General features: G+C 47.2%; 57 protein-coding genes and 4 riboswitches (1 of these 61 running past the window's edge). Of the genes, 18 read left to right on the top strand and 39 right to left on the bottom strand.

Annotation, left to right across the window (positions count from 1 at the left end):
- Positions 1 to 83 precede the first annotated feature (83 nt).
- A complete protein-coding gene (gene mtnK / locus K3G25_RS02475) occupies positions 84 to 1,268 on the top strand; it encodes an S-methyl-5-thioribose kinase (protein ID WP_232489568.1) in 1,185 nt (394 codons plus the stop codon).
- A 6-nt stretch (positions 1,269 to 1,274) separates the two neighbouring features.
- Entirely contained in the window at positions 1,275 to 2,336 is a 1,062-nt protein-coding gene (gene mtnA / locus K3G25_RS02470; RefSeq protein ID WP_017417644.1) for an S-methyl-5-thioribose-1-phosphate isomerase, read from the top strand.
- A gap of 241 nt (positions 2,337 to 2,577) precedes the next feature.
- Here mtnA and K3G25_RS02460 read toward each other — a convergent pair whose 3' ends face one another.
- Positions 2,578 to 3,075, bottom strand: a complete 498-nt coding sequence (locus tag K3G25_RS02460) for a methylated-DNA--[protein]-cysteine S-methyltransferase (protein WP_021493786.1) — start codon at positions 3,073 to 3,075, stop codon at positions 2,578 to 2,580.
- Complete coding sequence (locus K3G25_RS02455; RefSeq protein WP_021493787.1) at positions 3,072 to 5,291, bottom strand: PAS domain-containing sensor histidine kinase; 2,220 nt, start codon at positions 5,289 to 5,291, stop codon at positions 3,072 to 3,074. Before K3G25_RS02455 ends, K3G25_RS02460 begins: the two co-directional genes overlap by 4 nt.
- Positions 5,292 to 5,546: 255 nt before the next feature.
- Here K3G25_RS02455 and K3G25_RS02450 point away from each other — a divergent pair, with 255 nt between their 5' ends.
- The gene (locus K3G25_RS02450) at positions 5,547 to 6,569 is read left to right on the top strand and encodes an acyltransferase family protein (protein WP_014417570.1); all 1,023 of its coding nucleotides are present in this window, start codon (positions 5,547 to 5,549) and stop codon (positions 6,567 to 6,569) included.
- A gap of 41 nt (positions 6,570 to 6,610) precedes the next feature.
- Here the strand turns inward: K3G25_RS02450 and K3G25_RS02445 are convergent, their stop codons facing one another.
- The 4 genes from K3G25_RS02445 to htpX form a co-directional block, all read right to left on the bottom strand.
- Positions 6,611 to 6,781, bottom strand: a complete 171-nt coding sequence (locus tag K3G25_RS02445) for a hypothetical protein (protein ID WP_007610936.1) — start codon at positions 6,779 to 6,781, stop codon at positions 6,611 to 6,613.
- 1 nt (position 6,782) lies between these two features.
- Positions 6,783 to 7,457: a DUF421 domain-containing protein gene (locus K3G25_RS02440; protein WP_021493789.1), complete on the bottom strand. Its 675-nt coding sequence runs from the start codon at positions 7,455 to 7,457 to the stop codon at positions 6,783 to 6,785.
- 94 nt (positions 7,458 to 7,551) lie between these two features.
- Positions 7,552 to 8,904, bottom strand: a complete 1,353-nt coding sequence (locus K3G25_RS02435) for a TrkH family potassium uptake protein (RefSeq protein WP_007408478.1) — start codon at positions 8,902 to 8,904, stop codon at positions 7,552 to 7,554.
- A 158-nt stretch (positions 8,905 to 9,062) separates the two neighbouring features.
- A complete protein-coding gene (htpX, locus tag K3G25_RS02430; protein ID WP_007407207.1) occupies positions 9,063 to 9,956 on the bottom strand; it encodes a protease HtpX in 894 nt (297 codons plus the stop codon).
- 148 nt (positions 9,957 to 10,104) lie between these two features.
- Here htpX and K3G25_RS02425 point away from each other — a divergent pair, with 148 nt between their 5' ends.
- Complete coding sequence (locus K3G25_RS02425) at positions 10,105 to 10,806, top strand: DUF1836 domain-containing protein (protein ID WP_012117404.1); 702 nt, start codon at positions 10,105 to 10,107, stop codon at positions 10,804 to 10,806.
- Positions 10,807 to 10,941: 135 nt separating this feature from the next.
- A complete protein-coding gene (locus K3G25_RS02420) occupies positions 10,942 to 11,136 on the top strand; it encodes an alpha/beta-type small acid-soluble spore protein (protein ID WP_003154717.1) in 195 nt (64 codons plus the stop codon).
- A 6-nt stretch (positions 11,137 to 11,142) separates the two neighbouring features.
- Here K3G25_RS02420 and K3G25_RS02415 read toward each other — a convergent pair whose 3' ends face one another.
- The 4 genes from K3G25_RS02415 to K3G25_RS02400 all read right to left on the bottom strand — a co-directional run bounded on the left by K3G25_RS02415 (position 11,143) and on the right by K3G25_RS02400 (position 15,004).
- Entirely contained in the window at positions 11,143 to 12,312 is a 1,170-nt protein-coding gene (locus K3G25_RS02415) for an anti-sigma factor domain-containing protein (protein WP_014417566.1), read from the bottom strand.
- On the bottom strand, positions 12,309 to 13,064 hold the full coding sequence (gene sigI, locus K3G25_RS02410; RefSeq protein WP_003154719.1) for an RNA polymerase sigma factor SigI: 756 nt from the start codon (positions 13,062 to 13,064) through the stop codon (positions 12,309 to 12,311). Before sigI ends, K3G25_RS02415 begins: the two co-directional genes overlap by 4 nt.
- A gap of 276 nt (positions 13,065 to 13,340) precedes the next feature.
- Positions 13,341 to 14,123: a TerC family protein gene (locus K3G25_RS02405; RefSeq protein ID WP_059367117.1), complete on the bottom strand. Its 783-nt coding sequence runs from the start codon at positions 14,121 to 14,123 to the stop codon at positions 13,341 to 13,343.
- 245 nt (positions 14,124 to 14,368) lie between these two features.
- Positions 14,369 to 15,004: a DedA family protein gene (locus tag K3G25_RS02400; protein ID WP_404977504.1), complete on the bottom strand. Its 636-nt coding sequence runs from the start codon at positions 15,002 to 15,004 to the stop codon at positions 14,369 to 14,371.
- A 590-nt stretch (positions 15,005 to 15,594) separates the two neighbouring features.
- Here K3G25_RS02400 and K3G25_RS02395 point away from each other — a divergent pair.
- Together K3G25_RS02395 and K3G25_RS02390 are read left to right on the top strand one after the other, a co-directional pair.
- A complete protein-coding gene (locus K3G25_RS02395) occupies positions 15,595 to 16,476 on the top strand; it encodes a non-homologous end joining protein Ku (protein WP_172869181.1) in 882 nt (293 codons plus the stop codon).
- A 2-nt stretch (positions 16,477 to 16,478) separates the two neighbouring features.
- Positions 16,479 to 18,314: a DNA ligase D gene (locus tag K3G25_RS02390; protein WP_205160653.1), complete on the top strand. Its 1,836-nt coding sequence runs from the start codon at positions 16,479 to 16,481 to the stop codon at positions 18,312 to 18,314.
- Positions 18,315 to 18,323: 9 nt separating this feature from the next.
- Here the strand turns inward: K3G25_RS02390 and K3G25_RS02385 are convergent, their stop codons facing one another.
- The 4 genes from K3G25_RS02385 to K3G25_RS02370 all read right to left on the bottom strand — a co-directional run bounded on the left by K3G25_RS02385 (position 18,324) and on the right by K3G25_RS02370 (position 20,090).
- Complete coding sequence (locus K3G25_RS02385; protein WP_007407215.1) at positions 18,324 to 18,878, bottom strand: YkoP family protein; 555 nt, start codon at positions 18,876 to 18,878, stop codon at positions 18,324 to 18,326.
- A 178-nt stretch (positions 18,879 to 19,056) separates the two neighbouring features.
- Positions 19,057 to 19,521 carry a MarR family winged helix-turn-helix transcriptional regulator gene (locus tag K3G25_RS02380; RefSeq protein WP_007610911.1) on the bottom strand — a complete coding sequence of 155 codons (465 nt, stop codon included), beginning with the start codon at positions 19,519 to 19,521 and terminating at the stop codon, positions 19,057 to 19,059.
- A 142-nt stretch (positions 19,522 to 19,663) separates the two neighbouring features.
- A complete protein-coding gene (locus K3G25_RS02375; RefSeq protein WP_003154731.1) occupies positions 19,664 to 19,846 on the bottom strand; it encodes a Fur-regulated basic protein FbpA in 183 nt (60 codons plus the stop codon).
- An 88-nt stretch (positions 19,847 to 19,934) separates the two neighbouring features.
- On the bottom strand, positions 19,935 to 20,090 hold the full coding sequence (locus K3G25_RS02370) for a hypothetical protein (protein ID WP_003154733.1): 156 nt from the start codon (positions 20,088 to 20,090) through the stop codon (positions 19,935 to 19,937).
- Between the two features lie 193 nt (positions 20,091 to 20,283).
- On the opposite strand from K3G25_RS02370, the gene tnrA reads away from it, so the two are divergent.
- The gene (tnrA, locus tag K3G25_RS02365; protein ID WP_003154734.1) at positions 20,284 to 20,616 is read left to right on the top strand and encodes a MerR family transcriptional regulator; all 333 of its coding nucleotides are present in this window, start codon (positions 20,284 to 20,286) and stop codon (positions 20,614 to 20,616) included.
- Between the two features lie 35 nt (positions 20,617 to 20,651).
- Here the strand turns inward: tnrA and mgtE are convergent, their stop codons facing one another.
- The 3 genes from mgtE to K3G25_RS02350 all read right to left on the bottom strand — a co-directional run bounded on the left by mgtE (position 20,652) and on the right by K3G25_RS02350 (position 24,001).
- Complete coding sequence (gene mgtE, locus K3G25_RS02360; protein ID WP_007407216.1) at positions 20,652 to 22,007, bottom strand: magnesium transporter; 1,356 nt, start codon at positions 22,005 to 22,007, stop codon at positions 20,652 to 20,654.
- Between the two features lie 234 nt (positions 22,008 to 22,241).
- A riboswitch (M-box (ykoK) riboswitch) is annotated at positions 22,242 to 22,407 on the bottom strand.
- 106 nt (positions 22,408 to 22,513) lie between these two features.
- Positions 22,514 to 22,651, bottom strand: coding sequence for a transcriptional regulator SplA domain-containing protein (locus K3G25_RS02355; RefSeq protein ID WP_003154740.1), 138 nt, complete (start codon positions 22,649 to 22,651; stop codon positions 22,514 to 22,516).
- Positions 22,652 to 22,738: 87 nt separating this feature from the next.
- Positions 22,739 to 24,001 carry a glycoside hydrolase family 18 protein gene (locus K3G25_RS02350; RefSeq protein WP_115940849.1) on the bottom strand — a complete coding sequence of 421 codons (1,263 nt, stop codon included), beginning with the start codon at positions 23,999 to 24,001 and terminating at the stop codon, positions 22,739 to 22,741.
- A gap of 148 nt (positions 24,002 to 24,149) precedes the next feature.
- Positions 24,150 to 24,263: riboswitch (TPP riboswitch) on the top strand.
- Between the two features lie 179 nt (positions 24,264 to 24,442).
- Here K3G25_RS02350 and K3G25_RS02345 point away from each other — a divergent pair.
- Genes K3G25_RS02345 through K3G25_RS02335 form a run of 3 tightly spaced genes read left to right on the top strand, consistent with a single transcriptional unit; the run spans position 24,443 to position 27,402 of the window.
- A complete protein-coding gene (locus tag K3G25_RS02345; protein ID WP_232489567.1) occupies positions 24,443 to 25,042 on the top strand; it encodes an ECF transporter S component in 600 nt (199 codons plus the stop codon).
- Complete coding sequence (locus tag K3G25_RS02340) at positions 25,029 to 26,666, top strand: ABC transporter ATP-binding protein (RefSeq protein ID WP_029974684.1); 1,638 nt, start codon at positions 25,029 to 25,031, stop codon at positions 26,664 to 26,666. The genes K3G25_RS02345 and K3G25_RS02340 overlap by 14 nt, the downstream gene beginning before the upstream one ends.
- Positions 26,641 to 27,402: an HMP/thiamine ABC transporter permease ThiX gene (locus tag K3G25_RS02335; RefSeq protein ID WP_022553447.1), complete on the top strand. Its 762-nt coding sequence runs from the start codon at positions 26,641 to 26,643 to the stop codon at positions 27,400 to 27,402. Before K3G25_RS02340 ends, K3G25_RS02335 begins: the two co-directional genes overlap by 26 nt.
- Before the next feature lie 45 nt (positions 27,403 to 27,447).
- On the opposite strand, the gene K3G25_RS02330 is transcribed toward K3G25_RS02335, so the two are convergent.
- Entirely contained in the window at positions 27,448 to 28,281 is an 834-nt protein-coding gene (locus tag K3G25_RS02330) for an STAS domain-containing protein (RefSeq protein ID WP_022553448.1), read from the bottom strand.
- 219 nt (positions 28,282 to 28,500) lie between these two features.
- On the opposite strand from K3G25_RS02330, the gene K3G25_RS02325 reads away from it, so the two are divergent.
- On the top strand, positions 28,501 to 29,460 hold the full coding sequence (locus tag K3G25_RS02325; RefSeq protein ID WP_029974679.1) for a S8 family peptidase: 960 nt from the start codon (positions 28,501 to 28,503) through the stop codon (positions 29,458 to 29,460).
- 139 nt (positions 29,461 to 29,599) lie between these two features.
- Positions 29,600 to 29,754, top strand: a riboswitch (SAM riboswitch).
- An 83-nt stretch (positions 29,755 to 29,837) separates the two neighbouring features.
- Positions 29,838 to 32,126, top strand: coding sequence for a 5-methyltetrahydropteroyltriglutamate--homocysteine S-methyltransferase (metE, locus tag K3G25_RS02320; RefSeq protein WP_021493799.1), 2,289 nt, complete (start codon positions 29,838 to 29,840; stop codon positions 32,124 to 32,126).
- A 48-nt stretch (positions 32,127 to 32,174) separates the two neighbouring features.
- Here metE and yeiL read toward each other — a convergent pair whose 3' ends face one another.
- Positions 32,175 to 32,846, bottom strand: coding sequence for a transcriptional regulator YeiL (gene yeiL, locus K3G25_RS02315; protein WP_232489566.1), 672 nt, complete (start codon positions 32,844 to 32,846; stop codon positions 32,175 to 32,177).
- 81 nt (positions 32,847 to 32,927) lie between these two features.
- Between yeiL and K3G25_RS02310 the strand changes: the two genes are divergently transcribed.
- Both K3G25_RS02310 and K3G25_RS02305 read left to right on the top strand, forming a co-directional pair.
- Positions 32,928 to 34,112, top strand: a complete 1,185-nt coding sequence (locus K3G25_RS02310; protein ID WP_232489565.1) for an MFS transporter — start codon at positions 32,928 to 32,930, stop codon at positions 34,110 to 34,112.
- 239 nt (positions 34,113 to 34,351) lie between these two features.
- A complete protein-coding gene (locus tag K3G25_RS02305) occupies positions 34,352 to 36,109 on the top strand; it encodes a BclA C-terminal domain-containing protein (protein WP_232489564.1) in 1,758 nt (585 codons plus the stop codon).
- A 21-nt stretch (positions 36,110 to 36,130) separates the two neighbouring features.
- Here the strand turns inward: K3G25_RS02305 and K3G25_RS02300 are convergent, their stop codons facing one another.
- The 4 genes from K3G25_RS02300 to K3G25_RS02285 form a co-directional block, all read right to left on the bottom strand.
- Positions 36,131 to 37,258 carry a glycosyltransferase gene (locus tag K3G25_RS02300; RefSeq protein WP_232489563.1) on the bottom strand — a complete coding sequence of 376 codons (1,128 nt, stop codon included), beginning with the start codon at positions 37,256 to 37,258 and terminating at the stop codon, positions 36,131 to 36,133.
- A 4-nt stretch (positions 37,259 to 37,262) separates the two neighbouring features.
- Positions 37,263 to 37,727, bottom strand: a complete 465-nt coding sequence (locus K3G25_RS02295; protein ID WP_017417627.1) for a hypothetical protein — start codon at positions 37,725 to 37,727, stop codon at positions 37,263 to 37,265.
- A gap of 21 nt (positions 37,728 to 37,748) precedes the next feature.
- Positions 37,749 to 38,327 carry an alpha-helical endospore appendage domain-containing protein gene (locus K3G25_RS02290; protein WP_071181730.1) on the bottom strand — a complete coding sequence of 193 codons (579 nt, stop codon included), beginning with the start codon at positions 38,325 to 38,327 and terminating at the stop codon, positions 37,749 to 37,751.
- Between the two features lie 140 nt (positions 38,328 to 38,467).
- Positions 38,468 to 38,878 (bottom strand): organic hydroperoxide resistance protein OhrB, encoded by a 411-nt coding sequence (locus K3G25_RS02285; protein WP_022553455.1) that lies wholly within the window; start codon positions 38,876 to 38,878, stop codon positions 38,468 to 38,470.
- A gap of 73 nt (positions 38,879 to 38,951) precedes the next feature.
- Between K3G25_RS02285 and K3G25_RS02280 the strand changes: the two genes are divergently transcribed.
- Positions 38,952 to 39,461: a MarR family winged helix-turn-helix transcriptional regulator gene (locus tag K3G25_RS02280; protein WP_014417547.1), complete on the top strand. Its 510-nt coding sequence runs from the start codon at positions 38,952 to 38,954 to the stop codon at positions 39,459 to 39,461.
- Between the two features lie 27 nt (positions 39,462 to 39,488).
- Here the strand turns inward: K3G25_RS02280 and K3G25_RS02275 are convergent, their stop codons facing one another.
- The 8 genes from K3G25_RS02275 to K3G25_RS02240 all read right to left on the bottom strand — a co-directional run bounded on the left by K3G25_RS02275 (position 39,489) and on the right by K3G25_RS02240 (position 45,733).
- The gene (locus K3G25_RS02275; protein ID WP_007610880.1) at positions 39,489 to 39,914 is read right to left on the bottom strand and encodes an organic hydroperoxide resistance protein; all 426 of its coding nucleotides are present in this window, start codon (positions 39,912 to 39,914) and stop codon (positions 39,489 to 39,491) included.
- A 113-nt stretch (positions 39,915 to 40,027) separates the two neighbouring features.
- Complete coding sequence (gene proA, locus K3G25_RS02270; protein WP_012117384.1) at positions 40,028 to 41,275, bottom strand: glutamate-5-semialdehyde dehydrogenase; 1,248 nt, start codon at positions 41,273 to 41,275, stop codon at positions 40,028 to 40,030.
- The gene (gene proB, locus K3G25_RS02265) at positions 41,272 to 42,384 is read right to left on the bottom strand and encodes a glutamate 5-kinase (protein WP_007610876.1); all 1,113 of its coding nucleotides are present in this window, start codon (positions 42,382 to 42,384) and stop codon (positions 41,272 to 41,274) included. Before proB ends, proA begins: the two co-directional genes overlap by 4 nt.
- Before the next feature lie 368 nt (positions 42,385 to 42,752).
- Complete coding sequence (purU, locus tag K3G25_RS02260; RefSeq protein ID WP_003154764.1) at positions 42,753 to 43,655, bottom strand: formyltetrahydrofolate deformylase; 903 nt, start codon at positions 43,653 to 43,655, stop codon at positions 42,753 to 42,755.
- 74 nt (positions 43,656 to 43,729) lie between these two features.
- Complete coding sequence (locus K3G25_RS02255; RefSeq protein ID WP_007407235.1) at positions 43,730 to 44,044, bottom strand: DMT family transporter; 315 nt, start codon at positions 44,042 to 44,044, stop codon at positions 43,730 to 43,732.
- Positions 44,044 to 44,382 carry a DMT family transporter gene (locus K3G25_RS02250; RefSeq protein WP_007407236.1) on the bottom strand — a complete coding sequence of 113 codons (339 nt, stop codon included), beginning with the start codon at positions 44,380 to 44,382 and terminating at the stop codon, positions 44,044 to 44,046. Before K3G25_RS02250 ends, K3G25_RS02255 begins: the two co-directional genes overlap by 1 nt.
- Positions 44,383 to 44,448: 66 nt before the next feature.
- Positions 44,449 to 44,557, bottom strand: a riboswitch (guanidine-I (ykkC/yxkD leader).
- A 12-nt stretch (positions 44,558 to 44,569) separates the two neighbouring features.
- Positions 44,570 to 45,115, bottom strand: coding sequence for a GNAT family N-acetyltransferase (locus K3G25_RS02245; protein ID WP_100261734.1), 546 nt, complete (start codon positions 45,113 to 45,115; stop codon positions 44,570 to 44,572).
- Positions 45,116 to 45,214: 99 nt separating this feature from the next.
- A complete protein-coding gene (locus K3G25_RS02240) occupies positions 45,215 to 45,733 on the bottom strand; it encodes an acyl-CoA thioesterase (protein ID WP_021493808.1) in 519 nt (172 codons plus the stop codon).
- Between the two features lie 189 nt (positions 45,734 to 45,922).
- Between K3G25_RS02240 and K3G25_RS02235 the strand changes: the two genes are divergently transcribed.
- A complete protein-coding gene (locus K3G25_RS02235) occupies positions 45,923 to 46,783 on the top strand; it encodes a dimethylarginine dimethylaminohydrolase family protein (protein WP_061862113.1) in 861 nt (286 codons plus the stop codon).
- A 70-nt stretch (positions 46,784 to 46,853) separates the two neighbouring features.
- On the top strand, positions 46,854 to 47,903 hold the full coding sequence (locus tag K3G25_RS02230; protein WP_022553460.1) for a lactonase family protein: 1,050 nt from the start codon (positions 46,854 to 46,856) through the stop codon (positions 47,901 to 47,903).
- A gap of 27 nt (positions 47,904 to 47,930) precedes the next feature.
- Here K3G25_RS02230 and K3G25_RS02225 read toward each other — a convergent pair whose 3' ends face one another.
- The 8 genes from K3G25_RS02225 to K3G25_RS02190 all read right to left on the bottom strand — a co-directional run.
- A complete protein-coding gene (locus K3G25_RS02225; protein WP_232489562.1) occupies positions 47,931 to 48,902 on the bottom strand; it encodes an ABC transporter ATP-binding protein in 972 nt (323 codons plus the stop codon).
- 3 nt (positions 48,903 to 48,905) lie between these two features.
- Positions 48,906 to 49,805, bottom strand: a complete 900-nt coding sequence (locus K3G25_RS02220) for a C40 family peptidase (protein ID WP_232489561.1) — start codon at positions 49,803 to 49,805, stop codon at positions 48,906 to 48,908.
- Complete coding sequence (locus tag K3G25_RS02215) at positions 49,802 to 50,899, bottom strand: mandelate racemase/muconate lactonizing enzyme family protein (RefSeq protein WP_115940858.1); 1,098 nt, start codon at positions 50,897 to 50,899, stop codon at positions 49,802 to 49,804. Before K3G25_RS02215 ends, K3G25_RS02220 begins: the two co-directional genes overlap by 4 nt.
- A 6-nt stretch (positions 50,900 to 50,905) precedes the next feature.
- On the bottom strand, positions 50,906 to 51,841 hold the full coding sequence (locus tag K3G25_RS02210; RefSeq protein WP_094295701.1) for a S66 peptidase family protein: 936 nt from the start codon (positions 51,839 to 51,841) through the stop codon (positions 50,906 to 50,908).
- 87 nt (positions 51,842 to 51,928) lie between these two features.
- Positions 51,929 to 53,548 (bottom strand): peptide ABC transporter substrate-binding protein, encoded by a 1,620-nt coding sequence (locus K3G25_RS02205; protein WP_179156005.1) that lies wholly within the window; start codon positions 53,546 to 53,548, stop codon positions 51,929 to 51,931.
- Positions 53,545 to 54,573, bottom strand: a complete 1,029-nt coding sequence (locus tag K3G25_RS02200) for an ABC transporter ATP-binding protein (RefSeq protein ID WP_022553465.1) — start codon at positions 54,571 to 54,573, stop codon at positions 53,545 to 53,547. The genes K3G25_RS02205 and K3G25_RS02200 overlap by 4 nt, the downstream gene beginning before the upstream one ends.
- Before the next feature lie 5 nt (positions 54,574 to 54,578).
- On the bottom strand, positions 54,579 to 55,526 hold the full coding sequence (locus tag K3G25_RS02195; RefSeq protein ID WP_017417615.1) for an ABC transporter permease: 948 nt from the start codon (positions 55,524 to 55,526) through the stop codon (positions 54,579 to 54,581).
- 5 nt (positions 55,527 to 55,531) lie between these two features.
- Positions 55,532 to 56,037: the 3' portion of an ABC transporter permease gene (locus K3G25_RS02190; protein ID WP_232489560.1), read on the bottom strand. The gene runs 421 nt beyond the window's last position; only the last 506 of its 927 coding nucleotides appear in the window; its start codon lies off the right edge, out of view; it ends in the stop codon at positions 55,532 to 55,534.

The raw sequence follows: 56,037 nt of genomic DNA, 5'->3' as shown, positions 1-56,037 counted from the left end.
CTCTTTCAGAGAAGGAGGCTTTTTTTCGGGCGTATTCTCCGTCACGATCTCTTACTGCCACTACATAATTGGAGGGTAAATCCATGTCAGCAACTAAAACAAGTCTTTATGAACAATTAACAGAAAGCTCCGCCGCCGCGTTAGCCGTCAAGCTCGGCTTATTCCAAAGCAAAAGCACTCTGACATGCCGTGAAATCGGCGACGGCAATTTAAATTACGTCTTTCATGTTTACGATAAAGAAAACAAAAAAGGACTGATTATTAAACAGGCAATCCCTTACGCGAAAGTCGTCGGTGAAAGCTGGCCGCTTACCATTGACCGGGCGAGAATCGAAAGCAGCGCCCTCATCCGCCAGGGCGAACACGTGCCGCACCTCGTTCCGGCCGTTTACTATTCCGATACTGAAATGGCCGTCACGGTAATGGAAGATCTCTCCCATTTGCGGATTTCAAGAAAAGGGCTGCTGGAAGGGCAGCATTATCCGAACTTATCGGTTCATATCGGTGAATTTTTAGGGAAGACGCTTTTTTACTCATCCGATTATGTGCTTGATGCGAAAGTAAAGCAGCAGCTCGCAAAGCAGTTTACAAATCCTGAGCTTTGCAATATTACAGAAAGGCTTGTGTTTACAGAACCGTTTCTCGACCATGAGACAAACGATTTTGAAGAGGAGCTGCGCCCATACGCAGAAAAAGTTTGGAACAATTCCCGGCTGAAAGAAGGCGCTGACGAATTGAAAGCCATCTTTCTGAATTCCGCGGAAACATTGGTTCACGGCGATCTGCACACGGGAAGCATCTTCGCCGATGAACATGAAACAAAGGTGATTGATCCCGAGTTTGCTTTCTTCGGACCGATCGGGTTTGACATCGGCCAATTTATCGCCAATCTGCTGTTAAACGCCCTCAGCCGCGACGGTGACGACAGACAGCCGTTATATGACCACACCGCTGCCGTATGGGATACATTTGTGAAAACATTCAGTGAAGCATGGGAGAAAGACTGCTTGCCTTCCCGCAGACACCTGCTGGAAGACACACTGAAAAACGCGTTTGAGGAAGCGGTCGGTTTTGCGGGATGCGAATTGATCCGGCGCACGATCGGACTCGCCCATGTGGCTGACTTAGATGAAATCACTCCGTTTGACAAACGAATCGAACGGAAAAAGCTGGCGCTTGACATCGGCGCCTATTATATCGAAAACAGAAAAGAACTGAAGCATATCACCGAGGTTCTGGACCAATTTAAGCTCCGTGTAAAGGAATGATGCAGCATGACCAATGAATTTGCCATCCCCCGTTCTGTAGAATGGAAAGAAACCTACATCCGCATTTTAAATCAGCAAAAGCTTCCCGACGTCACTGAATATGCGGAACTTGAAACAAAGGAAGATGTATTCGACGCGATTGTCACGCTGAAAGTAAGGGGCGCCCCGGCCATCGGTATAACCGCGGCGTTCGGACTCGCGCTCTCCGCCAAGTCATTTGAAGCCCGCGACCTTTCAGATTTCCGACGTCAATTCGCGGATGTCAAAGCGTATTTAAACAGTTCGAGGCCCACTGCCGTCAACCTTGCGTGGGCGCTTGACAGACTTACGGATTCGATCAGGGATGCGATCTCAATCAATGAAGCGAAGACAACTCTCGTTCATGAAGCCATTCAAATTCAGATTGAGGATGAAGAAACATGCCGAATGATCGGCCAAAATGCTCTGCACCTTTTTAATAAAGGCGACCAGATCATGACCATCTGCAATGCGGGCTCGATTGCCACAAGCCGGTACGGTACGGCGCTTGCTCCCTTTTACTTAGCGAAACAAAAAGACCTCGGCCTTCATATCTACGCATGTGAAACAAGACCCGTTCTTCAAGGATCACGGCTGACGGCGTGGGAGCTGATGCAGGGCGGAATTGATGTCACGCTCATTACGGACAGCATGGCCGCCCATACAATGAAGGAAAAACATATTTCTGCGGTCATTGTCGGCGCTGACAGAATTGCAAAAAACGGTGATACGGCCAACAAAATCGGAACGTACGGCCTCGCTATTTTGGCAAACGCCTTTCAAATTCCGTTTTTTGTGGCCGCACCGCTTTCGACATTTGACTTGCAGATTGAAAACGGCGATCAGATTCCGATTGAAGAAAGAGATCCGGATGAAGTCAGACAGATCTCCGGCATACGCACCGCTCCCGAGGATGTTCCGGTCTTCAATCCGGCCTTTGACATCACACCGGGCAGCCTGATTTCCGGCATAATAACCGAGAAAGGAATTGTGACCGGTTCTTACACGGAAGAAATTGAACAATTATTCGCTGACTGCCAGCTGAGCTGAAAAACCGCTGATGATATTGCCTCAGGCAATGTCAGCGGTTTTTTTGTCTGCACAATGTAATCACTTCATCTTTTTGGGCGGCTGTAATGAGATGCATTTTAAAAAACAGCTCTGCATAACCGGCTATCTTTTGCGGACGGCTCATTTTCATCAGGCTTCGTCCTCCTTTTTCATCAGGGCAACTTTTTTCACTTAATAAAATGATATGTCGGACGCGAAAAAACGGAACGTGCCATACGCTTTATTTTTCTTTATAGGATATTTGTTCGATGTTCAGCAGCACCGCTTTTACATCCGTCTTCGTGCCCGCGTATCCCGTTAAGGCGCTGTTTTTGCCGATTACCCGATGGCACGGGATCAAAATCGGCAGCCGGTTTCGTTTATTGGCTTGTCCGATGGCGCGCACCGCTTTCGGTTTTCCGATCGCTTCAGCCATATCGCCGTAGCTTCGGGATTCCCCGTAAGGAATCATCGTCAGCGCGTTCCACACCCTTTCCTGAAAGGGTGTGCCTTTTTGTCTCAGAGGCAGAGAGAATTGCTTTCTTTCTCCTGAAAAATATGATGCCAGCTGCTGTTTCGCCTCCGACAGCAAAGCGGTTTCGCACGGCTTTACGCCGGGCGCGTCTTTCCGCCATTCCTCAAAATCTTCCACGGTGAGAAACAGGCCGGTAATAAAGCTCTCTTCCTCTGTTACGATGACGGTTCCAAACGGCGCTCTTACACTTGTAAAACAGATCATTCCCCGCTCCTTCTTTCTTCCGTATTCTGCCGGACCGGAAGCGTCAAATGAAAAACGGTGCCCTTCCCTTCTTCACTTTCCACATGAATGCGGCCCTGATGCTCTTCGATGATTTTATAACTGACCATGAGGCCGAGGCCCGTTCCCCTGTCTTTTGTCGTGTAAAATGGTTCACCCAGACGTTTTAATTTGTCTTCGGAAATGCCTGTTCCTTCATCTTGAATAGAAATCAAAATGTGGTCTTGATCAGAAGACTGAATGGTCACGTAGATATTGCCGCCACCCGGCATGACTTCAATGGCGTTTTTTAAAATATTGATAAACACCTGTTTTAATTGATTCGGTTCACAGTAAATCGGCGGGATGTTTCCGGTCAGGTTCAGATGGATCTGCACATTGACAAGATTGGCCTGGGCATTCAAAAGATCAGCCGTGTCTTTCATAATCTGCGTCACGTCTTTTTCTTCATATAATATCGCCTGGGGTTTCGCTAAAATTAAAAATTCAGTGATGATAGACTCGATGCGTTTTAATTCTGAGGTAATGACGTTAAAGTACAGAGAATATTCGCCTTCAATGCTTCCTTGAAGAAGCTGAATGAACCCTTTCAGCGCCGTCATCGGGTTTCTGATTTCGTGGGCGATGCCCGCCGCCAGCTCCCCTACAACATGAAGAGTATCGGATTTCCGCAGCCTCTCTTCAAGCTCTTTGGCCTCTGTGACATCTTTAAAGATGGCCAGATTCATATTTTGAATGATATTTCTTTTGAAGGAGAATTCCAGTTTGCGGCTGTCGCTGCTGCTTAACAGGAAGGGGATTTCATTATCCATTCCTTCTAAATCAATCTTTCTGGCGGGAACACCCGCGTTTTCAATATCAAATAAAGAAAGAATATCCGGAACGGTGTACGCTCTCAGCTCCTCATCCGGCATACCAAGTATACGGCTTGCGAGAGGATTCGCGTCAATAATGCGGAATTGGTTGTCAAATAAGACCTTGCCGTCCATTGAGCCGTTGAATACTTTTCTGAATTTCAGCTCGCTTTCCCGCAATTCTTTTTCCATCCGCTTACGATCGCTGACATTTCTTAAAATGGTTAAATGCTGACCTTCAAGTATGGTTCGTTTTGATGTGAATTCCAGCTCTTTAAATTGGCCGTTTGCCATCTGAAACAGCATTTCTTCACGGATTTCCCCGTATTTTTCATATTTCTTCTTAATTTGCTTGTATTTTTTCTGCGGATCAACGATAAACGTACATAAATTCGTCTCCACCAGCTTATCCATCGGCAGTTCGAAAATGCGGCACGCCGATTCGTTTGCTTTGGCAATCTTTCCGTCATCAGACCAAATGACAATCGCGTCCATGGCGTTTTCAAAAATTTCGCGGAATCGCTCTTCGCTTTTAAAGAGTTTCAATTCCATCAGCCGTTTCTCTGTTATGTCTCTCATAATGGACATGTAGAACCCGCTGATTAAGTTGGACGTAATCGTAAATTCAAACAGCTTCTCTTCGCCGGACCGAAGCTTGACGGGCAGTTCTCCTTTGGCGTTTCCTTTTCTACGGAGGGTTTCCCAGATTTCTTTCAGATGCTTTTTGTTTTCTCCGTCGGTAAAATGGCGGAGCGACAGATGGGACAATTCATTCTGGCCGATCTCAAAGCTTTTGCAAAAAGAGAGGTTCGCATCAATAAACCCGCCGTCCTTATCAAACAGCACGATGCCGTCGACAGCCCTGTCAAACAAATCTTTAAACAGCTGCTCGTTCATGGAGAATTCGCGCTCTAATATTTTTTTAGAGGAGATATCCCTCATCACCACAAAAAAATAATCCTCCCCAATTCCGTCTCTGGCGAGGAATTCAATGTATTTCGTCGCGCCGCTGTCAAGCTTAATCGGCACCTCTTTCCACAGATGGCCTTTTTTTAAAAACTTTTTCACGGCCTTATTCAGTTCTTCCTGAGGCACGGAATATAAAAAATCCAGGACGGAGCGGTTAATGAGGTTCTCTGCCTCAATCTGCATCATCCGGGCCGCAGCCTCGTTCGCCTGGACGATTTTCATTTCCTTATGGCATATAAAAATGGCATCAAGCGTGTTATTCATAATCACGTGATACCGGTTCAAATCACTCTTCAGGCGGTCATTTTCCTCTTTCATCCGCTTCAGCTGCTCTTTCAGCGACTCGTTTGTTTGCAAATCCAGAGTTTCAGCCATTCAGTACACTCCTTCTTCAAAAACCTATCCTTCAATATTTCTACAAAATACCTCATCTTCCTTCATTCGCCCTATACATTTCAGAAAATTTCAATGATATGACAAGTTAAAGTCTTTTTCTACGATCCTTACCTCCCCGTTACATCATCCTAACAATCCCTTTTGTCCTCCTTCAATTTTTTGTTTTTTATTTTAAAATGAACACCAACAGGAAATAATCATGCAGTGGATGATTTTTGAAGAGAAGGTGATGCTATGACAAAATCGCGAGACAGTTACTTTGACAACGCCAAGTTTATCTTGATTTTTCTGGTAGTGTTCGGCCATATCCTCCGGTCATTTATTAACGGAAATGAGTTTATGCTCCATCTCTACAAATTCATTTATACTTTTCATATGCCGGCCTTTATCCTGGTTTCCGGCTATTTCGCAAAAAACTTTAAGCGGACAGGTTATGTGAAGAAGCTGGCTGTGAAGCTGATTATTCCGTACCTGATTTTCCAGGGCATTTACTCAGTTTTTTACTATTTGATTCAGGATGAAAGCATGGCAAGCGTCAATCCGATTGATCCGCAGTGGTCTCTCTGGTTTTTAGTCAGCTTATTCTTTTGGAATCTGCTGCTTTATCCCTTTACGAAGCTGCCGAAAATGTGGGCGCTTGGGGCGAGCTGCGGGCTTGCCGTCATGATCGGGTATCTTGATTTTATCAGCAGCACGCTGAGTCTTTCACGGACGTTTGTTTTTCTTCCGATGTTTCTCGTCGGGTTTTATTTAAAGAAACAGCACTTTGATTTGCTTCGGGCTAAAAGAGGCAGGCAGATTGCCGCGGGCGTGCTGGGGATTGTTTTCCTGTTATGCTGGTGCATTGACTTTGATTACTCGTGGCTGTTCGGATCGGAGCCTTATTCCACATTCGGCACAGTGTCGCTGTTGAGCGGTCTGTCGCGCATCGGCTGGTATGTTTTGGCCTTTGCCGCCACTTTCAGCTTTTTGGCGCTCGTTCCGCAAAAGCGTTATTTCTTTACGAAATGGGGGACGAGAACGTTTTACGTATATCTGCTGCATGGATTCATTATAAAAACGCTGCGGCAGATCGGGCTTGAAGATCACTTGTCTGATTACCAGAATTTAGTCATTCTCTTAATGTTAACGGCCGCTCTTACGTCCATTCTCTCCAGCAATGCGGTGAAAACGGCCGCACAGCCGTTTATTGAGCTGCGGATAACCGGCTTGCTTGAAGCGGTGAAAGGAACAAGAAACGGTGCTTATTCGAAATAATGCAAAATACCTCTTAAGCGTTGCCGCCTAAGAGGTGTTTTTTATTGTTTGCCGTCTTCTTTTTTCTTTGGCTTCGTCTGTTCAAGCGTTTCAATCCATTTTCCGGCGTTATAATCACCGAGCTCGCTTGCAAACTCTTCTTCAAGCAATTTAGGGTCCATCGGCTTTTTATGGTTTTGCATGTCTTTGCTGTGGCGGTTTTTTTTCGTCATGTTACTCGCCTCCTTGTTTGCCGTGTTTTGATTTGCGGTTTGCGCCTCTCAGTCCGGGATCACCGTCATATTGTGTTTTGTATGCATCTTTGTCCATGCTCTCAGTCGGTGTGTTGTTGTTGGTTAAAGCTTCATTCTTTGCTGCTTTGCGTTTCATTTGATTTCCTCCTTCTGTCAGCAAATCTGTTTTGAATTCATCAAGCATTTTTTTCAAGTCGCGCACTGTCACGTTTTTGGCCTCATCAATGAGTTCATAGCCGATCTGTCCGTTCGGCTCAAGCAGCACATATTTAAAATCTTGAATGTCTCCGAGGCCTTCCTGCCTGATCCTCATTGACAGCTGAGCTTCGGTAAAACGCATTTTTTTTAAGTTTTCCGGGATGATTTTTCCGTTTCTGACAACGGCGACGGTTTTTCCTGAAAATAAAAACTCAAAAAAGCTTGATTTGATTTCTAAATATTCCATCAGGATTAACACCGCAATAAAAATCGCCGCCGCGAAAATGGTTTCCCATAAATTATGTTCAATAAACGGCTGAATAATAATCGAGCCGATCGAAATCATGATGACTGTCTGGGTCACCGACAGCTGGCTGATTGATTTCCGTCCGGCAATCCGCAATAAAAAGGTACCGACCGCTATCATAACTACCGACTTCCAAAATACGGCAAACAATGACGTCACCTCTTTACAAGTAGAATCTCCAAAGAAACTGTTTCCACACATCCATTTTACGGCAATAAAAAACACCGCTTTCTGAAAAGCGGTGTCAGCCGATAATCATTCTTTCCTTCGGATAGTGATAATTTGCTTCGATTTCTTTTCGGCCGATCAAATAAAGGAACGTCAAAATGCCGATCCGGCCGATAAACATCACAATCATGATCACGCATTTTCCGATGTCGCTTAAATGCGGAGTAATCCCGAGCGACAGGCCGGTCGTTCCGAAAGCGGAACACACTTCAAAAAGCAGTCCGAGCAGCGTCTGATTTTTCTCCGTCACGGCCAGAATCAGCGTCGATCCGAACACGAGCAGAATCGCCATCATCGTAACGACCAGCGACTTCATGACATCAGCCTGGTGAAGCTCGCGTTTAAAGACCTTGACCGCTTTATTCCCCCGGGCAAAATGAAACAGAGCAAGAAGGTTAAGCGCAAACGTCGTCGTACGGATTCCGCCGCCGACCGAGCTCGGTGATGCGCCGATAAACATGAGGGCACAGATGAAAAATAATGTCGGCGCCGACAGCTGGCTGATATCAATTGTCGCAAGCCCGCCGCTTCGCGTAGCGGTTGATTGAAAGAGACATAAAAATAAAACATCATGCCAGCTTTTCCCCTTCATGACATGGCTTGCTTCAAGCGCGTAAATGCCCACGGCTCCGAACAAAACGAGCATTCCGAACGTAACGGTCGTAATTTTCGTAAACAGCGTGAATGAATATCTGCGCTGTTTTGAAAACAAAAAGTCCTTTACTTCAACGAGCACCGGAAAACCGATCGCACCGAAAATAATCAGAAGCATCGTAATAAACTGCACGAAATAGTCATGTCTGAACGGGACGAGTGAATTTCCCGTAATATCAAAACCGCCGTTTGTCGTGGCGCTGACGCTCGCAAAGAATCCGTGCAAGTATGCCTGTTCAAACGAATCATAATACGTTAAAAAATATGTTCCTAAGATGATGCCGCCTAAAAACTCGATTAATAAAATCAAAAACAGCACTTGCTTCATCAGGTTGACGATACCGGAAAACTGCGATTGATTCTGATCCACCATGATGAGCTTCCGTTCCCGCAGACCGATCCGTTTGCCCATAATGAGCCAGACGAATGTTCCGAGCGTCATGATGCCGATTCCGCCGAATTGAAGCACGAAAGCCAAAATGACAATCCCGGCCGTGCTGAATGTATCAGCCGTGTTGACGACCGTTAAACCGGTGACACTGACTGAGCTGACAGCCGTAAACAGCGCGTCTATAAACGACCAGCTGGCCCCTTGTTTGTGGGCGGCCGGCAGACTTAGCAAAATAAATGCCACCGTCACAGCAAGAAAATAATATAATGCAATCAGCTGTGCTGGCGACAAGATCTGTATGAATTTCTTCAGTTTTAATTTCATAAGATAGTTCCTTCTGCCTCTCAAATGTAGTACGTAATTATTCTAATGATATTGGGAGAATTTTTAAAGGTCTTTTTAGAAAGATTTTTCATTACCTTATGTAATTTGCCGATCTTTAAACAAAAAACCTCTGAAACGATTGTCAGAGGTTTTGTTGATTATTTTGCTTCCAGCCTGCGAATGCGCTCATCGAGATCAGGGTGTGTGGAGAACAATGACGAATGCTTTTTGCCATTAATTTTTAACGTCTGCACTGCCGTTTGGTCTTCTTCATTCACATGTCCTGTATAAGACTTCAGCGTACGCAGGGCGTGAATCATTTTATCCTTGCCGGCAAGGTCTGCACCGCCGCGGTCAGCGTGAAACTCTCTGTGGCGCGAGTAGGCGAAGACAACAAGACTGCCGAGAATGGAAAAGATAATCTGAAACACGATCATCGCGATAAAATGAACGACCGGCGCGAGGTCTTCTTTGACGAAGCGGCTTGCAACCCATGCCGCGATTCGGGAAAGGAATACGACGAACGTATTGACGATTCCCTGCAGCAGCGTCATCGTGACCATATCACCGTTTGTGATGTGTGCGACTTCATGGGCAAGAACCCCTTCCACCGCAGCATCATCCATCTGCTGCAATAAACCTGAAGAAACCGCGACAAGCGAACGGCGCTTAGAAGGCCCGGTCGCAAAAGCATTGACCTCCGGGGAATGATAAATGCCGACTTCAGGCATTTTCGTCATCCCTGCGGCACGTGACAATCTGTGCACACGGTCAACCAATTGCTGCTCTTCATAGCTGAGCGACTGTTTCTTCGGATTTAACACCCGGACGCCCATCATCGTTTTGGCCATCCATCTGGACATTCCGAGAGAAATAAAAGAACCGACAAAACCGACGACAAGACTGAACACGAGCAATGCCATCAGATCAATGCGGCCATTTTGTATATACGAGCCGACACCGGTAACGCTTGTAATAATCGTAAGCACAATTCCGATTGTCGTAATGACCAAAAGGTTCGTTAAAATAAACAGAAATATTCTTTTCGCCATAATTACCTCCGTCTTTTTTAAGATCAAAAGAACTTATTTACTTAAATTATAAATGATCTGTTTGAAAATGCAACAATTTCGACGTATGATGTTAATGTAATTCTCAGTGATATTAAAAAGTGAACACGTAATCAATCAGAGGTGAACCATGAACACGTTTAAACTGACCCGAACTGATATGGTCCGGCTTCTTTACGCATTAAAAGGCCAAGGAGACGCAACCCCTCTCCAAATCTTATTGCAATCAGCGGATATGACCTTGGATGAAGCGGAAAGCCGTCTGCATATCCCTGAATTTCTGACGAGATTCGAACGAAAAAAAGAGAAAAAGGAATACGGGCTTTCAACTAACGAGATTGTCGAGCTGGGAAATCTGTGCGAGCTGACGTCTTTAAAATCAACCGCCGTCCAAAACTGGGTGAAGCGCGATATTAAAGATTTAATCGGCCACCCCTTACTCGGCAAAAAATATACAATTGAACAAGCTGTCATCCTTCTCATTGTACGTGATTTAAAATCAATTTATGACTTCGAACATATACGCGGCATATTAAAAATCGCTTTTAACACGATCACAGACAGATCAGACGACGTCATCAGCCCGATCAGCTACTATGAAAGCTGCGCCCAAGTGATTGATTATCTTCATCATAAGGCAAACCCGCCGATGAAGGAAACGAGCCTGCAGGAGCTCGTCGAAGAGCAGACGGACAAGCTCAAAGGCTGCTTTAAAGAACTCGGAAGCGGACAATGGAACAATATCAGATCCATAATCGCCGTCACGGTGCTCTCCGTTTTGACTTTCCATATTCAAGCCTCAGCCTACAAAATGATCAGCCATTTATTATAATTCATAACGCTTCTTCGCCCCGGTGTCTGCGCCGGGGTTTTTTTGCTGTACAACAATTGCCAGCATAATCAATACCGTTCCGTTTGAAACTAAAATGCGAAAACACATCTTGCCAGAGAAAAGGAGATGAAAAAGATGGCGAGCAGAAATAAACTCTTAGTTCCAGGGGCTGAGCAGGCACTTGACCAATTTAAATACGAAGTGGCTCAAGAATTCGGCGTGAACCTTAGTTCTGATACAGCAGCACGCGCAAACGGCTCTGTAGGCGGGGAAATGACAAAACGTCTTGTACAGCAGGCTCAATCACAATTAAACGGGAAAAATCAATAATGCAGCTTATTCGCCGGGACTTCTCGGCGAATTTTGATATTTATCGGCATTCTCCTTTCCGTGCCGGTAGCCGTTCGGATTCCTTCGGTCTGACGAATCTTCATGATGCCGATAGGATTCCCAATGTTCATTGCGATCATGATTCCAGTAATGATTGTAATACTTTTGCTTAGGCTCTTTGTCATTTCCGTTTTCCTGAGGATTTTGTGTTGGGGGCTGCTCTGTTTCCCCATCTTGTTCCTTCTGTGTGTTTTCCTCTGATCCGGAAGCTGCATTTTTTTCGGTTTGCTGATTGCCGTCCTGACTGTCCGGCTTCGCTTCTTCCGTACCGGGCGTTGTTTCATTGTTTCCCGGCTTCTCTGCTGCCTTTTCTTCATCAGGAGCTGTCTTTTCATCAGCCGCCGGCTTATCTGTGTCCGGCTGCTCGCTTTGATCAGCGTCTGTTTCGGTATCTTTTTGATCTGTTTCATTGCCGTCGGTTTGCTTTTCAGGCTGTTTTTCTTCTGTTTTCTTTTCGTTTCTTCTTATGTAGCTGCCTGTTGACATCCCTTCCTGTTTTGCTTTTTCTCTTGTTTCCATATCAGATTCAAGCGATTGGACCTGGTAGGTGCCCTTATATTTTTCAGTCATGTCGGCCAGCTGTTTTTTAACGCCTTTTTTATATGTATTGTCATCTGTATTTTCATAAACCGTGGAAATTAAAATCTCTTTTGATTCCTTTACATATCCATGCTTGCTGCAATCGGTAATAATATTACTGATGACTTCCTTAAAATCGCTGCTTTTCCAATCTCCGATGTCACTGATGACCTGTTTGGCGTCATGGTTCAGCGGTGTCAGTTCAATGACTTCATATTTGCTGTTTAAAGCCATTTCAATACTGGGATTAATGTCAAGCGTCATATACGCGTAAGCTTTGTTATCCGAAAAAACCGGGAGCAAAATTAAAATAAACAAAATAATAGCAGTCATCGTAAACACTCCCAATTTAAAAGGGCGCAGTTTCAGAAAATCAAAAAAGCTGGCCCTTCTTCCCATACGCGTTTCGCCTTCGAACGTAATTTCCTCTCCGATTTCACAAGTGCGGTGATCATTTTTTGTTTTTAAAAATTGTCCGTCAGGGGTTAGCAACGTGACGAATTTTTTATTTTTCTCTACTATGATCCCTCTTCTCATGAGTGCAACACCCCTTTAAGATAATCTTTTAAATAAATATAATCACCGGTAATAATAATACTCATGGCGATAATATATTTTCGGTTCCGTTCGATCGTTTTTCTGCTGACCGACACGAGTTGCTCCAGCTGTTTGACAGGAAGCTGTTTTTTCTGGTGCAAAATGGACGCCAGCTCTTCATTTTCAACAAGCGTGTAGGCTACCTTAATCGCATTCTGCCTCGCATCTGTATGCTTCGGCGATTGTTCCAGCAGCTCTTTAAAAGACAGCCCGTATTCTTTCAGCTGCTTCTGAAAAAAAAGAATTTCTTCCCGGCGCTGTTCCTGTTCTATCTGTTTGCGGTATTCATCAATGGAAAGCTCCGCTTCGATAAGGCTCTGCGAAGATTCTTGGTCGTCGCCTTCCTGCACATCCATATTGATATGCTGAGCGGTTCTTGCTTCTTTTCTGATATAGTCTATCACTTTTCTTTTTATAATCAGCTCTGCAAATGCAAGCAGCGAATTACCTTTTTCAGCCGAATATTTTTCAATGGCTTCGTTAAACGCGATCAGCCCGATGCTGAATTCGTCGTCTTTTTCATCTATATATCGTTTACAAACGGATGAAACCGTCTTCGCGATAAAAGGCTTATATTGCTGTATTAAATCGTTCTGCAGATCTTTGTCGCCTTTTTGTATTTTTTCAACAGATGTTTCAAGCGTTTGCTTCTTTTTTCCCAATTTAAACAAAAGGCTAAGCACTGGTTTCACCTCAGTTCCTCCCTATAACTACTCATAATCATAGCTAATTTAGTAGGGATTCGCAAAGGAAGAAAAAGAGAAATCGATTTCATTTGTCTCAATTATGACAAGCCAATAAGACGTACTATACATGATTTCGTGCCCCCATGCAGAATTAAGGGGGTTTTCTCTGTGTTTTTTGTAACAATGCTGTTATAAAATTGTTATCATATGTCTTAAATGTAAGCGTTTCAAACAAAAAAGGGAACCTGCTTTTTAAAAAGCCAGACTCCCTTTTTGATCATTTTACGCGTGTTCTCTTTTTTCCGATTCCGCGCCAGACTCTATTTGTTTTGCTCCTGACATAAACCATCCGCAAACCGCGATGGCAGCCAGAACCGCCCAGAAAATGATTTTCCAGGCCGCCGAATGGATGACATCTGCCGGAATGATACCGAGTTCCTCATGGGCCAATGTATAAAGAGCGAGCTTTACGCCTACCCATCCGACAATCACAAATGCCGCCGTTTCAAGGCCCGGCCTGGTTTTCAGTAAGGATACGAACATTGATGCCGCAAAACGCATAATGATTAAACCGATTACGCCGCCGGCTAAAATAACGAGAAACTGACCGCCGTCCAAGCCGCCGATGGCAGGAAGCTCTGTTCCCGGGAGTGTTACGGCAAGCGCGACCGCCGCTAAAATGGAGTCAACGGCAAAAGCGATGTCCGCGAGCTCCACTTTCAAGACAGTCTGCCAAAACCCGCTTTCTTTCTGCATTTTCTGACCGGCGTTATCTTTAAATACATACCGCTTCAGCAAATGGCTGACCGCAATGTAAAACAGATATAAAGCGCCGACGGCCTGGACCTGCCAAACATTCACCAGAAAAGAAATGGCGAACAGCGACCCGAAACGCAAAATAAATGCACCCGCCAATCCGTAAAATAAAGCCTTCTTCCTTTGTTTTTCAGGAAGATGCTTCACCATCACAGCCATCACCAGCGCGTTATCCGCCGCCAAAATCCCTTCCAGCCCGATTAAAACGAGAAGAACCCATCCATACTCCAATAATAATGCAAAGTCCAATCCATTCCCTCCGTTTCTTTTTTCTATCATCCGAGCTTATACCGGCGGTTTTTTACGCAAAAAAGACCTTTGCCGATATAAGGCAAAGGTCTTGCTAGACATGAATGATTGGCATGCCAACAAAGCCGATGGATATGATCCATGAATTGACGACTTTGTTTCCGGAATATCCGGACGCTACTCCCCTTTGGGATTTCAAGAAATATTTGTTTATACGCTCATGATAAAGCCTGTTTCACCATTTGTCAACGCTTAACTTTTTTAACAAATTGAGAAATTTTTTCTGTTTTGGCCCGCTGTTTTCTTCTCTTTAAAGACATCCAAAGAATGAGAAGCAACACAATGAATATACCGAGCGGCAGCATATATTGATCGAGAATGGAACCGACGCTTTTCCAATTTTCCCCGAGTTTCATTCCGAGGTATACGTAAGCAAATGTAATCGGCAGCATCGCTGCATATGTATATAGGGAGAACACCCAGACATTCATCTTCGCAATGCCGCACGGCAAAGAAATCAGCGTCCTGACCCCCGGTATAAAACGGCCGCTGAACGCGACCAAACCTCCGTGCTTCTGAAAGAAATCATCTGATTTCTGCAGGGATTCGGGTTTTATCCATATATACTTTCCATATTTCAGCAAAAACGGCCGACCGCCCAGCCTGCCGATTCCATATAAGACAAGCGGACCTGAAACACCGCCGAGCGAACCGGCAAACACGGTCCCGGCAAGCGTCATATCCCCTTTTGAGACCCAATAGCCCGCAAGCGGAAGAACAATTTCCGCCGGGATGAATTCTATACTGAGCGCCAAAAAAATCCCGGCGTAAGATAAGCTTTTAAACGCCTCTATTATTGATATGATGAAATCTTCGATGATCTATCACTCCCGGCTTACGTCTATATTCCGAAACTTAAGAATGATTTTAACACAAAACCTTGAGGCTGAAATATCTTTTAGACATGCCCGTTATAAATGTGAGTCGTTTCAGATCGGTATAGCGGGAGGGAATAAGCGCAATACAACGTCCCGCCTGTCTCCTGATTGCTTGTCTGGCGGCGTTTACATCACTGAAGATCTCCGGAAAAGTTACCCTTCGCGGTAAGCGGCAGCTGACCGTGAATTCAGCATATGGGCATTGCGTTTTGCCGGGATCTTTTCCATCACCGGATCTGTTTTTATGGGAGCGGGAAATTCTCTCAGGCATTACATGGGAATGCGTGGGCATTTCCCGGGGAATGATTTTGTATAATCTTTTTGATTACCACTGATGATTTTCAGGGACTTCAGCGCTTTAAAGAACTTACCGATTCACTGATTGTAAATAGAGAATTCATTTGCTTTTCAGCCGACCATTTCCGCCTGAGGAAATGGAACAGCCGCTCCATGAAGCGCCGCAACACCCATAAGTTGCTACACATGGAACGGACCCGTTTATCCACAATAAAGACAAAAAGGAGTTTTTATTCATGCACACGATGTGGAAGGGTTCGATCAGTTTCGGTCTCGTCAATATCCCGGTCAAGCTCTTTGCGGCCACTGAAGATAAAGATATAAAATTCCGCAGTCTTCATAAAGAAGACCATGCGCCGATTAAATACGAAAAAATCTGCACCGGATGTGAAAAAAGTCTGGAACCTGATGAAATCGTGAAAGGCTATGAGTATGTAAAAGGGAAATACGTCATTATGACAGACGAAGACTTGAAAGACGTAAAACAGGAACATGAAGAAAAAGCGGTTGAGATTGTTGACTTTGTCCAGCTGCAGGAAATTGATCCGATTTATTTTAACCGGTCGTATTATGTCGGGCCGGGAGATAACGGCACAAAAGCCTATACACTTCTGCGGGAAGCGCTGAGGACGACGGGTAAAATCGGGATTGCCTCCATTACGATCCGCTCTAAACAGCAGCTTGCGATTCTTCGCGTGTATGACAACTGCATCGTGATGGAATCCATTCATTATCCGGATGAAGTCAGAAATGCCGGACATGTGCCGGGCGTTCCCGAGCAGATAGCCGTTAATGAAAAAGAGCTGCAGACGGCGATTACGCTAATTAATGAACTGACAACCGAGTTTGACCCGGAACAATACGAAGACACATACCGGAAAGCCCTTCTCGCTAAAATTAACGATAAGCTCGAACATGAAGAAGCGGGCGTGACACCGGCTGCTGCCGGCCCGCGCGAAGATGTCATTGATCTTGTCAGCGCGCTTCAGGCAAGCATTGACCGGACGAAGCGGCCGGATCGCGAACAGGCTGCACCGGCGCGGACAAAAGACGCCGCGTCAGCAGGCGGCGGAGGCAAAAAGCAAAAGACGACCAGACAAAAAGCCGGAATGTCTTAATCATGGTGCTGACGATGCAGCCGATTTTGACCTCTGTACCGCCTGAAGGCAGTGAGTGGCGCTATGAGGTAAAGTATGACGGATTCCGCTGTCTTCTCCGCATAGACGAAAGCGGCGTTACATTAACCAGCAGAAACGGACAGACGCTGACGAATCAATTTCCGGAAATCACGGCTTTTGCGGCCCGGTGTTTTCAGCACATGAAAGACAGGTTCCCCATCACGCTTGATGGAGAGCTTGTCTATTTAATCAATCCGTACAGAGCGGACTTTGAGCATCTTCAAATCCGCGGACGTTTAAAACGGACGGAAGCAATTGAAAGCACCGCTGATAGACGGCCGTGCCGCTTTCTGGCATTTGATCTCCTCGTTCTGGAAGGCGCCGGCACCGTCTCATTACCGTATGTGAAACGGAAGCGCGCCCTTTCCAAACTGTTTAAAGAAGCAAATCTTCCCGCCTGCCCTCATCACTTAGCGGAAGAAGCGATTCAATACATTCCGGAGCACACTGATTTTGATGCGCTTTGGGACAAGGTCGTCCGCCATGACGGAGAAGGTATCGTAGCAAAAAGAGCATCAAGCGGCTGGGCGGAAAATAAACGCTCTCCCGACTGGCAAAAGTATAAACATATGAAAACGGCACACGTGCTATTAACCGGGTTCAATCCGAAGAACGGGTATGTAACAGCCTCTGTTTTAAAAGACGGCACCGCCGTCCCGATCGCTTCCGTTTCCCACGGCATGCAGGCGGAAGAAAAAAACGCCGTCAGAACCATTATGGAGACCCACGGAAAAAAACTGCCAAGCGGCGAATATACACTTGAGCCTTCTATCTGCATGACCGTGCAGTATTTAACCATATTGCAGGACACGCTGCGTGAAGTATCTTTTGTGTCTTTTCAGTTTGAAATGGATTGGACGGAATGCACGTATCAGCAGCTCACCCTCCGCTCTAAAACGCTGCCGCCGAAGCTGCAGTTCACAAGCCTGGATAAGATCGTTTTTAAAAAACGTGAAAAAACGAAAGCAGATTTCCTTAGTTATATGGTGAAAATGAGCGATTTTCTTATGCCCTTTCTTAAAGATCGGGCCGTCACGGTGATCCGTTATCCGCACGGCGCGCCTGGCGAATCTTTTTTTCAAAAAAACAAACCGGACTACACGCCGGACTTTGTCTCAAGCGTGTTTGACGGGAGCCACGAGCACATCGTATGCAGCAGCATACCGTCACTTCTATGGCTGGCCAATCAGCTGGCGCTTGAATTTCACGTTCCGTTTCAGACAGTGCATTCTGAAAGACCCGCAGAGATTGTCATTGACCTTGATCCTCCGTCAAGGAATGATTTTCCTATGGCAGTGGAGGCTGCGCATGTGCTGAAACAGCTGTTTGACTCATTCAGCATTACGTCATTCCCGAAGCTCTCCGGAAATAAAGGCATTCAGCTCTACATCCCGCTTTCACCGGAAGCATTCAGCTATGAAGAAACCCGTGCGTTCACAATGCTCATCGCCGATTATTGCGTCAGGACGCGCCCGGATCTTTTTACGACAGAGCGGTTTATCAAAAACCGAAACGGCAGGCTCTACCTAGATTATTTGCAGCATGCCGAAGGGAAAACCATTATCGCCCCCTATTCGACCCGGGGCAACGAATTGGGAACGGTTGCGGCTCCCCTTTATTGGAGCGAAGTCAACTCCTCTTTAACACCTGATGATTATACGATCGATACAGTAGTGAACCGCGTCAGGACAGAGGGAGATCCGTTTTATGATTTTTACCGGAATCCGCAGGACGGCCCGCTTTCAATCGTGCTTGAGCAAATCAAGAGGAAGAGCTGACGCTTTTTGTCAGCTCTTTTCAGTCTGATACGTGCACATCAATTTTTCTTTGGAAATAAATAAATAGCAGGAGTAAGGAATGTTTTTGAGGGTGAGCTGTTTTGCAGTAAAGTATAAAATCGGAATATGGGCCGCTTTCTTAAACAGCCTGTAGCAGCCGCTGGACGGTTTTATCACATCAAAACCGAGTCTCGCCGCTCCTTTATGAAGCATTGTAATGCCGACGACTCCCTTAATCTCGTCTTTCCGTTTATGCTGGTTAATATAATCCGCTAAATGAGGCATGGATTGATATACCTTCTGATATAGCATAATCCCCCTTCTGACCGCGCTTTCAATAGGCTGCAGCTCTTTCAGGAGTTTGACATTATGAAGATGAATCTTAACTAACACGTCGTTTTTTTTAATTCTGGTTCCGTCGCTCAGGATGACTTCTTTTCCTTTATATCTTGTCAAACGGACGCGGAATACATTCGATTGCCGTTTATCAATCAGCGTCAGCCGGGTAAAGAAGAAATAAAGCGGATCAAGTAAGTACCATATAGACAGCAGACAGCTTCTCACATGTTCACCTTCTTTATATTCAAAGCACCCTCATATTTTGGCATGGGGCATGTCACATTATGATTGGTAAATAATGATGCCGACCTGTATCAGCTTATGCAAAAACCGCTTCAGGCTCTACTGTCCGGAACAGAAAAAAACACTCTTCGTGAAGAAGAGTGTTTGTATCCGCTTTCTTTTAACGGAAAAGCAAATGCTGGCTGTGAATTCCCGCTTTTTTCAGTAAGGCTATCAGCTGTTCCTGTTCCTCAGGCATAAGTCCTGAAAACGCTCTCGCAATTCTCAATGAATGAATCGGATAAATTTTATCCAAATACTCGTTTCCTTTATCAGTTAAATGGGCGTAAACAGACCGTTTGTCCTTCGGGTCTTGTTCTCTGACCAAAAACCCGTTTCTTTCAAGCTTGTCGATGACATAGGTGACATTCCCGCTGACAAGCAAAAGACGCGACCCGATTTGCTGAAGCTTTTGCGGTCCTCTCGTATAGAGCAGCTCCAAAACGGCAAATTCAGTCGGATTAAAACCGTGTTCTTTACTGTCGCGGATGCTGTGTTCAGACACACTCTTGAAAGCCCTTGCAAAAACTTTGTACAAATTCATCGAACGCATCACTTCTTCTTCGTTAAATGATAATCTCATCATATCTACCCCGTATTTAAGATTTTTATAAAAAAATAATGTAAACCCTTACAATTCATAAGAGTCGTTCTTTGTTTTATATTCTATTCGTGCCGTTTTTCAGAATTCCTTCTTTTTTATATAAAAAAATACCCTTATACATCATTTAATTTGTATAAGGGTTCCGTTCTTTATAGGGAATGTTCCGAAAAAAATACGCGTATTCCTTTCTCAGCTCCGTAATTGTCATGGAATTGAGTATTTCTTTCGTATAGACTCCGATCTGCAGAAGCTTTTTGGAATAATGGTTTCTCTCTTTGTCCAATGCATTTTGAAGCAAACGACTCATGGCGGCCTCCTTTGTTTTCCGTTATTCTATGATCAGAATAACGCTTTTATATCAAAGACGTATAAAGCCATTGTAAAACTTCTGTAGATTATGATGTTTTTCGGTAAAGTCCGTTCTGGACGGCTCTGAGCAGCGGAAAAGCGTGTTCCCCGGCAAGCTGCATGAACGCCTCCAGCATTTCATCGCGTTTCATATCTAATTCAATGATTTCTTTTGCCAGCGAAACCGCTTTTTCTTTCTCCATTCCTATCCTTCCTCCTCATTGTGTCTGTACAGTAAGCATAAAACGGGGCAAAGGACCATGCATTAACCTTGTCAATTTTTCTGCCGCTTTTTTTCTAAAATTTTCTATTCCGCGTCAGAAAACCTGACAAGCGTCAGGTTTTTTCTCTTTTTTTCTTATATAATATGAGTAAAAGACATCCAGGGGTGGAAAAATGACGACAGACGAACAATCTTACAAAGATAAAAAAGTAATCTCGATCGGCATTGTAAGCGAATTAACCGGATTGTCAGTCAGACAGATCAGATACTATGAAGAACGGAAATTAATCTACCCGCAGCGTTCATCACGGGGAACGAGAAAGTATTCCTTCGCGGACGTTGAGCGGCTGATGGATATTGCCAACAAGCGGGAAGACGGCGTGCAGACGGCTGAGATTTTAAAAGACATGCGAAAAAAAGAACAGGCTCTCAAAAACGACCCGCAGCTCCGCAAAAAAATGCTGGAAGGACAGCTTAATGCTCATTTTAAGTATAAAAACCGCTGATCAAAAAAGTCCGCCTCCTGTGAGACGGACTTTTTTTATAAAGCATGAAGAAATGCAGTTGCAATGCCGAAATAAATTAATAAGGACAAAATATCGTTCAGCGTCGTAATCAGCGGTCCTGATGCAATCGCCGGGTCAATGTTCAGTTTATGAAGAATAATAGGGACGATCGTTCCGGCCATCGTACCGATAATCAACGTTGCAAGCAGCGATGAACCGACGACAAAACCGAGCGTTAAGTCTTTCTGCCAGACGGTTGCGACAATCGTAATCGCGATCGCACAGACGATGCCGATATAGATACCGGTTCTTAATTCACGGAAAATCAGTTTAAAGATGGTTTTTTTATTCATTTCTTCTTTAGCCAGTCCTCTGATGACGACGGCGAGTGACTGTGTGCCTGTATTACCCGTTGTTCCCGCAATCATCGGCATGAAAAATGCGAGGGCGACTACTTTTTGCAATGTATCTTCAAAATAATTCAGAATGCTTCCGGAAATCAATCCGATAAACAAAAGCAGAATGAGCCACGGCAAACGGCGGTACGCTGCAACGTACGCTTTCGTATCAAATGTAATCGCCTTACCGGAGGCTGCGAATTTTTCGTAATCTTCATCGGCTTCTTTAATCACGACGTCAATAATATCATCGACAGTGACAATACCGACAAGCACATGATTTTCTTCCACGATCGGAATGGCTAAAAAGTCATACCGCTGGATCAGCCGGGCGACTTCTTCCTGGTCTTGGAGCACCCCGGCCGAGATGACACGTGTAAACATGAGATCCTGCACTTTATCGTCAGGCTCGCCGAGAATTAAATCTCTGTAAGAGAGCACTCCGACAAGCTGCTTGCTGTCATTAATCACGTACAAATAATTTATTGATTCTGCGATTTCTGCAAAGCTTTTCAGCTTCACGACCGCATCTTTTACTGTATAATGCTGCGGAATCCAGACGAAGCGGTTCGTCATCATCCGGCCCGCCGATTCTTGCGGATAGTTCATCAAAAGCTGTACGGCCTTTGATTCCTCAGCCTCCATGCTGGATAAAAGCTGTTCTTTCAGTTCTTCATCCATCTCTTCCAGCAATGCGGCGAGATCGTCGTTATCCATTTTATTCATTGCGAGAGTGGCTTTCGTTTTACCGACTTTATGCAAAACGGCAAGCTGAAATTCCCGCTCCAGCTCTCCGATCATGTCGGTGATGTCATCAACCGTCATATATGACAGATAGCGGGCCCGGTGCTTTTCCGGCATTTCTTTAAACAAAAATGCCATGTCATAGGGCTGAAGCTCATCTATCATGTTTCGGAATTCTTTTATTTTTCCGTCCCGCAATAAAATGATAATGCGTAATATGAGTTCGTCATAGGTCATGTTTTGGACCATCGGGACTCGTACCTCCTTTACGGAGACGCGCCGTCCGTCAAGGGAAGTGCGGCGGTTTGTCTCCTCATCATGTCGTCATTGGTTATCTGGCTGTATATGGGTACTTCTTCTGACATACTCGAATGGGGAGAATCCATACTCCGCACCTCCTTATCATGCTCAGTCGTGTACGTTTTGAGGCATAAAAAAAACCTTCCGATATGAAGGCGAAAACAAGCACGGCAAATAAACGTGCGGGGCCTCCAATCGTAGAGCTTTAGCACTGTATGGCATAGGACAGCCATCCAGCTGCGTTAAGAATCACCTTATGTCGATGATTCCTGTTGACCCATTGGCGTCTTTGGACATTTTTGGGCAGCAGCGTATCTCCATACAGGAGCCTCACCTAACGAAGTTCTTATTTGAATTGACACACTGAGATTACAGAAAAAAAAGGAATGTGTCAACCTTAAATTTGTGATTTCAGCACATGCCTATAAAATAAACGGAATAAAGGCATAAAGCCCTTATTCCGGCAAATCGCTTTCATCCTCTTCTGAAAGGAAATGATAGGATTCATGCAGCATGAGCGCGTACTCCCCTTCTTTTGTCGGATGCGGTACATACTCAGCCTCGTTGATATACTGCTCTTCCCTTTTCTTCATATGACAGACCTCCTGTTCAATTTTAGATTGTCCAAAAGAAGACCCGTTATCATAGGAAAAAAATCACTTGCGGAGCGGGACATGCAGCTATATTTTTCGGATCGTGAAAAAGTTCCTAAGCAGCCACGGGCCCGGTTTGAAACCGAGCGTTAATTGCCACGCGCCGATCGCCTGCAGTCCGAACTCCCGAACGAGAACCATTTTTTCACTCATGCTCCGCACATCCTCAAACCACACTTCATGCGTTCTTCCATTTTCATCAGTATACCGGAAGTAAGGGGAACGCTCCTGCTGGGAATAACGGATCACTGATTGATGCTTCATGGCCGTTTCCATGGCGCGCTGATTGGAGATGGCGGATCCGATCGTTCCGGGATGGTACGGAATCACCCAATCATACCCGTACAGCGGAACACCGAGAATCACTTTTCTTCTCGGCACCCTGCTGATGGCAAAATTGATCGTTTGCCTGACCTCTGTCAAAGGCGCCACGGGTCCCGGCTCACTGCCGGCGTGGTGCCAGTCGTACGCCATAATGAACATATAATCGACGACGGCTCCGATTCCGCCGTAATCATATCCCCTCAGCCACGGCACTGCATCACTTGTTTTCGCCGGAACCGATATCGTTAACGCGAGCTGATGCTCTGAAAGCCGGGTTTTTAACTGCCGGAGAAATCCTGTGAAGAGGTCCCTGTCAGCTTCTCTGACCCGTTCAAAATCGATATTTACACCGCCGTATCCCTTTCTTACGGTTAAGGAGACGATATTGTTGACGAGATTCGTTCGTGCCGTCGGATTTTGCAGCACTTGATGGGCTAATTCCGGACTGAATCCCCCTTCTGTCAGATTTGTAATAACGGCAAGCGGGCGCACTCTGTTCTGCCATGTGGTTTCTATTGCGGTTCTGTCGTTTAAATCGTTAATGATATCTCCGTTCGGGCCAAAATGATATTCAAACAAAGAAATCGCCGAAGAATACGGCGCAAAATCATTAATTAACTCTCTATCCGCTTCAGGCGTCCGAATGACATAAAATTGCAGGGTTCCCGCAAGATAGTTAGAGATATCAGGGATCTTCACTTTCATACCCGCCCGCAGCCGGTTCGGCGGAATATCCGGGTTTGCCTGCATCAGCTGCATCTGCGGCACATAAGCCTTACCTGCGATAACGGCATACGTATCATTCGGCTGAACCGTATATTCATTAAGAGGGATTAAAAGCGCCTGCCCCGGAACGATATTCGTTTCCTCAAGCCCGTTGACGCTTCTGATGCTGTCAACAGGGTATCCGTACTTTCTGCTGATGGAAAATAACGAGTCGCCAGACTGCACTGTATGAACAAACATAGATGTCCTCCGTTTCCTTTTGATCAAAAGGGCTCTTCTTATCTTTATGAATGATCATCCGGTCCGATTCCAAACTCTGTTTGGAGAAAGGCTGTTTACAAATCAGACATGATCAACTATGATGATGTCATCATAAAAAACTGTATAGGAAACGCACTAGGGGTGCTGTTATCGGCTGAGATAAAACATGCGGCAGGCGTGTTTTGATCCCTTATAACCCGATCTGGATAATACCAGCGTGGGGAAGTGCAGATTGACCGGAGCGCAGGGTTTTTCCCCATGCGTTTTCGTTCTGCTGCTGCATATTCCCTCGGATATGCAGTTTTTTATTTTTCATTAAAAAACGGGGGAGGACACCGCAATATGAAACTGAATATAAACCGCCTGTAAAATCATCTCTTTCATACATACGACTATCCGATAAGAAAGCAGGAGATCACAATGAAAAATTGGAAAATGAGAGAAATTGTCGTCATGTCCGTCATCAGTGTAGTATTTGCTGTCATTTATTTAGTATCAACTCATGCAAGCAATATAGCGGCAGGGTTTTTCGGCCGGATGAGCTACGAACCGATTTACGGTATCTGGTTTATCGTCTCGGTAATTGCCGCGTACATTATTCAAAAACCGGGAGCGGCTCTTGTTTCTGAAATCATCGCCGCGTTTGTGGAGTGCTTACTCGGAAATCCGTCAGGACCGATGGTGATTCTGATCGGGATCGCACAGGGAATCGGTGCGGAAGCGGTCTTTTTTGCGACACGCTGGCGGATTTATACCCTGCCCGTGCTTCTTTTATCCGGTATGGGGTCTTCTGTGACGAGCTTCATTTATGACTTGTTCGTTTCCGGATACTCTGTTTTGAATCCGGGTTTATTAGCCGTCATGCTTCTTGTCCGTCTGATCTCAGGTGCGCTTCTTGCCGGCCTTCTCGGCAAAGCAATCAGTGATGCGCTGGCTTACACAGGGGTGCTGAACGGCATGGCGCTCGGAAAACAATTCAAGAAGAAAAAGAAACAGATGAACCAAGATGCAGGCATCTGAGCCCCTTCTATCGGCCGGCTGTCTTACCTTTTCTTATGATCAGGATGAAAAGCCGATTCTTCAAAACGTGTCCTTTCAGCTCCGCAAAGGAGAGCGGGCTTTATTGCTCGGGCCGAGCGGATGCGGCAAAAGCTCGCTCGCTCTTTGTTTAAACGGTCTGTACCCGGAAGCATGCGATGGGGTTCAATCGGGCACCGTTTCTTTATACGGAACACCTCTTTCACACCTGACAGAACCCGCCGCCAGATCCATCGGCGTCGTGTTTCAAGATCCGGACCAGCAGTTTTGCATGCTGACGGTTGAAGATGAAATCGCCTTCGGCTTGGAAAATTTGCAATATACAAAAGAAGATATGGACGCAATCATCAATGACGTTTTAGAAAAATTAGAGATCACTCATTTGAAAACGCGAACGATCGCTTCGCTGTCAGGCGGTTCAAAACAAAAAGTGGCGCTTGCCTGTATCATTGCGATGGAACCGGAACTCATTATTTTGGACGAACCGACGGCACAGCTTGATCCATATTCCGCACGTGAATTAGTGCGGCTGATCAAAGATCTTCAAGCAAAAAAAGGCTTCGGCCTTCTCGTTATCGAACATCAGCTTGATCATTGGGCGCCGTGGATGGACAGGACGATTGTCCTTGACGAAATGGGTCAGAAGGTGATGGACGGAGAGACGGACGTTATCTTTGAAACAAAGATTGAAGAGCTGATGCAGCTCGGCATTCCGATTCCGCGTGTGATCTCATTGCAGGAGCACGTCAGCATTCCTTTTACATTGTGTAAAGAAAAGCTGTTTCACGAACCTGTACCATCTCTGCCCGAACCCCGGCCCGCCGCGCTTTCGGCAGAAGACGCGCTGAGCGTTCACGAGCTGTCATTCTCAAGAGGAGCAGACGTCATTTTTCAGGATGTGAACTTTTCCGTAAAAAAAGGTTCAATCACCGCGATTGCCGGCCCTAACGGAACAGGAAAATCCACGCTCCTTTCTGCCGCGGCCAAGCTCATCCGTCCGCTGAGCGGAGACATCAAAATAGACGGCAGACCGATTGATTCCTATTCTGAAAAAGAGCTGCGGCGGCTGATCGGATATGTTTTCCAAAATCCTGAACACCAATTTGTCACAGATTCCGTCATTCAAGAGCTGATGTTCGGTTTTGAAAGCAGCAGAGCCGCAAAGGAGAAAGCTCTTCAGCTGTTAACCCGATTCGGCCTGAGACGCCATGCCTCACAGCATCCGTTTTCTTTAAGCCAAGGACAAAAACGCCGGCTCAGCGTCGCGACAATGCTTATGCACAATGTGAACGTTTTGATGCTTGATGAACCGACTTTCGGACAGGATGCCAAAACGGCGCGGGAGTGTATGCAAATGCTCCGTGAGATTCAAAAGGAAGGAACGGCTGTTTTGATGGTGACACACGATATGGAACTCGTCTCAGATTATGCCGACACGATCCTTGTGCTCTGCGGCACGAAACTGGTATTCCGGGGAACTCCCGACGCTTTATTTTCTGATAACACCGGGATCGCCGAGCAAGCGCATTTGGCTTTGCCGCTGCGGTATGAATGGATGAAACACGACAGGAGGCGGAGAAATGAACTTGCGGCTGGAGGCTGTTAACCCGTCAATAAAGGCGGCGGCTGTATTGTTATGCGTCATTATGCTGTCGTTTATTTATAATCCGTACACCCCTGCTTTGTTTTATATCATCATTGCGGGAGGCGTCCTCTCGGCGGGGCGTGTGCCGCTGAAAAAATGGCTGCTGTTCACGATTCCGTTTGTCATTCTGGCCTTCGGTTCTTTATGGACAGCCGCCGTATTCGGAAACGTCCCGACAACCGGAAGCAATCTGCTGTTTAAGCTCGGGCCGATTGCCGTCAACAGTGATAACGCGGCGCTCGGGATTTCTATCGCGTTTCGTATTTTATGTTTTTCCGCTTTGTCGATGATGTTTCTTTTCACAACCGATCCGATTCTGTTCATGCTCAGTCTGATTCAGCAGTGTAAGCTGCCGCCCAAGCTTGCATACGGCGTTATCGCGGGGTTCCGGTTTCTCCCTCTTCTGAAAGATGAAATCCTGATCATCCGGCAGGCGCACAGAATCAGGGGCGCGGCGTCTGATTCAGGACTGAAAGGAAAGCTCTCCGCCTTCAGGCGCTTCACCATTCCGCTATTGGCAGGCGCAATCAGAAAGGCGGAACGCACGGCGATCGCGATGGAATCTAAAGGCTTTACGGGGAGCCGAAACCGCACGTTTTACAGAACTGTTACCGTGCGCCGCGCCGACTGGTGCTTTTTCCTGCTCGTGCTTCTGTTATTCGGCGCAAGCTGGCTCATTTCATTGTTGTTTGTATAAAAACAGGCCGCCGGAGTGATTCGGCAGCCTGTTTTGTTATGTATGTTATTGATGATAATTGAGAGCCTGAGCGAGATTGGACTTAATCGTAATATCTGAGAAATTAATGCCGAGCTGTACGGCGGTTTGAGCCATTTCCGGCCTGATTCCGGATAAAGTGGACGTGACGCCGATCAGGTTCAGCGCCTCAATTAATTTAAAAATCTGATGCGCCACCATCGTATCGACAACCACTACACCCGACAGGTCAATAAACAGATGTTCAATCAGCCGTTTTGCACATGTGCTCAGCGTATTTTCAAGAATGAATTTGGCGCGCTCCGTGTCAATATCGCCGACAAGCGGCAGCAGCGCCGTCCGTTTGCTCAGCGTGATAACCGGCGAGCTTAACTCCAAAATCATTTCTCTTTGCGCGTTCAGCTGCATTTTCGAGTTATGCTCGGCATGATCGACAAACGTGTAAATCGTAAAATCAAATACTTGTACAATTAAATTCTCCCATTTCTTCCTTTCTCCCTGTGCAAACGAAGATTCATGTTTATCGGCAAACGCATCATAATAAGTGATGTATAGTCTCCGGTTTCTCATGAATTCACGGACCACATACTGGACGGGTGTATCCAGATGCTTCTGGTCTTTCGCGAGCTCAATCACCCACTGCTCGAACTCTTCTAAAAATTCTTTTTCCGGCATGATATACATTTTATTAATATGCCGGTAAAATTCTTTATCCTGCTCCGTCAGTTCTTCTGTGATGACAGGATTTGTCAAAGAATAAATCGAATTCGGGTCCGAATCTTCCATCGTTTCGATCCACTCTTTCGCAATTTGATCCACTTGTTCTGAAAAATAGCTGTATAATGCTTCACTTATCTTCATATCTCTTCTCCTTTCCCATTTCCAATTATAGCGTCAGCGGGTCATGAATGAAAATGAAAGCTGTCAGACTATCCATTTATTTGAAATTTTTTAGTACGATAGATTACGCCTTTTTTATGAAAATGCTTCAAATGACTCTTTCCGGCCGGCATGCTCTGCCATAAAATAGTAGCAACACCCTTGTATCCACTCGCAAGCATAAAAAAGGAGGGCTTTTTTATGAATGGTGAAATGCATTTGATTCCTTATGTCACGGATGAACAGATCATGGATGTGAACGAGCTTCCAGAGGGTATTAAAGTGATTAAGGCGCCAGAGTTGTGGGCAAAAGGGTTTAAAGGCAAGGATATTAAAATCGCGGTGCTTGACACAGGCTGCGACATCAATCATCCTGATTTGAAAGACCGGATTGTCGGCGGGAAAAACTTCACCGATGATGACGGAGGCAAAGAAGACGCGATTTCCGATTATAACGGACACGGGACACACGTTTCCGGAACGATTGCCGCCAATGATTCAAACGGCGGAATTTCGGGTGTTGCGCCGGAAGCAAGCCTTTTAATCGTTAAAGTTCTCGGCGGGAAAAACGGCAGCGGCAAATACGAATGGATCATTAACGGCATCAACTACGCCGTTGAACAAAAGGCCGATATCATTTCCATGTCACTCGGCGGGCCAAGCGATGTGCCTGAATTGAAAGAAGCCGTCGCAAATGCGGTAAAAAGCGGTGTTCTGGTCGTTTGCGCGGCAGGAAACGAAGGCGACGGAGACGAGCGTACAGAGGAACTGTCGTATCCGGCCGCTTACAACGAAGTGATCGCAGTCGGATCAGTCTCAATCGCCCGTAAATCGTCTGAATTTTCAAACGCCAATAAAGAGATTGACCTGGTGGCTCCGGGAGAAAATATTCTCTCCACCCTTCCCAACCATAAATACGGGAAGCTGACGGGCACTTCAATGGCCGCCCCGCATGTGAGCGGAGCGCTTGCCTTAATAAAAGGGCTTGAACAGGACGCGTTTCAGCGGACGCTTTCTGAGGCTGAAGTCTACGCCCAGCTCGTGCGGCGGACCCTTCCTTTGGACATCGCCAAAACATTGGCCGGGAACGGGTTTCTGTATTTAGACGCGCCTGAAGTGCTGATGGAAAGAGCCGAACAGGCACAGCTGCTGTCTTTCTGATATTTTTCTCATATAATGAATGGTCAGCTTGTCACATCACCAATTTTTAAAATGTGAGATTTTCTATTGACAGTGATCTGAATAAGCTGATAAGATAACCAACAAATGATGTAACTTTTCAAAAAAATTGAAATACTTTCTCTTATCGAGAGTTGGGCGAGGGATTGGCCTTTTGACCCCAACAGCAACCGACCGTAATTCCATTGTGAAATGGGGCGCGTGATTTTTGCGCCGAGACGACTGTCTCATAAGGCACGGTGCTAATTCCATCAGACGTGATCTGAGAGATGAGAGAGGCTTACATTTTGAAGTTAAAGCCTCTTTCTCTCATGAGAAAGGGGCTTTTTTGTTACATCTCACTTAAAGGAGGAAACTTAATGACAACAATCAAAACTTCGAACCTCGGTTTTCCGAGAATCGGCTTGAACAGAGAATGGAAAAAAGCGCTTGAGGCTTATTGGAAAGGAAACACTGACAAAGAAACGTTTCTTAAAGAACTTGACGGTTTATTCTTATCAGCTGTCAAAACACAGCTTGACCAACATATCGATATCGTGCCGGTCTCTGATTTCACCCATTATGACCATGTGCTTGATACAGCCGTCAGCTTTAACTGGATTCCGGAAAGATTCCGCAGCATCACGGATCCCGTTGATACATACTTTGCGATTGCCCGCGGTGTAAAAGACGCCGTTTCCAGTGAAATGACGAAATGGTTTAATACCAACTACCATTACATCGTTCCTGAATATGACGAAAGCATTGAATTCCGTCTGACGAGAAACAAACAGCTTGATGACTACCGCCGGATCAAAGAAGAATTCGGAGCGGAAACGAAACCTGTCATTGTCGGTCCGTACACATTTGTCACGCTTGCGAAAGGATACGAAGAATCAGAAGCGAAAGCGATTCAAAAACGCCTTGTTCCTCTTTATGTGCAGCTGCTGAAAGAGCTTGAAGCTGAAGGCGTCAAATGGGTTCAGATCGATGAGCCGGCCCTTGTGACAGCTTCTTCTGAAGACGTCCGTGCCGCCAAAGACCTCTATGAAGCGATCACAAAAGAGCTTTCAGGACTGAATGTTCTCCTGCAGACATACTTTGATTCGGTTGATGCATATGAAGAACTCGTTTCTTATCCCGTACAGGGAATCGGGCTTGACTTCGTGCATGATAAAGGCAGAAACCTTGAGCAGCTGAAAAAGCACGGCTTCCCGAAAGATAAAGTGCTGGCAGCCGGTGTGATCGACGGCCGCAACATTTGGAAAATCGATGTTGAAGAACGCCTTGATGCAGCTCTGGATATCCTCAGCCACGCTGACGTTGAGGAATTATGGATTCAGCCTTCAAGCAGCCTTCTGCACGTGCCGGTGGCAAAACACCCTGACGAGCACCTCGAAAAGGATTTGCTGAACGGCCTGTCATACGCTAAAGAAAAACTGGCGGAACTCGGCGTATTAAAAGAAGGGCTTCTGTCCGGCAAAGCGGCCGTCAGTGAGCAGATCGAAGAGTCAAAAGCGGCACTTAAGGCTTTAAAAGCATTCGCAACAGGAGCGAACTCAGCTCAAAAAGAAGAGCTGAATCAGCTGACGGAAAAAGATTTCTCCCGTCCGGCAAGCTTTGAAGAACGATTGGCGCTGCAGAATGAATCACTCGGTCTTCCCCTTCTGCCGACGACGACAATCGGAAGCTTCCCTCAATCTGCCGAGGTGCGGAGCGCACGGCAAAAATGGCGGAAAAAAGATTGGACGGATGAACAGTACCAAGCCTTTATTAATGCGGAAACGAAGCGCTGGGTTGACATTCAGGAAGAAATCGGCTTAGACGTGCTCGTTCACGGAGAATTTGAGCGGACGGACATGGTCGAATACTTCGGTGAAAAACTGGCCGGATTCGCCTTTACGAAATATGCATGGGTGCAGTCTTACGGTTCACGCTGCGTACGTCCGCCTGTCATTTTCGGAGATGTCGAATTTATCGAACCGATGACGGTAAAAGATACGGTCTACGCCCAATCGCTGACGGAAAAACACATGAAAGGCATGCTGACGGGACCTGTCACCATCTTAAACTGGTCATTCCCGCGTGTGGATATTTCAAGAAAAGAAATCGCCTTCCAGATCGGGCTTGCCCTCAGAAAAGAAGTAAAAGCGCTTGAAGATGCCGGTATTCAGATTATCCAAGTGGATGAACCCGCGCTCCGCGAAGGACTGCCGTTAAAAACGCAGGATTGGGATGAATATTTAACTTGGGCCGCAGAAGCATTCCGATTAACGACGTCTTCTGTGCAAAATGAGACGCAGATTCATACGCATATGTGTTACAGCAACTTTGAAGATATCGTAGATACGATCAATGATCTTGACGCGGATGTCATTACAATCGAACACAGCAGAAGCCACGGAGGATTTTTAGAATACTTGAAAGAACATCCTTACGTGAAAGGCCTCGGACTCGGTGTATACGACATTCACAGCCCGCGTGTGCCGGCAACTGAAGAAATCTATCAAATTATTGATGACGCGCTTGAAGTGTGTCCGACTGACCGCTTCTGGGTAAACCCGGACTGCGGACTGAAAACAAGACAGCAGGAAGAAACTGTTGCGGCATTAAAAAATATGGTCGACGCCGCGAAACAGGCACGAAAAAAACAAGCTCAGCTTGTATAATGAAAACAGCCATCCGCAAATCGCGGGTGGCTGTTTTTTCTGGGCTTGCTACTTATTCTTCAGCGCTTCTGCAAGTTCACTTAGTGAATCATACTGCTTAATTTGATAGCCCCTCCCTTCTTTTTGCAAATACCCTTTTTGGCAGAATTGCGTCAGCACATGCAAGAGATGACGGTAAGATACACCCAAATAATCACAGACCGTTACGTGCTTCTCTTTATAAACCCCTTCATAAGCCGTCTGCAAAATAAAATCAGCCAGCCGGTTTTCAAATGGGAACGCCAGACTTTGTGAATATTTCGAAGCCATAAGCGTTGCCTTAGCACTTAAAAACTTAGCCAACTCACGCAGGAATTTCGCATCCTGCAACAATTGCGCGCGGCAGCGGTAAATAGGCAGAGCAAAACAAACAGTCTTCGCTGAGGCTTGAATTCCTTTTGTGTAATACACTTCATGTAATAGTTCCATCTCTCCGATGTAATCATTTTTGTTGATAAAATTAATTAAAGAAACTTTCCCGTTTTGATGGGTTACATATATTTTCGCTTTTCCTTCAATCACGTAAAACAGGAAGTCAGGCCTCCTGCCCTCTTGAATCACCCATTCGTCCCGCTCATATTCGCGCACTTCCATAAACTTTTCAGCGGGGAAAGAGAATAAATGCGCGATTGAGTGTTTTTCTAACTGATGTTTCTTTTTCTCGCCTTTATAAATTTCCATCGTCCACCCCAAAAATATGAGATATCTCATATTGTCTTTATGTCCTTACATGATAACATGCCAATTAAAGGAGGAACGGGAATGAAAGCATATCGCTGGATGAGTCTGCATTTTTTTAGTTTTTTTATGACATGGGGTGTTTTTCTGCCCTATTGGACGGGATGGATGGTGCATATAAAAGGGGTTTCCGTATCCGAAGCCAGTTTCATTATGAGCCTGGGCTTGGCGGCAAGAGGGATTTCCACATTATTTTTCTTCCCTTATTTATCAGGAAAATTCAGCAGCAAAGCCTTATTAAACGGCGCCAGAATCGGGACGCTTCTCGCACTTTTATGTTATATTCCCGCTGATTCTTTTCAAAGCCTGCTTCTTGTCACATTAGTGCTGCACGTGTTTTACCCTGCTTTAATGCCCGCTTTAGACAGCGCTTGCGGCGTCCTTGTACAGCATAACGAATTAAAGGCTTATGGGACAAGCCGCCAGTGGGGGTCCGCGGGTTTTGTTTCAGCCGGCGTCATCCTGTCCGTCTTTACAGGTATATTCGGAGATCAAGCGATTTTATGGGCACTGCTTTTGGGCACCCTGATATTCGCATGTCTCAGCTTTATGCATGCGCCAGCTGTTCTTTCAAAACGGCCGGAAACAGACCGCGCAAGAAAAGAGGGTATGTTTGGCTTATTCCGCATCAAATATTTCGGTCTGGTGCTCGCAATCGTTATCTTACTGCAGGCGGCACATGCATCTTACTACAATTACGGTTATCTCTTTTTGCAGGAAATCAATGCGCCCGCATATGCCATCGGAATCATCATCAACATCGCCGTTATCGCGGAGATTATCTTCTTTGCAATCGCTGACCGATACTTTCATCAATTTACGGCAGGCTCTTTGCTCGCCTTGGCGGCGCTTGGTGCTACCGTACGCTGGATACTCGTATTTGCCTTTCCGCATGTCATCATTTTCTGTATTGCGCAGACGCTGCATGCCTGTTCATTCGCGATGGGACACTATGCATTTATGAAATACTTAATTAAGAATATTTCACCGGCGCAAATCCCGAAAGCCCAAGGCATATATTCAGCGCTTGCTCTCAGCTGGAGCACTGCGGTATTTACTATTTTCGGAGGTTTTTTATATGAAATTGAACCCCGGTATGCCTTTATCGGAATGATTGTTTGTACGATCCCATCCATGCTTCTCGCCCTCTTATACAGAAAACTTGAAATGAAAAAGAGAGTTTTTGCTGGAAACGCTCAAGATATGTAGCCATCGCTTTATAGACGATCACATGTCCCGCTGTCATTTTGACCGATTTGCGAATGCTGTGCGATGTATTTTCTCTATATTTAAAGTATTTCCTTCATATATGATGAATTTAATGCGGGAATTCGTTCAGAAACTTGGACAGAGTCAGTGAATATACTGATACAGTACTGCTTACGCTTATTTCGGGGAACTTTGTTCGTAATAAAATGATTTTCAGCCAACTCATAAGGAGGGACATTGTGTCACAGCCTAATTTGCCTAATATCACCCCTGTCGTTACACTTTCCAGAGACGATACCATTAACCTTCTTCTTTCGTCAATTGCTATGGAAGAGCTGGGAATGGCACATATTCTGAATGCGGAAGGGGAAAAAATCCAATACGCGCTCGGAACGATTCCCGGATTAACAGGGCCCCCGTCAAGTCTTGCGGATATTCTGAACTTGAATGAGAGCGTCCGGGATACGCTTGACAGCTTAATGAAACAGGAGCTTCTTCTCGGTTCAAAATTGGACAGTATCTCAAATATCCCTACACTGGCGGGACCGACTGGTGCTACGGGGCCGACGGGACCAGCCGGAGGGCCCGCAGGACCTACGGGAGCAATCGGACCAGCCGGAGCGACAGGGCCAACCGGACCGACCGGGCCGACGGGGGTCACCGGTGCGGGTCTTCAAGGGATTGTTGCTTTTAATCCGCTGATTGCTCCCACTTATACACCCGGACAGGTTGTATTGTATAACGGAAGCTCCTATGTCGTGAACACACCTTCGCCGGCAGGGATTCCGGATACGTCTGCCGATTATACGCTTTTAGCTGCCGCAGGATCAACCGGGCCGATCGGACCAACAGGCGCTACCGGAGCCGGATTGACAGGATTGACAGATTTTGATCCCGCTGCTGCGCCTTTTTATACAGCGGGGCAGGTTGTATTGTATGAGGGTGCTTCTTATGTCGTAAATATCAATAACCCTTCAGGCATTCCCGGGACATCGCCGGATTATACACTGCTTGCCGCCGCGGGGCCGACCGGGCCGACAGGGGTCACGGGCGCCGGACTGCAGGGCATCGTACCGTTTGATCCCCTCGCCGCCGCTGCCTATACCGCCGGACAGCCAGTTACTTTCAACGGCAGCTCTTACGTCGCAAATGTAAACAGCCCGGCGGGAACCCCTGGAGCCTCAGCTGACTATACACTTTTAGCTGCGGCGGGAAGCACCGGCGCTACTGGCGGTACCGGACCGACCGGAATCACCGGCGCTACTGGCGGCACCGGACCGACCGGGATCACCGGCGCTACTGGCGGTACCGGACCGACCGGAAGCACCGGCGCTACTGGCGGCACCGGACCGACCGGATTTACCGGTGCTACTGGCGTTTCCGGACCGACCGGAATCACCGGCGCTACTGGCGGCACCGGACCGACTGGAAGCACCGGCGCTACTGGCGGCACCGGACCGACCGGATTTACCGGTGCTACTGGCGTTTCCGGACCGACCGGAATCACCGGCGCTACTGGCGGCACCGGACCGACCGGAATCACCGGCGCTACTGGCGTTTCCGGACCGACCGGAATCACCGGAACAAGTCTGACAGCAACTTCCGGCTATGCAAGCAATACGGGCGGCGGTGTTGTCGCAGTTATTGTCGGCGGCACGACCATTTCTTTACCGAATGAACAAAACCTTTCGGCGGATATAACGGCTAATGCCGCAAATACCGTATTCACCGTTGCTCCGGCGGGACGTTACTATATCTCCTACCATATTAATTTAACGGCCGGCTTGCTTGTAAGTTCGCGTATTTTAATCAACGGCACTCCTCCTGCAAGTTCGATTATCGCCCCGGTCGCGTCTTTGGCAAACTTTAATAACTCCTTTATTGTGACTTTGCCAGCAGGCAGCACCATCCAGCTTCAGCTGTTCGGATTATTGGGTGCGGCCACATTGCTTGGAGGAAGCGTCGGTGCAGCTTTAAACATTATTCGATTATCTTAATGAAACATGCAAAAAAAAGGATCAGGCGTTTGTCCGCTGATCCTTTTTTAATTGAGACAGAAGCTCTTGCGCGGGTTTAAATTGAGGATTGAACTTCACGGATTTTTTGGCGTAAGCGATGGCCGTCATATCATGGTTTAATTCAGCATGGCATTTTGCCATATAATAAAAAGCTCTGAAATCGGCGGCACCTTTTAAAATTAAGTGATCAGCGTTTTCTCCTTCAACCTGCGTTCCGTTTTCAAATGCTTTGATTGCCGCTCTGTACTTTTCCAAATGATATAATACAAGGCCTTTATAATAATAAAGATTGCTGTAATCAGGATATAGCTTGAGCACTTTTTCAATCCCTTGTTCGGCTTCTTCATACAGTTTGAGCTCAAGCAATATTGTATATTTCAAATAATACAGGAGAGACGGAGGCATTCGTTTTTCGCTTAAAAATTGAAAAATTGAGCCGTTGACAAGATGTAATGCTTTTTCATAGTCTTTTATTCTGTAGCATTCACTTGCCAAATGATAGACAAGCCACGGATCAGGATTTTCCTCTGAAAGCTCTTCATTTAAAATGCTGATATTCCGTTTATGTTTTTGCTTGATCTTTTCTTCCTGCTCCAAGTAGCCGTAGTGATGAATCACACATGGGAGCGTGAAAAAAGCATTGTTTTCTTCCTCATTGGGAGCCGAGATATTCTCGTGAATTCTGCCTTGATACAGAAGGCCTTTATGATTGCGGAACAGTCTCGGCTGCATGCTTTCAAACGCTTCGTTTTCATCGAGCTGCTTCCCCGTATAATTGATGATTTTCAAAAGGCCCCGGCTCGGTAATCCGTCATGAAGCAGCGAAGTTAAAAAACGGCCCGTCTCCTGATCGAGCTCTTCATCCGCGTCAAGCATTAAAATCCAATCCCCTTCGGCATGCTGCAGGGCGTAATTTCTGGCCTTTGCGAAATCATTCTCCCATTCGAAATCAAACACTCTTGCCTGAAAGCTTTTGCAGATATCTTTTGTATTATCTTGTGATCCGGTGTCTGCGATGACGATCTCATCAACGATGTCTTGTACACTTGATAAACAACGGGAGATGTATCTCTCCTCGTTTTTCACAATCATGCAAAGAGTCAGTTTACATTCAGCATTTCCGCTCATTTTCTCACCTTTCCCGATTTTGGAGTTGTTGATTGAACCAAGGCCGTTCAGGAGTGCCGTTCATCGTTATGATGACAGGCCGCACCCATCTGACGGCAGGTTCGGCAGTTGATTCTGCATCCCATTCCTGAAGCTGCCTGACAGCCCGCTTCGTAATGGGATGCGCCCGGAATTCGCGCGGGCTTTCAAAAATGAATTTTTTCGTTCGTTCCGTCACTGTCTTCATTTCATGAAAGTGCCGCTCATACATCTGCTTCTGCTCTTCTTCCAGGCTGACCATTAAAAACAGACGGCCGCCAGTTTCCATCTGCCAGCGGCACAATGCGGAGAACAGCCTGATTTCTTCTTTGTAATCTGAATCCCTTCTTTTATCCACGGTCACAGATAATATATTTAACAGCGCAATCGTGAGGCAATGCATGGCTTCAAAAGATGTCTGTTTCGCTTTTGAGATGCTTGGATACGGCATATGCTTCACCCGTCTCTTTTTTTATGAACGCTCCCCGCCTTTTTTCTTCCAACCGCAGTCCTCACAATCCCCGCACTCACAGCAGCCAATGCGGCCGTAAAACAGGCCGTCACACGGATCTTCAGGATGCGGATTCGGAAAGCACGGGTCGCATGGATCTTCCGGATCATCCGGATCACTGGGATCGTCCGGATTCCACGGGTCATCAGGATCGCCCGGATCACTCGGATTACTTGGGTCGTCCGGATTCCACGGGTCATCAGGATCGCCCGGATTACTCGGATTGCTTGGGTCGTCCGGGTCCATACAGGCTTCAGAATCCTGTAAGAAGATAATGTCCTCAAGCTTCGTCTGCAAAAGGAGTTGTGATTTCATGACGGTGCGCAGGAGCCGTTCAGTGCTTCTATTGATTGATGACAGTTCCTCCAAAGAGGGATCGCCGGAAGCGCCGAGAAACATTTGAATCCTTTCCGCTTCCGCCTGCAGAATATGGGATAGTCCGATTTCTTCCATAGCCACGGATGAAAGAAGGAGGTTCAGGGTCTCACATCTGGAGAGTGTAATGTCGGGGGTGATGTTCGGTATGTTTGGAAGAGACATCGATTTCTCCCTCTTTTCTCTTGGTGTCATTATGCAAAAGTGCTATATCGTATTCTTATTCCGGGAGAGAAGAGATCATTACTGATGTTTTCGTTAATAAAATATCCCGGATATGAAATCCGGGATATTCGTTCGTTGATTTATTTTAATTCAAGTTTGACGTCTACATTTCCTCTTGTTGCTTTTGAATACGGACAGAACTCGTGAGCGGCGTGCACTAGCTTCTCCGCCGTTTCTTTGTCAAGATCTTTTGTATCAATGACGAGCGTTACGCCGATTTTGTAACCTCCGTCACTCTCATCTTTTAAAAGGCTGACCTGTCCTTCAATTTCAGAGGTCATGTCGATTTTTTGTTTTTGGGCGGCAAGCTCAAGCGCTCCCCCAAAGCAGGCAGCATACCCTGCCGCAAAGAGCTGTTCAGGGTTTGTGCCGGTTTCTCCGTCTTTTTTTGCATTCGGCATGATGATGTCAAAATCCAGCACCCCGTCGTCGGATTTAATATGTCCTGCTCGTCCGCCGACTGCGGTCGCTTTTGAAGTAAATAATGCCATTATTATCAGCCTCCTCATTGTACTTACTGTATATATTGCCCCTGCTCATATTTTTAAACATGAGGAATAGGAAATGGACCGTTTTTCGGCTACAATAGGGGTAACGTTAACAAACAAAGAGTTGGTGAAAGAAGTAATGGCAGAAAAAGATTTTGAACATATGAAACTGGAGAATCAGCTTTGTTTTTTGCTGTACGCAAGCTCAAGGGAAATGACGAAACGGTACAAACCGCTGCTTGATAAGCTCAACGTAACTTATCCCCAGTATTTGGCACTGCTTTTATTATGGGAGCACGAAGAACTGAATGTGAAACGGATGGGTGAGCTTTTGTACCTGGATTCCGGAACGCTGACACCGATGCTGAAACGGATGGAGCAGCACGGAATCATCATGAGAAAGCGGTCGGCTGAAGACGAGCGATCCGTGACGATCAGGCTCACAGATGAAGGACGGGCCTTGCAGAAAACAGCGGCGGATATTCCCATTGCCATGCTGGAACAGACGGGACGGTCAAAAGAGGAATTAAAGCAGTTAAAGCAGTCGCTTTATGAGGTTTTGAATACGCTGCACGGCAAAAAATAAGGATGCCCCGAATGGGCATCCTTATTTTTATTCTGCTGCCAGAAGCTTCACTTCAATATTTCCCGCTGTCGCTTTTGAATACGGGCAGACACCGTGCGCTTTTTGAATAAGGGCTTCAAGCTCCTGTTTATCAATGCCGGATGCTTTGACCTCAAGCGTAACGCCTAGTTTATATCCTTGGTCTGCTTCATCTTTCAGCAGACTGACATGCGCAGTGACCTCTGTTTCAATACTCAGACGCTCTTTTCTCGCTACGAGCTGAAGAGCGCTGTCAAAGCAGGCTGAATATCCTGCGGCAAACAGCTGCTCAGGGTTTGTGGCATGTTCGAGCTTTTTTGCTCTTGGCGTTCCCGGCATGGCAACATCAAGATTCAGCACTCCGTCAGAAGACGTGACTTTCCCTTCACGTCCGCCGGCGGCTGATACGGTTGCAGTAAATAATGGTTTTGTCATGTGAATTCACCTCTATTATATTGTGTGCAATTTAATCTTACACAATATAATAGAAACCGTCAATCTTTCCGCATAAAAAAAGCCTACCCTTTTTGAAGGATAAGCTTAAAAGATTATACGCGGATTTGTCCGTTTCCTTTGATGATGATTTTTGTAGATGTTAACGCCGGAAGCCCCATTGGCCCTCTCGCGTGAAGCTTTTGCGTGCTGATGCCGATTTCGGCTCCGTATCCGAATTCAAAACCGTCCGTAAACCGGGTTGAAGCATTATGATACACGGCGGCGGCGTCAACGGCGGTCTGGAAGTAAGCCGCATGCTCGGCGTTCTCCGTCAGAATGGCTTCTGAATGGTTTGTGCCGTACTGCTGAATGTGGCGGACCGCCTCCTGTACGTCCTGCACCGTTTTCACACTGAGAATCGGCGCCAGGTACTCCGCTCCCCAATCGGCTTCTTCTGCTTGTTTCGCTTGAGGCTCCAGTCTGCAAATCACCTGGTCTCCTCGGAGCTCCACCCCTTTTTCTGTCAGCTGATTCAGCAGCTTTCGTCCGTGTTCTTCGGCCCATTTTTCATGAATCAAAAGAGATTCAATCGCGTTGCAGACCGAAGGACGCTGTGTTTTGGCATTGATGACGACCTCGCTTGCCATTTGAGGATCTGCTGACTCATCTATGTACACGTGGCAATTGCCCGCTCCGGTTTCTAAAACGGGTACGGTTGATTCCCTGACCACAAGATCAATTAAATTTTTACCGCCGCGCGGGATCAATACATCCAGCCCGTCATTTAATGTAAAGAGCTGTTTGGCGGTTTCTTTGCTTGTATCTTCTATGAGCTGAACGGCATCAATCGGAAGCTTTGACAGCCCCAGTGCGCGTTTCATCACACTGACAAGCGCTATGTTGCTGTGGATGGCGGAAGAACTTCCTCTGAGCACAACCGCGTTTCCGGTTTTCAGGCAGAGTGTGGCCGCGTCTACGGTAACGTTCGGTCTGGCCTCATAGATCATGCCCACTACTCCGAGGGGCACGCGGATTTTTTCAATAGATAATCCATTCTCTTTTTGAATGGTCTCCAGCGATTCACCGACGGGATCTTCAAGACCGATTAATAGTTCCACGGCGTCCGCGATATCGAGCAGGCGTTTTTCATCAAGAGTCAGCCTGTCAATAATGTCAGGTGTCAGTCCTCTGTTCCGTCCCGCTTCAATATCTTTCTGATTCTCTGTTAAAATCAGCCGGCGTTCATTTCTGAGTCCGTCTGCAATACATTGGAGCGCTTCGTTTTTTTCAGCCGTCGTTTTCATGACCATTTCGGCAGCCGCTTCTTTTGCCAAAGCCGCTTTTTGCAATACTTCACTCATTTGTGTTCCCCCTCGTCAAATAAATTCACCCAATCATCTCTGTGAATCACTTCCACCTGCTTCGTTCCTGAAAGCTGGTCGCTCCGCTTCCCTTTGGCTTCTAAAATTTCATCGGATGAGTACTGCGTCTGCCCTTTGCCGATAATGCCGCCGGGCCCTCTGACTTCCACTACAGCCCCTTTCGGAAAACTGCCGCAGACATCGGCGACACCGGCCGGGAGGAGACTTGACCCGTTATGGATCATCGCCTGCTCCGCTCCCCCATCAATGATGATTTCCCCTGATATCGGAGAATGAAACATGATCCATTGCCGTGTATTATTCACTGAGGACAGGTCTTTATCGCCGATATAAGTGCCGTCGCCTTTTCCGTCTAAAATTCCCATCAGTTTTTCCCGTCCGGAGCCGGTTCCGATAAATACCTTCACCCCGAGCGACAATGCGGTCTGGGCGGCGAGAAGTTTTGACTTCATGCCTCCGGTGCCGACCTTTGAGCCTGCTGATCCGGCATACCCGAGCAATTCTGGCGTAATGTCATTCAGATAGTCGAACCGCTTTGCGTCCGGGTTTTCATTCGGATTGGCATCGTACAGCCCGTTAATGTCTGTGAGAATCATTAATTGGTCTGCATGAATCAACCCGCTCACAAGCGCCGACAGCATGTCGTTATCACCGAACGTCAGCTCTTCGACTGATGTGGAATCATTCTCGTTAATAATCGGCACGACGCCACGCTCCAACAGTTCCATTACAGTGGCATAGGCATTTCTGTACCGCTCTCTTTTTGAGAAATCATTTCTTGTTAATAAAATTTGTGCCGGCGTCAGACCGTATCTTTTTAAATGGTCCATATATTGCTGCATTAAAAGCGTCTGGCCGACTGCGGCAGCTGCCTGCTTTCCTTTTATCGTAACGGGTCGCGACGGATAGCCGAGAGCGGAAAAACCCGCTGCCACGGCGCCTGAGGTAATGAGGATCACTTCATGCCCGTTTTCTTTTAATAAAGAAATGGCTTCCGTATGTTCCTTGATTTTTGCTTCATCAATACTTCCGTTACTGTTGGTGAGCGAGCTGCTCCCGATTTTCACAACAATTCTTTGTTTTTTCATCATTTCTCCTCCGTGGCAATCAATCCAAACCGGCTCTCGTCAATAAAAAAAGCCCATTCCGTCCTGAAAAATAAGGACGAAATGGGCTTTCCGTGGTACCACCTTGTTTGAACGCGTTTTTCACGCGTCCCGCTTTCCTGTAACGCCAGGTTATCGCGCCTGAGTTTTCCCCTCAGGACTCCAAGGCAGGTTCGGCAGGTTTCATGCGGCAAAATGTTTCAGCGGGTCATTTTGCTCTCTGTCACAGAAAGTTCTGCGTACTGATCCTCTTCAACGCTCAATGATTTTTTTATATTATGCAAAGAAAACAGGTTCTTGTCAAGACATTTTCATCCATAAAAAACAGTCCGCCTCCCCGCGGACCGTCATTAATTAAATACGATCGTTTTGTTTCCGTGAACGATGACGCGGTCTTCCAGATGCCATTTTACGGCTCTTGCCAACACGCTCCGCTCAATCGTTCTGCCGATATTCTTCAGATCCTCTGCGTGATCTCTGTGATCGACGCGTTCAATATCCTGTTCAATAATCGGCCCTTCGTCAAGATCGTCCGTCACATAGTGAGAAGTCGCGCCGATTAATTTCACTCCGCGCTCATAAGCCCGTTTATACGGATTAGCGCCGATAAAGGCCGGCAGAAATGAATGGTGGATGTTAATAATCCGATTCGGATGGGCAGATACAAAATCAGACGTCAAAATCTGCATGTATCGGGCAAGAACGATCACATCAATCTTATACTGCTCCAGCAGCTCAAGCTGGCGCCGCTCCACTTCGGCGCGGATGTCTTTGTTAGCTTTCATGTAATGGAACGGAATATTCAGCGGTTCGACCACTTCTTTGGCCTCTTCGTGGTTGCTGATGACGACCGCAATTTCGGCCATCATATTGCCGCTTTGCCATTCCCAAATCAGTTCATGAAGGCAGTGCAGCTCCTTCGATACAAAGATCGCCACTCGCTTCAGCTCACTTGCCAGAGACAGGCTCCATGTCATGCCGAATGTCTGGGCGATTGAGGCGAACGCCTGCTGTAAGTCCTCTTTTTTCTCACGAATGCCCTTGCAGTCGAATTCGATCCTAAGAAAAAACCGTCCGCCTTCAGGGTCAGTCGTGTATTGATTTGATTCAATAATGTTTGCGCCATGTTCAAACAAAAACGCCGACACGGCCGATACAATTCCCGGCTGGTCGGGGCAGCTGACAAGCAGGCGCCCTTTTTCCTCATTCCCGCGGCGGTATTCTTTCAGCCGCTGTGTCATATATGAATTCATCTGTTTTAATCCCTCGTATCTTCATAATTCGTAACTTACTAATAGATTATACTGAAGATTTGATAAAAATCAATTTACGAAAGAATTTTCAGCCCTACGGCAGCGCATAAAATAAGCGCAATGAAAAAGATGCGCTTCGCATCCTTCTGCTCGCCGTAGAAAAGAATGCCGGCTAATGCGCCGCCCGCTGTGCCGATACCGGTCCAGATCGCATAGGCCGTGCCCATCGCGATCGTCTCCATCGCATAAGAAAGCAGGGAAAAAGAAGCCGCAAATCCGGCGATAATGAAAAGAATCCACTTGACTTTCTTTTCTTTTTGAAATTGATTCATTAAAATGACCCCGAGCATTTCACAAAGACCCGCGGCTATCAGGCTGATCCAATGCATTACGCCTTCTCCTCCTTCGTCTCAGGCTTATCCTGTGTGACCAGCTTTAATCCGATGACACCGATCAGCAAAACGCCGATCAGCACGATTTTCACCGGATCGGCCTGCTCTTTGAAAAGCAGGATTTCACTGAGCACGGTGCCCGCTGTCCCGAGCCCGGTAAAGACCGCATATACCGTTCCTACGGGAAGGCTGTCTGTCGCCTTGATTAATAGATAAAAACTGATAATGATTCCCGTAATCGTGCCGCTCCACGCCAGTGCAGAATCAGCATGTTTCAGGCCGGTGACCCATACCACTTCAAATACGGCCGCTATGACCACTAAACCCCATTTCATGTTCTTCACCCTTTCTGTATCCGGACAATACAAAAAAGCCCGGATAGTCGTCTCACATGAGATTGACTCTCCCGGGCTTTTTTCCCTCCGTGTGCATATGCGGGATATGTCCGCATATGTGTTTTCTCTCGGACCAGGCCATGTATAAACATGCGGAACCCTAGAAAACATGTCTGTTCGTATCATACTACATTTCGCCGAAACGTTCAACGTCAGATGTGATGTCAAAAACCGTCAGCTGCCTCTCCCATTTGGTAACGGTCTCACCGGGCACCATGCCGATTTTTTCCGCGACACGGACGGAGGCAGCGTTTTCCGGATCAATCAGCGCCGCTATGCGTCCGTATTGCTGCATATGAAAACCGTAGTCCAGACAGGCGTTCGCCGCCTCTGTCGCATAGCCGCAGCCCCAGCGGCGGCGGGCAAACATATAGCCGATTTCCATCAAAGTGTTTCCGTTTACCGTCTGCGGAACGATTCCGCATTGACCGAGAAATGCGCCCGTCTCTTTATCCTCTGCGATCCAAAGACTGACGCCGTATCCTTTCGCCAATCGTTTGTTCCAGGCAATCCATTCCTTCGTTTCCCGTCTGCTTTTGAGAGAAGGATAATATTTCATGACCTCTCTGTCGGTAAACAGCCCGTACAAATTTTCTTCATCGTCATCCCGCATAGTCCGCAGACGGATACGCCCGGTTGTCAGGATGGTGCCGGAAGACTTATGTTCCATCATGCACGCCACGTCTCCTTTCCCTGTAATAGATTATGGATCCGGCAGGAAAAGTCCTTTCTCAGCATAAAAAAACCGCTTTTTAAAAAAGCGGTTTGACGATTACCAAGGTTTATCTGTTCCGAGCGCCTCGGCCAGGGCCTTGCTGTGTTTTAAGCGGTTTTTTCGTTCTCCGGCGCGCTGAACTGCCGTATTGTGAAGCATGACTTCTTCCTCGGTTTCCGGCACGATCCGCGGAACGGGTACCGATTTCCCGTTTGAATCAAGCGCGACAAAGGTCAGAAACGACGTTGCCGCAAGCTCGCGTTCGCCCGTCATCAGATGCTCTTTAATGACTTTGACAAACACCTCCATAGACGATGTGCCGACCCATGTGACGTAAGATTCAAGGCATACGGAATCCTGTTGGCCGATGGGGCGCAAAAAATCTACAGAATCCATTGAAGCCGTGACTGTTTCACACCGGCAGTGGCGGGCCGCGGAAATTGAAGCGATATCATCAATGTAGCTCATCAGCTTTCCGCCAAACAGCGTATTGTGATTATTCGTATCAAGCGGAAAAACCCTGCTTGTTTTAACAACCCTTGTTTCTTTGCAAAATCTTGATTCTGGCAACTTCATATTATTTAAACTCCCCTTTGGTGTCTGGTCGTTTTGACTCATTCATCTGTACCCTATTAAACAATACTTTGACCGTTTTGTCTAAAATTTTAAATATTAAGTTGGTTAGATATTCTCTCAGAAATGTTTCATTATTCATCACATCCGGGAATAATAAACGCACATTGAATACCGATAGGAGGATATCACATGGACGTATCCATTCCCAAATCCACGCGGAAACCGGCTTGCCGCAGTGAGTTTGATGCTTTGCAGACAGTCATCTTATGCCGGCCGGAACACATGGCCATCAAGGATATTATTAACGGAACGCAGAAACATTTCAAACAAGAAAATATTAACATACCCGTTGCCCTCAAACAGCATAGTGAGTTTATTGACATTTTAAGATCTCATCAGATTGAAGTCGTCCTGCTGCCTGCCGATCCCGCATTGCCTGAGCAGGTATTCACCCGGGATATCGGATTTGTATTAGGCGAGACGGCGTTTATTTCAAACATGGCGGCTTCAGTCCGGCAGGGAGAAGAAACAGTGTTTCAAGGCCTGCTTGACAATAAGAAAATCCCTTATACGCGACTGAAAAAAGCGAACATTGAAGGCGGCGACATCTTGATCGCAGACGGCACCGTTTACGCCGGGCTGAGCAAGCGCACGGATAAAGCGGCTGTCCGGGAGCTGCAGGAGGCGCTGCCGGAGATGACGGTTGTGCCGATCCCTCTCAAGGAGGATTTCTTACATTTGGACTGTGTATTTAATATGATCTCGGAAACGGAAGCGCTATACTGCAAAAATGGCTTGCGGCAGAAAGAAATTGATCTTCTCGCCGAACGTTTTGAGATGATAGAAGTGCCTGAAGAAGAGCAATTCACGCTCGGCCCGAATATCCTGTCAATCGGCAATCAGACAATTATCAGCCTGCCGCAGCACCGTCATACGAACCGCGAGCTCAGAAAAAGAGGTTATACGGTCATTGAAACCGAGTTTTCCGAAATTATTAAATCAGGCGGTTCCTTCCGCTGCTGCACCTTGCCGCTTGTCAGAACATCTTAAACATTTACAAGGCAGTTTCCTTCAAGATACGTTAATATAGAGAAGACAAGACTCTAAAGGGGGAAACCGAATGGCTAAGTACATAGGATACGCGGGAACATATACAAAAGGCGGAAGCGAAGGCATTTATTGTTTTGAACTTGATACAGAAGCGAAACGGCTCAGCCGGCCGAAGCTGGCAGCAAAGCTCGGCAACCCGACATACGTCACTCCGAATTCTGATAACAGCATGCTGTATTCCATTGAAAAGACAGACGGAAAAGGCGGCGTCGCAGCCTATCAGATTCATCAGAACAGCGGGGAATTAACTTTTGTGAACCACCAGCTGATTGAAGGCCCGTCTCCATGCCACGTCAGCATTGATGATAAACATGAATATGTGTTAACCGCTAATTACCACAGCGGAAAAGTGCACGCCTTTCCCGTCAATGAGGACGGAAGTCTGCGGGAGCCGGCTGCCGAAGCCGCTCATACGGGAACAGGTCCTCATGAAAGACAAGAGAAACCGCATACCCATTTCGCAGGCTATACACCTGAGCATAACTACATTGCAGCCGTCGATTTAGGGACGGATACGCTTTATACTTACCAAATGAAAAACGGTTCGCTCACAGAGGTGAAAACTCACTCTTTCACACCGGGTTCAGGGCCGCGCCACATCGTTTTCCATCCGGCGGAAAAATACGCCTATGTCATGACGGAAATCAGTAATGAAGTCATCGCGCTTGAATACAACCCGACCTTAGGTGAATTCAGAGAGCTGCAGGTCATTTCCGCTTTGCCTGAAGGCTTTACGGACAAATCGCAAGGCAGCGCGATCCGCATATCTAAAGACGGCAGATTTCTTTATGCCGCCAACCGCGGACATGACAGCATCGCCATCTATAAGATCAACCAATATTCCGGTGAATTGTCTCTTATTGAATGGGTGCCGACAGAAGGAAACTGGCCGCGTGATTTCGCGTTTGACCCTTCCGAGACATTCCTTGTCGCGTCAAACGAAGAAACGGGAAATCTGGTTTTGTTTGAACGCGACTCCGAAACGGGCAGACTGACTCTGCTCCAATCTGACATTCCGGTTCCGTATCCGGTCTGCGTGTCATTTCTGCATCAGGTTTAATCAAAAAAGAAAGCTGACTTTATATTGTCAGCTTTCTTTTTTGATTAAATGGCAGGCGACAAAACGCCCCGCCTTCACTTCTTCAAGCTCAGGCGTTATCTTACCGCAGAGCTCCATCGCTTCAGGACACCGCGTCCTGAATACACAGCCGCTCGGCGGGTTAAGGGGGCTCGGCAGCTCCCCTTTCAGAATAATCCGTTCACGCTTGTCCTCAAGAAGCGGATCAGGAATCGGGATTGAGGATAAAAGCGCCTTCGTATAAGGGTGAAGCGGTTCCCGGTAAAGCGCAGCGCTTTCTGTAATTTCCATCATGCGGCCCAAATACATCACGCCGATCCGGTCGCTGATATGCTTGACCATTGATAAATCGTGGGCGATAAATAAAAATGTCAGCCCTTTCTCTTTCTGAAGCCTTTTTAAAAGGTTGACGACCTGAGCCTGTACCGACACATCCAGCGCTGAAATCGGCTCATCCGCCACGATAAATTCGGGATGCAGAGAGAGCGCTCTGGCAATCCCGATTCTCTGCCTCTGTCCGCCGCTGAATTCGTGAGGATACCGGCTGCCGAAATCCGGATGGAGCCCGACAGCTTCAAGCAGTTCATCCGCCATCATCAGACGGGCTTTTCTTGTATTGTAAAGATTGTGGATTTCCATCGGCTCCATAATAATTTCCCTTACGGTCAGGCGCGGATTTAACGAGGCGTAAGGGTCTTGGAAAATCATCTGCAGCTTGCGGAAGAAGACAGACCGCTGTTCTGCCGCGGCACGGTGTATATCCGTCCCTTCATATGATACCGAACCGGCCGTCGGGTCATACAGACGGAGAATAACCCTTCCGAGCGTCGATTTACCGCATCCCGATTCTCCGACAAGTCCGAATGTTTCCCCTCTTTTAATGTGAAAACTGACACCGTCGACTGCTTTTACGGCTTTCTTTCTTCCTGCGTCAAAATGCATTTTCAGCCCGCTGACTTCAAGGAGCGGAGATGCCGTCATTTTCTATTCCCCCTTTTCGCTTATACAGCGGCGTACGGTGCATAATTCTTTTTGATAGACGGTTCCTTCCAAAGACAGCACTTCGATTGTTTTTCCCGTTTTCGGGGAGTGCAGCATTCGGCCGTCTCCCAGCGCCAAACCGACATGGTGGATCGCGCCTTTTCCTTCTTCATAGGCGAAAAACAAAAGGTCGGCCGGCCGGATATCGTTTACCGCCGCGCCGCACCCGGCTTTTGCTTGGTCCTTTGCATCACGGGGAAGGGTATAGCCGTTTGCTTTAAATATCGAATACATAAACCCGGAACAGTCAAACCCGAAACCGCTCAGTCCTCCCCATAAATACGGAAGCCCGAGAAACATCATGCCCGTTTCGATGACATCGGCCGCCCGTCCTTCCGTATGCCGGCACTCGTCTGCGTCAGCTTCATTTACGAACCTTTCTCCGAGGGGCGTCACCACCCGGAAAAAGCCTTTCTCACGTCCTGATGCCGGAAGACGCGTTAAGAAACTTACTTCCAAGTCCGGTTCGCCGTTTGTGTGATATAAAATAGCTGTCGGTTTGGTAATCCATACGGCGGGGGAAGATGTATGAAAGCCGTCTTTTGAAAGCTGGTTTTTTTTCATCCAGCCCGGATATCCGCGCGCGTCCTTGTTTGAAGGCTGGCCGGGAACGGCGACAAAAGCCCATTCCCCTTCCTCTTTGAGAATGATCACTTCTTCTCCGAAAAGCGCTTGCGTTTGGACAAGGTTGTCTGTGCATAATTGCAGCCGCTCTTCATATCCCATAGACACTAACCATTTTCTGATCTGCGGCGGGTTTTCGAGCATCGGCGCATCATCCGAACGGGGAGATGACGGCAGCGTCCATACGTTGGCTGCCGCCGCTGTAACGGCTGCTCTCATCTTTTCGCCTCCTCTTGTATCGACACACCGGTAATGCCGAGACCCGGTTCATCGGGAATCGTAATCTGACTGCCGCTGTATGTGATGCCGCCTTGAATCAAATCATCTTTCAGCATAAGCGGCGCATCAAAATCAAACCTTGTCACATTCCGTTTGCCCGCGGCAAAATGAGCCGCGGCGGTGATGCCGAGCTTGGTCTCAATCATGCTGCCGACCATGCATTCCACGCCGCACGTTTCGGCCATCGCATTGATTGTTTCCGCCTGCTTTATGCCGCCCGCTTTCATCAGCTTAATATTGATTAAATCGGCGCTTCTCGTCTGCAGCACGTGAAAGGCCTGACGGGGGGTAAAGACGCTCTCATCCGCCATAATCGGCGTGTCTACGGCATCTGTGACCTGCTTCAGCCCGGCGATATCGTCTTTATGAACAGGCTGCTCGACCAGCTCAATGCCCAGGCCGGCGTCTTCCATCTTTCGGATCGCAGTCACGGCTTCTTTCGGCGTCCATCCTTGGTTGGCGTCCAATCTCAGTTTGACGTTTCCGCCGACACGTGATCTGATCGCCTGAATCCGGGCAACATCGTCCGATATGTCACCTATGCCGACTTTTATTTTTAAAATATGAAATCCTTTGTTCACATAACGGTCTGCATCCCCCGCCATCTCCTCAGGAGAATTAACGCTGACGGTAAAATCTGTTTCCAGTGTATTCCGATAGCCGCCGAGAAGCCGGTAAAGCGGCTGTCCGTGCATTTGCGCCCATCCGTCATATACAGCCATATCTACCGCGGCTTTTGCGCTTTGGTTTCTTTCCAACAGCCGGCTGATATCATACAGAACAGCTTCCGTGCCGAAAAGGCTCCGCCCCAAGAGAACGGGCTTCAGCACATCGTGGACGGCGCTTTCAATACCGGCCGTGCTGTCGCCTGTAATGACAACCGTCGGCGGCGCCTCCCCCCAGCCGGTCAGACCGTTGTCAAAAGTGAGCTTCACAATGACCGATTCAGCATTGTAAACCGTGCGCAAAGCGGTCTTAAACGGCTTTTTCAGCGGCACGGACATCCGTCCCGTTTGAATATCTGTAATCTTCACGCCTGATCACTCCCTTCCGGAAACCCCCGATTCAATCGTTACCGCTTTGGCCGCCGTATCCATAACCGCGCGGGCTCCGATCGGAACGGCGAAGCTCGGTGAACAATGGCCGATTTTAAAGCCTTTAAGCGCGGGCTTCCCTGATTTGACAATGTAATCATTCAGCACTTGCTCTAAGGTAAGGGACTTTTCTTTGTTTTTCGGTTCGCATTGGTGAAAGTCACAGACCAGGATTCCGGCTGCATCTGACAGTTTTCCTGCCATCTTTAATTGATTCAGCATTTTGTCGATTTGATACGGCTCCTCATCAATATCCTCGATAAACAGCAATTTGTCTTTCGTATCGATTTCAAACGGCGTGCCGAGCGTGGACGTAATGAGCGACAGATTGCCGCCCGCAAGCTCTCCCTCGGCCCTTCCGCCTGTCAGCACCTCTAAGGGAGAAATGTCCTCCGTATAGGTGAATTCCGTTTCTGTAAAAAGCTGATGATACGACGCTTTTGTCAGGGGATCAGCATCTTCAAGCCCGACATCCGTGCTCAGCATCGGGCCGTGAAATGTGACGAGCCCCGTATTTTGATGAATGGCGGTATGTAAAAACGTAATATCACTGTACCCCCAGAAAATTTTCGGATTGCGGCGGATTAAGCGGAAATCGATGTCGGCGGCAATGCGGCCCGTGCCGAATCCTCCGCACGCGCATATCACCGCTTTGACATTCTGATCACTAAACATGTCATGGAGATCATCGAGACGCGCCCGGTCCTCTCCCGCCAAATAGCCGTGACGAGTCTTCAGCGCCCGGCCGAGTTTCACATGAAGGCCAAGCTCATTCTCTAAAAACAGCAGCGCGGTTTGCAGCGTCCCGCTCTCAGGCGGGCTTGCGGGCGCAATCACACCGACCGTGTCGCCTTTTTGCAGTGCTTTCGGTTTATGGTTCATGACTTTTTCAATCTCCTTTCCGGATTGAAAAGTGAAACACGCCGCTCCTTTAATGGATAAAGAGCGGCATATGTTTCCGCTGTAAGATCAGGACTTTTCCGCCCATTTCAGATCAATGTAACCGACGGGGTGCCGGACAATGCCCTTCACGCCGCTGTTCTGCAGATGCACCTGATTGTAAAAGTAAATCGGAATGATCGGAGCCTCATTCATGAGCAGCTTTTCCGCTTTATGCATGAGCGCAAAACGTTTTTTGGCATCGGCCTCCTGTTTTGCCTGCTTGATGCAGCCGTCGTATGCCGCGTTGCCCCAGCCGGTGCGGTTCATGGAATTATCCGTTTGGAAAGCCTCAAGAAAACTGATCGGATCTGCGTAATCCGGTAAAAATGAGCTTTGAGAGAACTGGAACTTCAGTCCTTTCTGCTCTTCTAAAAAGACGTTCCATTCCATATTGGCGAGCTTAACGTCTATACCGAGCACACTTTTGAGCTTCTGCTGAACCGCTTCCGCTATTTTCTTATGCTCCGGTTTTGTGCTGTATGTCAATGTAACGGCGGGCAGCTTGTCATAATGCTCTTCCGCCATGCCTTTTTCCAGCAGTTTTTTGGCTTCTGATTCATCCGGATTTAATAAACTGCCGCCCGCTTCGCGGAAATCTTTCCCGTCAGGCTGAGTAAATCCCGGGGATACAAAGGCATGTGCCGGCTTTTCACTGTTTTTGGTCACATAATCCGTGATTTCTTTCTGATCAATCGCTGCGGCGAACGCTTTTCTGATCTTCTCATTTTGAAACGGCTCCATTTTTACGTTAAAACGATAGAAATAGAGTCCGGCCTGATCCCACGTGCGGACATTTTTTCCTCCCATCAGCTGCTCGCTCAGCTCTGCCGGCACAAAGGCGGTATCCAAATCCCCCGACTGGAACATCTGATAGTCGGTATTCCGGTCACTGACCATCGCCCAGGTGACTTTATCCAGTTTCACCGTCTTTTTATCCCAATACGTCTCGTTTTTGACCATCGTCATGCTGTCGTCATGCTTCCATTCCGTCAGTTTGAACGGCCCGTTGCCGACAAAGGTTTTTGCTTCAGTGAACCATTTCGGATCAGCCTTGGCGACTTTCTCATTAATCGGGAAATACGCCGGATTGGACACGACGCTCAGAAAATAATCCTGCGGTGCCGCCAATGTGACGACAAGCGTTTTTTTATCTTTTGCCGTGATTTTCACGTCTTCTCTTTTGCCTTTTCCGCTGTTAAATTCCTCCCCGCCTTTGATCATATAGCCGAGAAATGCGGAAGATGCGCCCGTTTTCGGATCGAGCATCCGTTTCCAGGCGTACACGAAGTCTTCCGCCGTAACGGGATCGCCATTTGTCCATTCGGCGTTATCACGGATATTGAAGGTATATGTCAGCTTATCAGCGGACACCTTCCAGCTTTCCGCCATGGCCGGTTCGGGTTTATTATCTTTTCCGAGCCTCGTCAATCCTTCCATGATGTTATTCAGCGGCTGCCAGGAAACATTATTAAATCCGATCGGCGGATCAAGTGAGGTCGGCTCATTTTCGTTATTGAGCCGCAGCACCGTTTCACCCCCCTGTTCTTTTGCTTTGCCGGGTTCTGTCCCCGCCTGTTCATTGGCTGTACAGCCCATCAGAGCAAACGAAACAACAGCAATCACACCGATCGCCCATCTCTTTTTCATTTCAATCCCCCTTTTTCCTCTGCTGCCGTCAGCTGCTGCTTCAGCCGCTCTGCACGGTGATCCTGAAGCCAGCAATTAACGATATGGCTTTTGGATTTCACGGTTGCTGCCGGGTATACCTTTTCACAGACGATCATCCTGTCCGGGCAGCGGGCGGCAAACGGGCAGCCCGGCGGCGGATCGAATAAATCAGGCGGCGTCCCGTCAATCGGCGACAGCTCACTATCCTCCATATCCAGCCGCGGCACTGAACGAAGCAGCCCCTTTGTGTATGGATGAGCCGGACGGTAAAAAATATCATGCCTCGTGCCGATTTCGGCGATTTTCCCCGCATACATGACGGCGACTCTGTCGGCGGTCTGAGCGACGACGCCGAGATCGTGTGTGATCAGAATAATAGACACGCCTGTTTTTCTTTGAATCTTCTTAAATAATTCAAGGATTTGTGCTTGAATCGTCACATCAAGAGCCGTTGTCGGTTCATCGGCGATCATAATTTCCGGCTCGCAGATCAGAGCCATCGCGATCACGATCCGCTGCCGCATGCCCCCGCTTAATTGGTGGGGGTACTGCTTCAGGCGGGATTTCGAGTCCGGGATACCGACCAGATCCAGCATGGCGAGAACTTCGGATTCAGCTTGTTTTCTTGTCATGGCGCGGTGTTCCAACAGCGCTTCTGAGAGCTGATCCCCTATGGTCAAAGTCGGATTGAGCGCCGTCATCGGGTCCTGAAAGATCATAGAAATATCGCGCCCCCGGATTCCCCGCATTTCCCGATCCGACATTTGGCAAAGGTCTTTCTGTTTAAATTGTATGCTTCCGGATTCAATCTTTGCCGAATGTTTCGGAAGAAGACCCATCACGGCTTGTGACGTCACGCTTTTTCCGCAGCCCGATTCACCGACGATCGCAAACGTTTCACCTTTATATAAATCGAAGCTGACGCCTCTTACGGCTTTTACAGTGCCTCCGTATGTTGAAAAAGTAACATGCAGATTTTGAACGGAAAGAACTTGCTGCGCCATTTTTCCTACCTCCTCAGTTTCGGGTCTAACGCGTCCTGCAAGCCGTCTCCAAGTACGTTAAACGCGTACATCGTTAAGGAAATGAAAAAAGCGGGAAAAAACAGCCGCCACCAATGGCCTGATAAAATCGCCGGCAGCCCGTCGTTTGCCATGACGCCCCAGCTTGCAAACGGCGCCTGAATGCCGAGTCCGAGAAAACTTAAAAATGATTCCGCAAAAATCGCCGCCGGCACTGTAAGCGTCATTTGGACAATAATGGCTCCCATCGTATTCGGCAGCAGATTTTTCTTAATGATCCGAAATGTTTTCGCTCCAAACGTTTTCGAAGCCAATACGTGTTCATCATGCTTCATCCTCAGCACCTGCCCTCTGACAATCCGCGCCATGCCGACCCATCCCGTCACGGTCAGAGCGACGATAATGGAACTGAGCCCCGGCCCCATCAGCACCATTAACAAAATGACAACGAGCAGATACGGCAATCCGTAGAGAACCTCGATGATTCTCATCATGGCGCTGTCTGTCCGGCCCCCTTTGTATCCGGCGACCCCTCCGTAGATAACGCCGATCAAAAAGTCGATCAGCGCCGCCATCACACCGACAAATAAAGAGATCCTCGCTCCGTACCACGTTCTTGTAAACACGTCCCGGCCAAGTTCATCGGTTCCGAACCAGTGTGAAAAAGAAGGCGGAAGATTCTGCTCGGCGAGCGTCTGCCTTGTCACGCTGTGCGGTGATATCAGCGGACCGAACACAGCCGATAGAAACAGGCAGCATAAAATCACAAGCCCGGCCATCGCCAATTTGTTCTTTTTAAGCCGCCGCCACGCATCCTGAGTGTAAGACAGGCTCGGACGCTTGACCGACTCGGTTTCACCCTTTCTTTCCGCGCCCGGCTGAAACCAGTCATCAGGCACTTCTGTGTGTTTTACCGTTTCTTGCGGGAGATTCATCAGGATCACCCTTTCTTATGAAGTTTTATGCGCGGGTCTAACAGGCCGTATGCCAAATCAACCAGAAACAGCAGGACGATCAGAATCACACTGTAAAATACGGTCGTTCCCATGATGACCGGGTAATCACGCTGATTGATGCTTTCTACGAAATATTTGCCCATTCCCGGTATGGCAAAAATTTTCTCGATGACGAAACTGCCCGTTAAAATACTTGCGGCAAGCGTCCCGAGTACTGTCACAACAGGCATAAGAGCGTTTTTTAATGCGTGTTTGATCACAATTTTGACGGGAGAAAGCCCCTTTGCTTTTGCCGTGCGGATGTAATCCTGAGTCAGCACTTCGGCCATGCTCGATCTTGTCAGCCTCGCGATAATGGCCATGGGACCGACGGCAAGCGCAACAGTCGGCAGGACCATGTGAACGGGACTCGTCCAGGTAGCTGCCGGAAACCATTTCAGATGAACCGCAAATTGCTGAATCAGCAGCGTAGCCATAATAAAATTCGGAA

The sequence above is a fragment of the Bacillus sp. FCW2 genome (assembly GCF_021228595.1).
Lineage (GTDB): Bacteria > Bacillota > Bacilli > Bacillales > Bacillaceae > Bacillus > Bacillus velezensis.
Note: the sequence above shows the minus strand (reverse complement) of the source record. Positions and strands in the feature narration are given on the sequence as shown.

Excerpts from the sequence above, each read along its gene's own strand:
- K3G25_RS02240 (WP_021493808.1), bottom strand. The coding sequence starts at position 45,733 with ATGAAGTTGCCAGAATCAAGATTTTGCAAAGAAACAAGGGTTGTTAAA.
- K3G25_RS02230 (WP_022553460.1), top strand. The coding sequence starts at position 46,854 with ATGGCTAAGTACATAGGATACGCGGGAACATATACAAAAGGCGGAAGC.
- htpX (WP_007407207.1), bottom strand. The coding sequence starts at position 9,956 with ATGGCGAAAAGAATATTTCTGTTTATTTTAACGAACCTTTTGGTCATT.
- K3G25_RS02450 (WP_014417570.1), top strand. The coding sequence starts at position 5,547 with ATGACAAAATCGCGAGACAGTTACTTTGACAACGCCAAGTTTATCTTG.
- K3G25_RS02225 (WP_232489562.1), bottom strand. The coding sequence starts at position 48,902 with ATGACGGCATCTCCGCTCCTTGAAGTCAGCGGGCTGAAAATGCATTTT.
- K3G25_RS02350 (WP_115940849.1), bottom strand. The coding sequence starts at position 24,001 with ATGTTTGTTCATACAGTGCAGTCTGGCGACTCGTTATTTTCCATCAGC.
- K3G25_RS02200 (WP_022553465.1), bottom strand. The coding sequence starts at position 54,573 with ATGGCGCAGCAAGTTCTTTCCGTTCAAAATCTGCATGTTACTTTTTCA.
- K3G25_RS02330 (WP_022553448.1), bottom strand. The coding sequence starts at position 28,281 with ATGAAGATAAGTGAAGCATTATACAGCTATTTTTCAGAACAAGTGGAT.
- mtnK (WP_232489568.1), top strand. The coding sequence starts at position 84 with ATGTCAGCAACTAAAACAAGTCTTTATGAACAATTAACAGAAAGCTCC.
- K3G25_RS02380 (WP_007610911.1), bottom strand. The coding sequence starts at position 19,521 with ATGATGAGATTATCATTTAACGAAGAAGAAGTGATGCGTTCGATGAAT.
- K3G25_RS02285 (WP_022553455.1), bottom strand. The coding sequence starts at position 38,878 with ATGGCATTATTTACTTCAAAAGCGACCGCAGTCGGCGGACGAGCAGGA.
- K3G25_RS02370 (WP_003154733.1), bottom strand. The coding sequence starts at position 20,090 with ATGGAGAAAGAAAAAGCGGTTTCGCTGGCAAAAGAAATCATTGAATTA.
- K3G25_RS02460 (WP_021493786.1), bottom strand. The coding sequence starts at position 3,075 with ATGATCTGTTTTACAAGTGTAAGAGCGCCGTTTGGAACCGTCATCGTA.
- K3G25_RS02235 (WP_061862113.1), top strand. The coding sequence starts at position 45,923 with ATGGACGTATCCATTCCCAAATCCACGCGGAAACCGGCTTGCCGCAGT.
- K3G25_RS02340 (WP_029974684.1), top strand. The coding sequence starts at position 25,029 with ATGCAGGCATCTGAGCCCCTTCTATCGGCCGGCTGTCTTACCTTTTCT.
- K3G25_RS02345 (WP_232489567.1), top strand. The coding sequence starts at position 24,443 with ATGAAAAATTGGAAAATGAGAGAAATTGTCGTCATGTCCGTCATCAGT.
- K3G25_RS02420 (WP_003154717.1), top strand. The coding sequence starts at position 10,942 with ATGGCGAGCAGAAATAAACTCTTAGTTCCAGGGGCTGAGCAGGCACTT.
- K3G25_RS02210 (WP_094295701.1), bottom strand. The coding sequence starts at position 51,841 with ATGAACCATAAACCGAAAGCACTGCAAAAAGGCGACACGGTCGGTGTG.
- mtnA (WP_017417644.1), top strand. The coding sequence starts at position 1,275 with ATGACCAATGAATTTGCCATCCCCCGTTCTGTAGAATGGAAAGAAACC.
- purU (WP_003154764.1), bottom strand. The coding sequence starts at position 43,655 with ATGAATTCATATATGACACAGCGGCTGAAAGAATACCGCCGCGGGAAT.
- K3G25_RS02325 (WP_029974679.1), top strand. The coding sequence starts at position 28,501 with ATGAATGGTGAAATGCATTTGATTCCTTATGTCACGGATGAACAGATC.
- K3G25_RS02435 (WP_007408478.1), bottom strand. The coding sequence starts at position 8,904 with ATGAAATTAAAACTGAAGAAATTCATACAGATCTTGTCGCCAGCACAG.
- K3G25_RS02280 (WP_014417547.1), top strand. The coding sequence starts at position 38,952 with ATGGACCGTTTTTCGGCTACAATAGGGGTAACGTTAACAAACAAAGAG.
- K3G25_RS02300 (WP_232489563.1), bottom strand. The coding sequence starts at position 37,258 with ATGAGCGGAAATGCTGAATGTAAACTGACTCTTTGCATGATTGTGAAA.
- K3G25_RS02425 (WP_012117404.1), top strand. The coding sequence starts at position 10,105 with ATGAACACGTTTAAACTGACCCGAACTGATATGGTCCGGCTTCTTTAC.
- K3G25_RS02355 (WP_003154740.1), bottom strand. The coding sequence starts at position 22,651 with ATGAAGAAAAGGGAAGAGCAGTATATCAACGAGGCTGAGTATGTACCG.
- K3G25_RS02445 (WP_007610936.1), bottom strand. The coding sequence starts at position 6,781 with ATGACGAAAAAAAACCGCCACAGCAAAGACATGCAAAACCATAAAAAG.
- K3G25_RS02310 (WP_232489565.1), top strand. The coding sequence starts at position 32,928 with ATGAAAGCATATCGCTGGATGAGTCTGCATTTTTTTAGTTTTTTTATG.
- K3G25_RS02290 (WP_071181730.1), bottom strand. The coding sequence starts at position 38,327 with ATGTCTCTTCCAAACATACCGAACATCACCCCCGACATTACACTCTCC.
- K3G25_RS02195 (WP_017417615.1), bottom strand. The coding sequence starts at position 55,526 with ATGAATCTCCCGCAAGAAACGGTAAAACACACAGAAGTGCCTGATGAC.
- mgtE (WP_007407216.1), bottom strand. The coding sequence starts at position 22,007 with ATGGTCCAAAACATGACCTATGACGAACTCATATTACGCATTATCATT.
- K3G25_RS02390 (WP_205160653.1), top strand. The coding sequence starts at position 16,479 with ATGGTGCTGACGATGCAGCCGATTTTGACCTCTGTACCGCCTGAAGGC.
- K3G25_RS02415 (WP_014417566.1), bottom strand. The coding sequence starts at position 12,312 with ATGAGAAGAGGGATCATAGTAGAGAAAAATAAAAAATTCGTCACGTTG.
- K3G25_RS02395 (WP_172869181.1), top strand. The coding sequence starts at position 15,595 with ATGCACACGATGTGGAAGGGTTCGATCAGTTTCGGTCTCGTCAATATC.
- K3G25_RS02455 (WP_021493787.1), bottom strand. The coding sequence starts at position 5,291 with ATGGCTGAAACTCTGGATTTGCAAACAAACGAGTCGCTGAAAGAGCAG.
- proB (WP_007610876.1), bottom strand. The coding sequence starts at position 42,384 with ATGAAAAAACAAAGAATTGTTGTGAAAATCGGGAGCAGCTCGCTCACC.
- metE (WP_021493799.1), top strand. The coding sequence starts at position 29,838 with ATGACAACAATCAAAACTTCGAACCTCGGTTTTCCGAGAATCGGCTTG.
- K3G25_RS02220 (WP_232489561.1), bottom strand. The coding sequence starts at position 49,805 with ATGAGAGCAGCCGTTACAGCGGCGGCAGCCAACGTATGGACGCTGCCG.
- K3G25_RS02335 (WP_022553447.1), top strand. The coding sequence starts at position 26,641 with ATGAACTTGCGGCTGGAGGCTGTTAACCCGTCAATAAAGGCGGCGGCT.
- yeiL (WP_232489566.1), bottom strand. The coding sequence starts at position 32,846 with ATGGAAATTTATAAAGGCGAGAAAAAGAAACATCAGTTAGAAAAACAC.
- K3G25_RS02250 (WP_007407236.1), bottom strand. The coding sequence starts at position 44,382 with ATGAAATGGGGTTTAGTGGTCATAGCGGCCGTATTTGAAGTGGTATGG.
- K3G25_RS02275 (WP_007610880.1), bottom strand. The coding sequence starts at position 39,914 with ATGACAAAACCATTATTTACTGCAACCGTATCAGCCGCCGGCGGACGT.
- K3G25_RS02295 (WP_017417627.1), bottom strand. The coding sequence starts at position 37,727 with ATGCCGTATCCAAGCATCTCAAAAGCGAAACAGACATCTTTTGAAGCC.
- K3G25_RS02245 (WP_100261734.1), bottom strand. The coding sequence starts at position 45,115 with ATGATGGAACATAAGTCTTCCGGCACCATCCTGACAACCGGGCGTATC.
- K3G25_RS02255 (WP_007407235.1), bottom strand. The coding sequence starts at position 44,044 with ATGCATTGGATCAGCCTGATAGCCGCGGGTCTTTGTGAAATGCTCGGG.
- K3G25_RS02205 (WP_179156005.1), bottom strand. The coding sequence starts at position 53,548 with ATGAAAAAGAGATGGGCGATCGGTGTGATTGCTGTTGTTTCGTTTGCT.
- tnrA (WP_003154734.1), top strand. The coding sequence starts at position 20,284 with ATGACGACAGACGAACAATCTTACAAAGATAAAAAAGTAATCTCGATC.
- K3G25_RS02375 (WP_003154731.1), bottom strand. The coding sequence starts at position 19,846 with ATGAGTCGTTTGCTTCAAAATGCATTGGACAAAGAGAGAAACCATTAT.
- proA (WP_012117384.1), bottom strand. The coding sequence starts at position 41,275 with ATGAGTGAAGTATTGCAAAAAGCGGCTTTGGCAAAAGAAGCGGCTGCC.